Origin of the sequence: Porphyromonas sp. COT-052 OH4946, from assembly GCF_000765965.1 — a bacterium.
GTDB classification, from domain to species: domain Bacteria; phylum Bacteroidota; class Bacteroidia; order Bacteroidales; family Porphyromonadaceae; genus Porphyromonas; species Porphyromonas gulae.
In genome coordinates, this window is sequence record NZ_JQZY01000024.1 from 115344 (window position 1) to 169169 (window position 53826).

Genomic DNA, 53826 nt, shown 5'->3' on the forward strand with positions numbered 1-53826 from the left:
TTCGTCTATGCAAACGGGATAATAGAATCGCTCATTTTGTAAGATTGTCTTTAGTTTCTGCTTGTCATTAGGAAAGAGAATAAAAAGGTACTCTATCTGATTAGGAGCAATCTCTTCAAGCTCTTTCATCAGTCGCATCCATCCCTTCAGTTGTAGTTCACACCCGGTGCACCCGGTAGAATCGCCATAGACAAGAATTCTATATGGTTTCTGTCTGTAATCGAAAGGAACAGTATCAGTAGCAAAGCGAGTGAAAACCAACGAGTCGGGAATAATAATTTCCCTATCAAACCAATAGGCGACTAGGTCCTCAGCATTTTTACTTGCTTTTCCCTGACAGGAAAAAAGGCTAAAAAGAGTATGAAGGATAAGAATGCTCAATTTGATTTTAGTGCTCATAAATCCATCGTTTCTGCATGTCGATTCCAATTTGCCGGAAAGGTATAAAAAAGATATAAATAAGCAAAGCTCTGTTTAGATATCATACACGCTGATGGAGTTCGGTTGGGTCTCACTTTCGTTTAGGGTGTAGAGCTTCTTGCCATCTTGACTTACGGCAAAACTTTTTGCCGGAATGGGGAGTACGAAATGCTTAACGGGATTGCCCTCCCAGTCGAATACGAGGATATGAGTGGAATTATCCTCTTCATAAGACTGTACATCCATATAATAACCTACATATACATGCTCTGCACTATAAGCTATACTCCAAGTGTATCGAGTGTTTCGTTCTTTGAGTATTTCAGCAGCTTGATCCGGAGATACTTTTCGTTCAAAAAAGGTTTTTTTTCGACAGCCATTCTTGATGTCGATCAGATCGAACCGTGGAATTGCAGAGTAAGCCGCAAAAAACACGCCTTTTTTCTCATCAAATGCCTGTAAACTCTGAGCTACATATAGCTCTTGACTCTTGTTTTTCTCTAAGAGATTTATTTTGGGTGAGCAAAGATCCGTATCCATCAATTGCTTTTCAGGAGATACTCGGTAAAAAGCAAAGTTAAGTCCTTCAAATACATAGGCCAATTGGTCTCCGGACGCTGCTGTAAACAATCGATGTATTCGTTTTCCCGTTTTTACAAAAGACACCCAGCTGTCAACCACTGTCGAGTCCGTTTCGACGCTTTTATTGATGTCTATTGTTGATAACAAAGATTTGTCCGGATCAAATATCGACAGGGTTTTATTCTCATAGCTGTAAAAACTGAGCATTGGGTCAAGATATTCTTCCGGACCTTCTCCTATCGGGCAAAGAAGCGTTGCAACACGGAGATCGGATTTCCGAATTACAATATAAGCATGGTTATCGACTTCATCGTGCGAAACTAAAAAATCTCCACAATCAATTATCCAAAAAGGATCTTGAGCCGAAGCCATCCTCTCTGTCTTAGAAGGCAGCAGGATTTCGGCAGGGCCGAAATCTCCTGCAGTAACAATTACCTCTTGACTGCTATGAGCTGAATACTTACACGCAGAGAACGCACATGTGACCAAGATTGACACAATCAAAACAAATAATCTTTTCATTACTCTTTATAACTATTATGCTTTCACCCATCATAAAGAACAAATGGGCAAATTCTTATTTAATGTCATACGCACTGATGGAGTTCAGCTCGGTTTCGCTTTCATTTAGGGTGTAGAGCTTCTTGCCGTCTTGGCTTAGGGTAAAACTCCTTGCCGGAATTGGAAGTACGAGATGCTTAACGGGATTGCCCTCCCAGTCGAATACGAGGATATGTGTCTGTTCTAACTCTTCCTCCTCACTCTTCCTCTCTTCCAATGCATAGCCCAGGTAGATATGTTCTTTGGTGGATGCGATCCCCCAAGGATACCACTGATACATTTCGCTCATTTCTTCAGCGGTTTGATTGGCCGATTTCTTCTCATTGAAGTAGAGCGTATTCAGCAAGCCCTTCTCTACGCTGATAAGATCGAACCGACGCATATTGGCATAAGAGATAAAAGCAACCTCTTTTTCGGGGTTAAAGGCCGAAAGACTTTGCGTGATGTATGGGGTATTCGGCTTGAGTGATTCGGCAAGCTCTATCGGAGCCGAGCGCAGGTTCTCTTCTTTTATTGGCTTTCCCGGCTGTATCTCGTAATAAAAAAAAGAGCCATCGTTTATTGTACAAGCCAACTGTCTGCCCGAATTAGCGACAAATAGGCTCCACAAACGTCTGCCTGATTTCGCGTACGAACGCTCTCCTTTGACTACGGTGCTACCTGCATGTACACTTTCTTCGATATTGATTTCTCTCAAAAGAGATTTATCGGACTCCAGAACGAACAGATTACCGGTGGAATAGTCGTACCTGCAAATTTCTAATCCAAGATATTCTTCCGGCCCTTCTCCAAGAGGGCAGATGGAATCCTGCACCTGAAAATCCGATTTGCGTATCAGCTTAATGGCATGTGTTTCGCCGGATGTATAGGCTAACAGGTACTCATCACAATCTGTTAGCCCATAGAGACGTCGGTCATTGGCAACGTTGCCGCTTTGGATAGGGACAAGCTCCACGGGAGAGCCGAAATCTTGCACGGTGAGGACTTCTTTGTGTTTGTCACTCTGACGGCCACAAGCCGAAATGGATAAAAAGGCTGTTAAGACGAGGAGCAAAGTGAATACGGCTGATGGTGTTTTCTGTTTCATCGTTATGTGAGGTTTGAAAAATAGATTAGCCCTTGATCGTGCTTTGCTAAAGAAACGTGCGAGAGGTCATGTATCGTACACACTGTGATCAAAAAAAATCCGGGCGTTGCCGGATGAAAGACCTCGGGAGAAGTACGGAATCGGCGTAATCTTCTATAATCGATCGAAATAAGGGAAAAATGTTATGTTTGTACCGAGCGTCTATATGGCTATCAAACAATGAGTTGGGGAAATCCCGACAGTGTTCATCATAGTATGCAGGTAAGGTTTAACATTATTCATTCATCATTAACAACGAAAAGATTATGAAGAAGATCGTTTTGTTCTCTGCTGCAATGGCAATGCTTGTAGCATGCGGCAACCAAACTACGCAGACAAAATCCGACACTCCTACCGCCGCCGTAGAGGGACGGATCAGCGAGGTACTCACGCAAGACATTCAGCAAGGACTGACTCCCGAAGCTGTACTTGTAAGCTTGCAGGAGGGCAATGCCCGATATGTGGCCAACAAACAGCTCCCTCGTGACCTCAATGCTCAAGCCGTGGCCGGTCTCGAAGGGCAATTCCCCGAAGCCATCATCCTCTCCTGTATCGACAGCCGCGTACCGGTGGAATACATTTTCGACAAGGGGATCGGAGACCTGTTCGTCGGTCGTGTGGCCGGCAATGTCGTAGACGACCATATGCTTGGCAGTTTGGAATACGCGTGCGAAGTGTCGGGCTCTAAAGTGCTGCTCGTACTGGGCCATGAGGATTGTGGCGCCATCAAGTCTGCTATCAAAGGAGTCGAGATGGGCAACATTACTTCTCTGATGGAGGAGATCAAGCCTTCCGTCGAGGCTACTCAGTACATGGGCGAGCGCACCTATGCCAACAAGGAATTTGCCGATGCAGTGGTCAAGGAAAATGTGATTCAAACCATGGACGAAATCCGTCGGGATAGTCCGATCCTCAAGAAGCTGGAAGAGGAGGGTAAGATCAAGATCTGCGGAGCCATCTACGAAATGTCCACCGGCAAAGTACACTTCCTCTAAAACGTGGTACAAGTTCCCTCCGATAAGAGGAATAAGGGGAATATAATCGCATAAGGATGTAGAATCCCTCTCATCCCTGTGCAAACGGATAAGGCACCCGCCGAAGTTCGCAATCGAACTCAGGCGGGTGCCTCTTTTGTATCGACTATCAATATTTTATAGCACACGAGACTATCGTTCGTCAATTTTGTGGAGTATGGCTCCGCAAAACGTGGCGCGAGATTTTTTTCGTTTTGGCGCGAGATTTTTTTTGTTCTCGAACCAAAACGAAATTTTTTACGCGCGTGTTTTCAGGATTTCCGGAACCACTTTCTTCTGATTTGTGGTTCGACTTTTCCTGACGGATCGAACACTTCTTCTTCGTAGGGTCCGGGGCCATGCAGAGGCTTTCCAATAAAATGGTACATAACTAACGGAGCTTTAGCGACTATAAAAGTGCTTAGAAAGCTGTTTTTGATGCGTCAACCCTGCAACAGGCCTCTGTCATCTATTTGGAGCAAATTCATACCCTTTCGATCTCAGTCGGAAAAGCAAAACGGGAAAAACCGAAAAAAAGAATCACTTCGATCGATCGCTTTTTCATGCTCTGACAAGTAAAAACAACTTGCATGGAGAAAGTATCCTTTTGCGACATTTTGTTTGCCGCAGAGCAGGCAAACAGGAATAAGTCTCGGGGTGCCATCCTTTTGATGTTGAAATGCGATTTGCGAAGAAGCCTTCGCCGCATTCTTTTCTCTCGCGGACAGGCATGGAATCCAAATATTTTGGAGCGGAATGTCTTGTGAATGAAAAAAATATCGGAACTTTGCGGCCGTTGCGATTGGTCTTTATCACCTGAAAATTATTTGATAGGGCTCGTCGCATTCTGGTAAAATCCACCTTATCAAACTCAGTATGCTATGACGGAAAAAACTACCGTAAAAACGCTGAAAGATGTTGTAGTCCGATTCTGCGGCGACTCCGGAGATGGGATGCAGCTGACCGGAACGATATTCTCCGACCTTTCGGCGGTGTTTGGCAACACCATTTCCACTTTCCCAGACTATCCGGCAGAAATTCGTGCTCCACAAGGGACATTGGGCGGAGTATCCGGATTTCAAGTGCACATCGGAACCGATCTGGTACGTACTCCCGGCGATTTGGCTGACGTTCTCGTAGCCATGAACCCTGCCGCTCTCAAAGTTAACCGGACGCACGTAAGACGGGACTCCATTATTATTATCGACTCTGACTCTTTCATGGCATCTGATTTGGAGAAAGCAGAAATTGCCTCTGAAGACTTCATGACCGAGTTGGGGCTTACGACACAAGAGCTCTTCACCGTACCCATTTCATCCATGGTGAAGAAGTCTACCGCAGAATTCGGTCTCGATGCGAAAGCAGCCCTCCGCTGCAAGAATATGTTTGCACTCGGTCTCGTATGTTGGTTGTTCGACCGTCCTACACAGCATGCCAAAGACTATCTGAATAGAAAATTCGGCAAGAAAGAAGCTATCCTCAATGCCAATATCAAGGCTCTTGCAGATGGTTTCAACTATGGACATAATACCCATGCTACGGCTACGATCTATCGAATCGAAGGTCGCAAACAAACACCCGGGGTATATATGGATATCAGCGGAAACAAAGCCACAGCTTATGGTCTGGTTGCCGCTGCCGAACATGCCAATCTCAACCTCTTCCTCGGCAGTTACCCCATCACTCCGGCTACAGACATCCTGCACGAGCTGGCCAAATTGAAATCTTTGGGTGTAAAAACGGTTCAGGCCGAAGACGAAATCGCCGGTATCTGTACGGCTATCGGTGCATCCTTTGCCGGCAATCTGGCAGTAACCAACACTTCCGGCCCCGGTTTGGCTCTGAAGAGCGAAGCCCTCGGTCTGGCAGTAATGGCCGAGCTTCCTCTCGTATTGGTGGACGTTCAGCGTGGTGGCCCTTCGACCGGTTTGCCGACCAAGAGCGAACAGACCGACTTGTTGCAAGCCTTGTTCGGACGTAATGGAGAAAGCCCCATCCCTGTCATAGCTGCCACTACACCGTCAGACTGCTTCGACGCTGCTTTCTGGGCATGTAAGATAGCTTTGGAGCATATGACGCCGGTTATCCTGCTGACGGATGCTTTCATCGCTAACGGCTCCTCTGCATGGAGAATCCCCGATCCCCAATCATATCCCGATATCCATCCTCCCTATGTGGATCAGTATAAGGGCGAAGCCAAGTGGAGACCCTACTTCAGAAATGAAGAGACGCACGTCCGCTATTGGGCTATCCCCGGACAGGAAGGCTTCCAGCACCGCCTGGGCGGTCTGGAGAAAGACTATGTGACCGGTGCCATTAGCACCAATCCGGATAATCACGCCAAGATGGTCGCTACACGTGAAGCTAAGGTTCAAGCTATTGCCCAGGATATTCCTGACTTGGAAGTACACGGCGATAAGGACGATGCCGAGCTGTTGATCATCGGTTGGGGCGGTACCTATGGCCACCTCTATGAGACAATGGAGCGTATGCGCAAAGCCGGCAAGAAGGTGGCTTTGGCTCACTTCCGCTTTATCAATCCGCTTCCCAAGAATACGGCAGAAGTACTGCAACGCTATCCGAAGGCAGTGGTTGCCGAGCAGAATTTGGGACAGTTTGCTCTCTATCTGCGAGGCGAAGTCCCCGGATTCCACCCGCTGCAGTTCAACCGTGTGACTGGCCAGCCGCTTGTTATGAGTGAGATGGTAGAAGTATTCACGCAAATGATGGAGGAGAAATGATTATGTCAGAAACGACTAAGTGCCCCATGTACGAGGCAAAAGACTATAAGAGCGATCAGTATGTGCGTTGGTGCCCGGGTTGCGGTGACCACGCTGTGGTAGTAACCCTCCAGAAGGCAATGGCCGAAATAGGGATTCCTCCCCATCAGACGGCTGTAATATCCGGTATCGGATGTTCTTCGCGTTTGCCATACTATATGAACACCTATGGCTTCCACACCATTCACGGTCGTGGTGCAGCCATCGCTACCGGTGTGAAGACGGCCAATCCGGAGCTTTCCGTATGGCTCGCATCCGGAGACGGTGACAGCTTGGCTATCGGTGGTAACCACTTCATCCATGCCGTGCGCAGGAATATCGACATCAATGCGGTTCTTTTCAATAACCGTATCTATGGTCTGACCAAGGGACAATACTCTCCTACCTCAGCTCGCGGATTCGTATCCAAGAGTTCACCCTACGGTACGGTAGAAGATCCGTTCATCCCTGCAGAACTGATCCTCGGTGCTCGCGGCAATTTCTTCGCCCGTGCCATCGATGTGGACATGAAGACCCTGCAGGACTGCTTCGTAGCCTCAGCAAATCATAGAGGTTTTGCCGCCACGGAAGTATTGGTAAACTGCGTGATCTTCAATGACGGTACGCATAAGAACCGCTCACACAAAGACCTGCGCGCCGATCGCACCATCACGTTGCGTCACGGTGAGAAGATGATCTTCGGAGCGAACCGTGATAAGGGAATCGTATTGGAAGGACTCAAGCTTCGTGCCGTTACGATAGGCGAAGACGGTTACACCCTCGATGACGTACTCGTGCACGACAAGCATGAGCAAGACGTAACGCTGCACCATCTCCTCGCGATGATGGGTTACACGGATGAGAGCATGCCTATTGCTCTCGGAGTCATCCGCGACGTGGAAGCTCCCTGCTACGACAGGGCAGTGGAAGCTCAGATCGAAGAGATCCGGCAGAAGAACCCTATACGCAAGCTCCACGAACTCCTTCTTAAAGGAGACGTTTGGGAGATCAAATAAAGCGGTTTAGACGATTAGTACCCAAACGGGTAGGATTCGACAGAAGCCTTTCGGGGAGGATGTCGTTTCCTACCCGTTTCTTTTTCATGGAACGGGTGTAGACCGGTTATTCGACAGGAGTCGGAGATTGATCGAGTATAAAAGCAGGGAGCCATGCCGCGATCTTTCGGCATGGCTCCCTGTCAGTCAGATTATTTGTATCTGAAATACTTCCTATACGAGAGAGGAGGGTCAGTCTTTGGCTGCCATACAGTCCTCGGAGGTTTCGAGATTTCGAATGCGCCAATCCTGCGGATATAGATTGTTGGCACGTGTGCCGAGATTTTTCAGGAAGCCGAGCGGACGTCTGCGGAATGTGGCGAGGACGAAGCCGAGCGGCAGATCAGGCATAGTGGTCACAGACTGACGGGCCAAGTAGGTGAGAGCTTCATCCCGCGAAAACTCCATATCGAAGAATGAGTGGTCGTCCATTTCCGTGGACAAAGCCAAGGCCGGAGCCGGCACGAGATCTTTCCCCTTTTGCATTCCTACCGTAATTCCAGCCGTATGCAATCTGATGCCATTTGCCTTGAGGCATTCGACTATTTCGAGCACATTGGGGGTAAGAGCGTGCACATACTCGTCTCCCATCCACTGCCATTCGTATTTTTCGGGAGCATGTACGAAGCATTTGATGCCATGAGGGATATGCTTTTCCACATTTTTCTTTCCCTTGCTCTTGGGGTGCTTATGCCTTACGGGTTCTCCCTCCGGTTTGCGAACGAGGCAGAAGAAAAAGCCTTCACCCACAACTTTGTGAGGGAAGAAACGGTATGCCGGTGCCTCTCCTTTGAGTTGAGGAGCGATCTGCCATTCGGGGAGAACGTCCAAAGCCACAGGCTCCGCTCCGAAAGTATCGACGAGGAAAGCCAGATTGTCTTCGTTCTCAAGCGTATTGAAGGTACAGGTGCTGTATGCCAAGAGGCCTCCCGGCTGCAACATTTCCCATGCGGCAGAGAGGATACGCTGCTGCCTGCGAGCACAAAGCTCCACATTTTGCAGGCTCCATTCGGATCGAGCAGCCTCATCCTTACGGAACATGCCTTCTCCCGAGCAGGGAGCATCGACCAGAATGAAGTCGAAAGTCTCTCCCACGGATTTCAACTTGTCGGGATCCGCTTCGGTGACAATACCAGTCGGATAGCCCCACTTGATCATGTTTTCAGCCAGAATATTGGCGCGATGGTGAATCACTTCATTGCTGACCAATACGCTGCCCTCCGGCAATATATTGGTCAGGAGTGTACTCTTTCCACCCGGGGAAGCGCAGAGATCCAAAGCCCTGACAGGTGACTCGCCGAGCAGAGGTTCCAACTGCCACAAAAACATGGAAGAGGCTTCCTGTACATAGTAGCCTCCGGCATGGAAGACCGGATCATTGGTGAAAGAAGGTCTCTCAGCCAGATACGTGCCGAGGGGACACCAAGGCACAGGCTTATTGGTGGGCAGATCCATGACAGTGGTACCGATGCCCAGTTTATTAGGATTGCGACGTACGCTTACAGGTGCAGGACTGTCGAGTGCTGCAAAAAATGCTTCGGCTTCGCTCCCTAACAGTGGGCGCATAGCAGAGACAAAATCTTGAGGTAGTGGTGTCATCTATTATTTATAGAGTAAGAAGATGGTGGGAATTTTATGTAGTGCAGGCTTCCCTTTCTTCCATTCCGAGAGGGTACGAGTACGAATCAGTTCGTCGGGACAAGAGATATGGGAGGCAATGCATAGTTTGGTCGTCGGTCGGCAGTGGCGAATGAGTTCGTCCACCAGTTTGTCGTTTCGATAAGGCGTTTCGATGAAGATCTGCGTCTCGTGACACTTATAGATTCGCGTCTCCATCTCTTTGAAAGCAGCCAAACGTTCATTTTCCCCGATGGGCAGGTAGCCTTTGAAAGCGAAGCTCTGACCATTGAAGCCGGAAGCCATCAGTCCCATCAGGATCGAACTCGGCCCCACAAGTGGCTCCACCCTCAATCCCTTGCGCTGTGCGATGGCTACCACATCTGCGCCTGGATCTGCTATCGCGGGACAACCCGCTTCCGATATGACGCCCATGCTCTCGCCGGCAGCCATAGGGCGAAGATAAGAGCTGACCTCCTCCGGGGAAGTATGCTTGTTGAGTTCGTAGAAGGTGAGCGAATCTATGTCGATAGACCGGTCTGCCGTTTTCAGGAAACGGCGAGCCGAACGGATATTTTCGACGATGAAATGGCGTAGACTACGGACAATAGTCCTGTTGTATTCGGGCAGAACGCGAGTGTGATCCGTTTCGCCCAGCGGCACGGGGATAAGATATAGAACGGGGTTGTTTTCCATCATGATCGGGGACGGGGTACGGTTGATCTTTTCTATTCGTGATGATTCTTGAGCTGCTCGGCAAGCAGTACCGTCTGCCTCAGGTAAGGCATTTCGCTCCGGAGATAAGGACCGAAAGTCAGACCCGAAAGCTGCTCTTCGATCTGATCCACCGGCCACCATTTGCCTACTCGCGGATCCTTGTCGCACAAGATCATATTCGGTTCGGACATATGAGCCAAATAGAGATAGACGAGCCGGTCTTTTCCGTTTTCATTGTGGATATATCGCAGCAAAAAGTGCGGTCTCAGACGATTCACACCGCAGAATCGTTCGTCTATAAGACTTTGTGCCAATTCCTTATGATGCTTATCCGTGGTCAGCCACGAGAAGAAAGGAGTATCATAGCAGTCGCCCGTACAAAGATCGCATTTGCAGTAATGGCTCAAATAGATCATCCCGTCGGAAATGGCTATCAAACGTACTACGGGAAGTAAGCCGGCAGCAGGATCAGCCAGTGCCTCTGTCTCGGATCGGGCTATACGGCCGATGGATTCGCCCTGCGTATCAGTGATCGGTATCCACTCCTCGCGGCGCATCTCCCTGCGCACCCATTCGAGACGAATCACCTCATATACATAGAGCAGGAAGAGCGAAACACCGGGCAGATACAGCAAGACATGTGCAATCCTCTCCCCCCTGAAGTAGAGCAAAAGTCCCATCAGAAAAAGGAAAAAGAGCGATATGCGCAGGATGCTCCCCGTAATGCGTCCATACTCCAGCATGACCAGACGTTTGTGCGGACAGTCTGTATAGTTCGCCTCTTTAGGACCGCTTCCGCGAAGCAGTCTGACCGCGGCCGAAACCAGAAGTATGGCCGTCAGAATCGAGCCAATACCAATGAGCGGAGAAGCCTCCGGCAGCCATATGGTGGGCAACAAGAGAAGCAGTACAGCCAAAGAAGTCAATATGGCCGGCTGACGGTACTTGCTTTTTCGACGGAAAAAGAGCACCCCACCGATGATTACAAAGAGAGCAATGGCAGCCGTCCATGCCACCATCATCCCCGCACTCGGCAGTAACAGGAGCAACAAGACGACCGGCAGAAATCCGCCCATCGGATTAGACCCTAAGAAGGGTGCTATATCCGGATACTTCTTTGTAGTCAAAATTAGGATTCGATTTTTTCGTTTATGAGTATAACAGCCACAGCCCCGTTTAGTTGTGATCCAAGTAGCTACAGCCACAAAATCGACAGTCGGGCAGCGACACTCCATGCAACGGCTACAGGGAAACAGTACAAGAGAAATCACGATCCTTTGCCCTGACGTATAGTGAAAAAAGGGACACATGTTGTTTTGCTGTCTTATGACATAAACGCCCCGGATCGAATTCAATCTGCAAACAAAACAGCAGACGATCTTTTTTTCTCCATACGTCAATCAGAGTCGTTAGCGGAGAAAGATGAAGCAGATTTACGAACCACTTTTATGGAAAAAATCGAACCGCTTTTGTAAAAAAATGGCACCAAAAGTTTTTCGCTCCCGCGCGAGAATTTTTCAGTTTACGCGCGGAAACGAAAATGTTCCCGCGCCACGTTTTTCGGCACCATATCTTCTTGTTTTCTCAGCGTGTGACGTGTACCCGATTATCCTTTTGGTCACAATCATAACGGTCGGTATAGATCAGGTGTAAAATGTATATAGATAAAGGGATGCACCAAATTATTTGCGAATTTTGAATACCAATAAGCCATTTACCGATCTAAGCCTCGGTCACCTAAAAAAGATAAACAATGAGAGCAATCTATACGAGAACAATACTTGCGTCTGCCCTATGCTTGCTAATCACATGTAAATCAAAACGTAGCGCATGGACCTCTCAGTATCGCGGATGCGGATGGAAGTAATCAGCAGGTTTTGTCTGAAGATGTCATCATAACAGACTCATTCGCACCCAAGTGGATGGGTAATAAACTGTTGTATATAGACACGGACAACGATGCTGACGTCGAGAAAGATTCGGATTGCCCGACCTCGTTATACTCTACCGATCCGGACAATGGCAACACCCAAGAACGTATCTTCGCCGGGAATACAAGGGATTCTCAATCGCCACGAACTCGTGTGTAAAGAGAGACTGGAAGTACAGCTACAATTCCTGCAATAAACGGCGAGGCGGACTATATCGAATTAACCCTGCATATACGAGGCAAGGAAACTACGATGGCGCTCGACAATCAGGATGCCGGATTAGGTGTATTTATCTATGACAATACAGCCGGAGACACCAATATAAGAAATGCTCCTAAAAGGAAGGGAAAAACTAAGCAAAAAATCCTCTCATTCGAGGGGTCAAACAGAATAAAAAGAGGCACGACTCTCCCGAGTGGTGCCCCCTTCAAAAACATGAGATCAGATAATTACTTCGTCTCTATATGAATGATCCTCAGTAATTCGTTTTCATAGGCTCGAAGTAAGCCTGCGGATGAGCGCAAGCAGGACATAGCTTCGGAGCTTTCTTGGAAGTAACCACATAACCGCAATTGCGACATTGCCATGCGATCTCTTCCGTCCGCTCGAAGAACGATCCATTTTCCACATGAGCCAAAAGAGCCAGATAGCGGCGTTCATGCTCGGCTTCGACCTTAGCTACCTGACGAAATACGGCTGCAATTTCCTTAAATCCCTCTTCTTCGGCAGTTTCTGCAAAAGCCGGATAGAGGTCTGTCCACTCTTCATTTTCGCCGGCAGCCGCCGCGCGCAAGTTTTCGGCTGTGGAACCGATTATTCCTGCAGGAAAAGAAGCCGTTATCTCAAGCATGCCGCCTTCCAAGAAAGAGAAAAACCTTTTGGCATGCTCTTTTTCCTGCTCAGCGGTTTCCATGAAAACTCCGGCTATCTGTTCGTAACCCTCTTTCTTGGCAACACTTGCGAAGAAAGTATAGCGAGACCGAGCTTGCGATTCGCCGGCAAATGCCATGAGCAAATGCTTTTCTGTCTTTGTCCCTTTGATACTTTTGTTCATAGTTGTTTTCTTTTTATTGACATGATGAGCGTCCGGCTCACACCACAAAAATAGGTACTAACAGGCAATAAAACAAGAAAAAACAGGAATAAATATACCTACACATAGGTATTTAAATTCTTTTATCCTGAGTAGAGCCATGGAAACACGCAATAAAACAACAAAGGAGAAGTAAAAAGATCCGGCCGATCTTGGTATAGTCCGGTGCCTGATTTTTCACAGAGTAAGCGAAAAAAAAGACTTCGAACGAATCTTTTATACACGTACAAAAAAAGAGTGTGCCTAATCGCACTATCGCGATCAGGCACACTCTCTAAAATATCTCTTGGACTTGTATGTAATTACTGGATACCGAGTTTCGCTTTTACCTTTGCGGTCAAGTCAATAGCTGTGACGCCGGTGTAAAGCATCATGCCGGCCTCCATGATATAAGCACAATTTTCTTCGTCACCAACCTTCTTGATGGCATCGGCCACCTTTTGTTGGATAGGAGCAAAAAGCTGTTGCTGACGCTTTTGTAAATCCTCCTGCATCGTTTGGTACGACTGCTGATAACGAGTTTGAATATCCTGAAGTTCCTGCTGACGACGATTGCGGATATTCTCCACAAGACCATCTTTCTCCTTTACGAAGTCCTCCATCTTCTTGTTCAACTCATCCTCCATACTCTTAAGATCAAGGCGATACTTTTCAGCCAATTCATTCAGCTGTTTTGTAGCGGTTACTTGTTCGGGCATTTTGGAAATGATGTCCTCAGTGTTTACCACTGCCACCTTTTGCGCCAAGAGGCTCAAAGGAAGAGCCATCAGAAGCATGAGAAAAAATTTCTTCATTTCGTGTTGTTTATTTATTCGTTAGTAATATTCTTTACTTGCTAAAGCCCATCTTGCTCAAAACAAGATCACTAATATCGATAGATGGGCTGGCAAAGATGATGCCCGAAGTACCTCTGTCAAGTACCATCTGGTAGTTGTTACGCTTGGCAATCTCTTTGATAGCATTCCAAATCTCGTCCTGAATGGGCTTCATCAGATCAGAGCGTTTCTTATACAGTTCGCCCTCCGGCCCGAAATACTTCCGTTTGAGTTCGGATGCTTGCTGCTCTTTCTTTACGATGGCTTCTTCCTGACTTTTCTTTTGGGCTGCAGACAAGAATACGAGATCGCTCTGATACTTCTTATACATAGACTGGGCTTCATTCTCCAGAGCTTCGATTTCATTTTGCCATTTCTTGGAAACCTGATCGAGCTGCTCGTTCATCATCTCATAGTCAGGAATATTCTTGAGGATATATTCCATATCTACCAAAGCAAACTTTTGGGAGAAACCGGAGAAAGCTATCGCCAGTGCAAAGCCGATCAAAATCAAAAACCGTTTCATATCGCCATTCATGTTTATTTGTTAGTAACTATTTTATTAGACATGCCTCTCAAACGGAGTTTAACCGATCAGAACTCCTGACCGAGTACAAAATGGACATTGCTTCCTCCTCGCTGGAGAGAATTGTCAGGACGGTCGAATCCATACCCCCAATCTATACCAAGCATTCCGACCATGGGCAATGTAACGCGCAGACCAACACCAGCGGATCGTTTCAGGTTGAAGGGGTTATAATTGTCAATAGTGCGCCAGGCGTTCCCTGCTTCGGCAAACGCCAAGAACCAAGCATTGAATGAGTTTTCAAATAGAATCGGGAAGCGCAATTCCATTGTGAGACGCATATACGCGTATGCATAGTCATAGTTATTACCGGCAATAGATCCGTTTTTATAACCACGCAATCCAATCGTCTCGTTCATATAACCACCGTAGTAGCTGGACATACCATCGCCCCCCATGTAGAAAGTACCGAAAGGCGACTTCTTATTGGAATTGTACGAACCAAGTACAGCCCCTTCCACACGACTCATGAGCACGGGCGTATATTTATGCGTAGCAGGATTGAGCAATGGAGTAAAGACTCGTCCTCTAAACTTCCACTTGTGATACTCGATAAATCTGTAACGATCGCTTACGCTCAGGTTCTGGCTGGCATAGTCATGATTGTCCCACAAAGAATAAGGGAGGGTGGCAGCTACAGAAACCATGAAGTCGGATCCGCTACGGGTATAAATCGGGTTATCGATGGAAGTACGGGAGAGACGCAACTCCAAATTGAGATCATTGGCTGAGCCATGATGGAAATTCTGGAAGGTATTGTAGCTCCAATTGCGTAGTCTATAGTAGGTATAGTTCAGAGAAGTGTAAATCTGGAACCAATTGTCAGGCCATGTCAAACGCTTACCATAACCAATCGAAGTACCCAGCATCTGAAGCGAGCGATCCGGATCACTGGCCTGTGTATAGAGATCACCGGCGTAACCGGACATTCCATTGTAATAACTATTATAGTTGTTGTAGTAGCTATTATAATAGGCATTGTAATAATTGCCGGCATTGCTATTATAGAATTTGGAGTCAATAGCCGTGGTCTTCGAATAGAAAGCACTGAAGCTGAACATATCCGGCCGCTTACCACCGAACCAAGGATCCATAAATGTGACACTATACTGCTGGTAATACTTACCATTGGTTTGTGCACTCAGCGACAGCGTCTGTCCATCTCCCTGCGGAATAATACCTTTCTTATACATTGAGGGATGGAGCAGATTCGCGACAGAGAAGTTCGTGAACTTAATGGCTCCTCGGAACAGGAGTCCGGACTGGCTCCAACCTACAGAAAGTTCCAGCTGATCGCTGCTGCGCGGCACCAAATCATACTCTATATCCACCGTACCTGTCTCCGGATTGGGGATCGGACGAGGAATAGATTTTTCAGCATCGAAATGCCCGAGCTGATTGATCAGACGAATAGAGTTAATGATATCCTCCCGACTAAAGAGCTGGCCCGGCTTTGTGTAAAGTTCTCGGCGTACGACATCTTCGTAAACAACGGTATTCCCTTTGATGATCACCTTATTGATATTGGCCTGCTTACCCTCGGCTATACGGATATCGAGCGAAACGGAATCCCCAACCACGTTAGTCTCTACTGGATCGACCCAGGCAAAAATGTAACCATTGTTATAGTACAGGTTTCCGACAGCATCTTCATCTTCATTAAGACGCTTCGCCAATCGTCTTTGATTGTACACATCTCCGGATTTTATTCCGAGCACACGCTCCAAGTACTCCGATGGATATTGCGAATTGCCGACAAAATTGATATCCTTAATGTAATACTTCTGTCCCTCATCGATATTGAGATAAATATCCACTCTCTTGCCGTCGGGAGCCTTCACGACACTGTCGGTCAGTATTTCAGCATCACGATATCCATATTCCTGATACTTCTCTATCAGTCGGACCAAATCTTCACGATAGTTCTCTTCCACAAACTTATGAGTACTGAAGAGCTTCAAGAAAGATGAGCGAATGTGCTTCCTGAGACTGAATTTGGCATTGGTGTTCTTCATAGCCATTCGCAGCTTATGATCGCCAAGAGCCTTGTTGCCAGAAAAATAAATTTCATTCACCTTGGTTTTGCTTTTCTTCTCAATTGAGATAAGCACATTGACAAAGCCATCTTTGGAAAGATCCGGTTCCTGAGTTATCTGTACGCTGGCATCGCGATAACCTTTCTCACTAAAATACTTCTGTACGATTTGCTTGACCTTGTCTTCATTATTTCTGGTCATCTGAATCCCTTCGCGAAGACCGGTTTTCATTTCGAGATCTTCTCTCTCGGACTTCTTTACCCCGCTAAAAGTAACCTTACTGATACGAGGACGTTCTGTGACAATGATTTTCAGATAGACCTTATTGCCGACATATTTATCCGCGATGATTCGCACATTTGAGAAGTAGCCCTGACGCATAATTCTATTCACGGCAGCAGACATGGCATCTCCGGGAATCAGGACTTCATCACCTACAGCCAAGCCGGAAAGATTGCGCAAGACAAAGTCATCGAAAGACCTCATCCCCTCGATCTCAATAGATGCTATGGTCTTATGAATAGGCTTGGCATAGGATATTTCAGGGCTATATATAGTATCCTGAGGGGTCAGATCCGAGGACTGTCCTTTCAGGATCCCTATACTTGCGCAGAAGAGAGCTGCTACGGCAATAATCTTTTTGTACATAGTCTTTCTCAAATGATTCAATATTTATTTTCTCCGAGAGCGATTTGCTCGCTGGTCTTGCCGAATCGACGCTCTCTCGAAGAGTATTCTTCTATGGCAGCGGCCATGCAGTCGGCGTCAAAGTCGGGCCAAAGCGTATCGGTGAAAAACAATTCCGTATAGGCCATTTGCCACATAAGAAAATTGCTGATGCGCTTCTCCCCCCCAGTACGAATGAACAGATCCGGATCGGGAATACCTGCCGTGGAGAGATGATCGGACACTAAATCGACATCTATCTTCTCCGGCTCTATACTTCCATCCCGTACATCCAAGGCCAATCGACGAATAGCATCGGTTATTTCCCAACGAGAGCTGTAACTGAGAGCTAAGACCAAAGTCAAGCCGGTATTTCCGGCAGTCTCGCGAATACCTTTTTCCAACGATTCCCGGACATCTTCGGGGAGTCGGGAGAAATCACCTATAGCGAGAAGACGTATATTATTGGCCAGCAAATCCAGCATTTCATTCATAATGGCTGAAACAAAAAGACTCATTAAGGCTCTGACCTCTTCCTCCGGACGATTCCAATTTTCGGTACTGAAGGTATAGGCAGTCAAATAGTCCACACCCCAATTGACTGCTGCACGCAAAGCGACACGCAGGGCATTCACACCGGCCACATGTCCTTCGCATCGCTCTTTGCCACGCATCTTCGCCCAACGGCCGTTACCATCCATGACCAAAGCGATATGCCTCGGCACTATAACCGCTGACTGGAGCTTGTCTCCATCACCTACCATCTATCTCTTTTTTATCAAGATATTTCACCTAACGACCAATCCAAGAGAGGTCTATTTCCTTAGAATGTTTCGAGGCCCTATTGTTTATTACAAAAAGTCTTACGCAGGCCGAAGTCGTACGTAATCCTAAGCACTAAAGCCCCTGTAGCATCCTTGTTTTTGACCCAGGAGTCGTTGATCTTATATGGATCCTCGAGCCAAACACTTTTATCTGTCAGCGCATCCAGAGCATCGGTAAGCAAGCCCGTGAAAGAATACTCGATACCGACATTGATCCGCGGTTTAAGCTTATACTTCACCCCCATTCCGACAGTAATCCCGGGAGCAAAAGCCGAACCTTTGGCACCCGAAGCCAAACCCAAAGACAACCCGGCTGCTACATAAGGAGACAACCGCGCTGTACCAAGATACTTATAGCCATCACTATAAGGGAGAAAGTTAAATTCGCTTCTAACGTGGAGCTGAGTCAACCCAACATTAAAACCCGCTTGAGCAAAATCGGGGAAAACATTCCCGGACTTATCGGTATTGCCTCTCAATGTACGCCAATCCAACATGGCACTGAAAGCCCAACGAAAATTATAATTGTAGCGTCCGACCAACTCCAAACCAACTCCGGAAGAACCGAACAAGCCTCTGTTTGCATCACCGAAATACTGAGCAGCAGCAAGACCTCCTCCTATTTCATAGAGATAATCCTGAGCAGCTATCCGGCCGTTACACACAGCAAACAAAGCAATGGCGGCACAGATCCGTGCCGCATAGTTCTTACTAATTGTTTTCATTCAGTTTCAGGATACCCTTCCATATTGTGGAAAAGAATGTTCCTGAAGAGCTAACGCCTCCCAACTGATATATATTGTAAGCTCCATCATCAAACGCACAGACGAACGGCAACGGGTAGCCGGCTGTGTAGAAAGGATCGGCCGGCAACATAATATCCGCGACTCCACGTTTCCATGTGATGCCCTTATCTGTCGAATACGCCACAGCCACTCGCTTTATACCTTCGGCTTGTTCAGTAGCATAATAGTACAAGTTACCATCCGATGGAGTTTGCACCAAAGCCCCTTTTTCCATTGATGCGGGAATTGCTCCGGCAGCCAAGTCAAGCCCGAACCAATCGTTTCCATTGCTCGTGATCCAAACGGAATCGGCAGGAACACCCGTACGCGTTACACCACCGACTAAGCGGAGCATCGGATGATTGTTTGCTTTATATAGTTGAGTACTGAAATTGCGAACAGGGAAAGTTTCGGGAGCTTGCTCCTGCCAAGCATGGGCTCCATCGATATTAGTAGCAAAGAACAGAGAGCCATTTTTTTCAGCAAGTAATACCAGTGTGTGACTTCCCTGTGGCCAAAGCATGGCACCCAGTAGGGCTGTCACAGGAACTTCAGAAGGGAGTAAACTCCAGTTTGTGAAGTCATCGCTTTGATAAATACCCGAATCTGTTAGAATCCAAGCGTGTCCATCTTCAGTCACAGCTATCTGCCGACACGCACCCGACAAGCCGGATGAAGACAGTAAAGACCAATGAACAGGGTTCTTCCTGTCAGATGAATATAACAATGTCTTATTACCTGTGGCTGCAACCATATAAACCTTATCAGCATGCGTTACAACATCGACAAAAGAGGCATTGATGTCCGGTAAAGCTACCCCATCAAGTATGTGCCAAACGAACGAAGTCGGTTGATAATCATAACGATTGAGGGTAACGGTATACTTTTTCGTTTTCTCCCCGCTTTCATCGAAAACCATCAAATGCAAGGTATGACAATCGCGCAACCACAAAGAGTCCTTATTGTGCCAATCTTTATATTCCCCATCATTAACCGCTACTTGCAACTTTTTTGCAGAGAGATCCGTAACGAGATTCATTAGGACAGAATCTAAAACCGTGCCATAAGGCATATATTTCTTATTAACAATTGTCCCTTTTGCATGATCGATAGAGAAAAACACTTTTTCTAAATCCGGATTCTTCTTAGCGGAAAGGTAGAATCGGTGGATTTGCAGATCAACCACATTCACGTCTTCGATATCTAACTTGGACTCCTTACAAGAGACCAAAGCTATACCTGAGCAAAAGGAGATAAAAATCCAAAAGAGATATCGGATGAAATGTTTCTTGCACATACCTATAATAATTTTGTGTACAAAGATAAGATATCTGCCGACTTATGTAACAATCGCAGGCTATCGCATCCAGGGCAACCGCATCAAAATAAGGATATCTTTGGGATTATGCATGTAACAGATTTTTCAAGGAGGTAAAAGATCCTCGTGCTGTAGGTCGCTGTAAGTATAAGTTAAGCGACATTTTAGTTATCGCCTTGGCGAGTTATCTGTTTGGTGGATAGGATTATGAGTCAATGCACGAACTGGGTTTAGAGCGAGGAGAATCCCTTCGTCCATTGGTTGAACTTCCTAACGGCTGTTCTGGCGCAGATACGTTTGAGCGTGTACTCCAACACATTGAACCTCATTGCTCTTTAAGCTTGTCTCAGTGTTTATGGAAAAGACTTGATTAGCGATTTAGAGAGTAAACATATTGCCATAGATGGCAAGCGTTTGCATGGCTCCCAAAAGAAGACCGGGCGTACATATATACTCTCGGCATGGATTGATCAAGTGAGCTTAAGTCTTGTTAAGAGACAGTTGCAGACAAACAGAATGAATTAGTCATCCCTTAAAAAGCATTTGCAAGTGAGAAGTCATTCATCGATGGTCTCTCGCTTAGCTTTTCGCTTATTATTTTGAGCAGGTGCAAAAGAGCCNGCCTTGAAACGGAATTTGCTACGTTGCCACAAGCTCTGCTGTCCAAAATGTTGAAAAGTGGCATAGTAGATATCTCTGAATACCTTACTATTCCTGTGAGCGTTCTGGTAAGCGATGGTAGATTTAGAAGGTGCACGAGCTATTCCTAAGTGGTTGAGATTGCCGTTGGCAGAATTAGTCGTTCCTTAAAAAGCATTTGCAAGTGAGAAGTCATTCATCGATGGTCTCTCGCTTAGCTTTTCGCTTATTATTTTGAGCAGGTGCAAAAGAGCCTTCATGGCTCTTTTGAAGTTGTAAGCAGCAGCTGCCAATAGGATGTTCACAGCATCCCCTGCCACTCCCTTGTAAAAGTTGCGGTTTAAACGATGATCTGATTTCAAGTGTCCAATGGTAGGTTCTATGCCTGCTCGCTTGCAGAATAGTTTGTGTTTCTTGCGCTTCTGATACCTGCTATCTGAGGGCTTGGGAACATCCGGTATTAAAATCTGAGTGCCATTAACCTCTTTCTTACCCCGATAGCCCCTGTCGCCTGCCTGTATCTTGATCTTTCTCTGTGTGAGACGTTCTACTTGTGCCAACGAGGCTGCTATCGTGTGTCCATCATACTCATTACGAAATGATTGGGCACCAAGAATAAGCCCCGTAGCCGAGCNCTCTCCCGGATTACGCTTGAGCTCTCGGACTAATCGGCCGGCTATGGTTCGCAATTTCCTATCCGCTCTGAGTGCCTTTTGGCGATTCTTGGGATGATGGCGAAAACGTTGGTCGCGATAAATGCGCTTGAGAACAAAGGTATAGCTTTGACGAAGCGGTAGCTCCAGCTTATGGACGATGTCCAGAACCTTACGGACAATCTTTTTATGCAACTTGGCATCTGTAGGATAGGTGATATTCTTCTCTTGAACGGTCGAATCAATAAAAGCCGTGTCATGATGATGCTCGTCATCATCTTCGTTATTGACACGAATGCTTTCTTGGAANTAGGTGATATTCTTCTCTTGAACGGTCGAATCAATAAAAGCCGTGTCATGATGATGCTCGTCATCATCTTCGTTATTGACACGAATGCTTTCTTGGAAAATGAGTTCTATCCCCTTCTCACCAATGCGCTTGCGAAAGTGCACCAATTCAGAAGAGGCACAGGGGGCATTAGGGATGAACTCTTGCATGCCACAAAAGTATTGGTAATAAGCATTTTCACTCCATTGCTCNCGAAAGTGCACCAATTCAGAAGAGGCACAGGGGGCATTAGGGATGAACTCTTGCATGCCACAAAAGTATTGGTAATAAGCATTTTCACTCCATTGCTCCACAACGGATTCGTCTGAAAGATTACGAAGGTGTTTGAGAATCAACAAGCCACACATCAAGCGAATGGGTTTAGCAGGACGACCATTATTCTGACAATACAGAGGGGCGAAGGCTATGTCGAATTTTGCCCAATCTATTTTGTCGGCTAGTTTGTAGAGCGGGTGCGATGAGTTCAGCATGTCGGAGAGACTGCTGAAGAATGATGGGGTGCTATGGGGCTTTGTAATCATAAAATCTGCAAGTTTCGTACGATGAAGATACGAAAACTTGCAGATTTAGCAAAGATATTCGCAAACTAATTTGCTGAATATCAGAGATTAAAGATCTATTTAAGGGACGACTATATATTCAGAAAGAACGCACTCCCGCTCACTGTTCTATTATCATTAATTTTGATGGGTATCGTCTCTGGTGCATGGTGGCAACCGAAGTGCAGCTGCCACGAAATAAAAATATGGACTTTGAACCATCTATATCCTTGATTTATGAAATCAGCTCGCATGTATTTTCATCATTTTATTCCTCTTTTTTATTATGAATGAGTACCTTTGTGCAGTCTATTTACTATACGTAAATAAAAATTGTACAGTAACCCCAAAGTGTTGACAAAGGATATGAAACCATTGAACCCTAATAAGGCAAATCTTTTACTCCTTTTTACAAGAGACCCTTTTGTTAAACTTGTAAACAAGGAGTTGGAATATTATTCTTCTAAAGACGACTCGCTGATAGGTTTTGTTTCTTTAGATAATAAGGATAAAACATTCCATGCAATGCTTTTCGACCGAGATTCAAGAAACAAGTATTGTCCCGTTTCTATGAATTTGGATCTTGCTTCAATAGAGGAAGCAAGAAATGCTCTAAAAGATATGATGAGTACATATGTACGAAATGATGAAGCTCTGAAGAAAGAGCTTCCGGCAAATGACTTTTTCTCTCCGATTGTAAAATCTGAGCAACAACATCCATACTTTACCATGCTATTGGATAAGGATGGATTCTTTACGGCGGCAAAATCTGTCATTGAAGAGTTGTCTTTTCACTACGAGGATAGAGATGGCAATTTTGTAGATCAATTCCAATCAATAAATGGCTTTGATGCACGAATTTGGGAATTATATTTATGGTGCTATTTCAGGGAGGAGAACTTTCATTTCAACTATAATCATGCAGCTCCAGACTTTTTGATAGAAAAAATAGGATATGAGATTGCAATAGAGGCAGTTCATATCAGTCGTAAACAAGGATTAGATGAACCTACTAATATTCCGACAGTTGAAGAAATTTACAAAAAAATGGAGAATGAGATTCCTTTAATGTATGGCTCTCCACTATATTCAAAGTTAAACCACACATATAAAGACCAACCATATTGGGAGCTTACACATGTAAAGGGCAAGCCATTGGTCTATGCCATTGCCGATTTTCATGCAAATATGTCTATGACTTGGTCTTTTCCAGGCATTGTAAGTATCTTGTATGGTATTGATCAGAAAGCAATCCATAATGATGACGGTACAATATCATTAGAAAACGAAGCCGGTATCACATTTCAGAAAAAAGAAATTAGCATTAAACCACTTTTCCTTGATGACAAATTCAAACATGTGAGTGCTGTATTATTTTCTCCTTGTGGTACTTTGCCAAAATTCAACAGGATGGGAATACAGGCTGGCTATGGCAACAATAAAAACAAGTTATATCAAATTAAGATGTGCTATAATTCAAGCCCGAATGCAATTTTACCAGACGTGATTGGTAAGGTAGTGAATGAGGAGTGTAGGGAGACATGGGCAGATGGCATTCAAATATTTCATAACCCATTTGCCGAGATATCGTTAAATCCAAACTTTTTTCCACATGCTGGACATCATTTCTACAAAGATGGACTTCTTAGAAGTATAGTTCCCAACGGGCATACCATTTCAACTATGACGTACAATATCAAAAATCTTCCTATTGTTCCTCCTTCATTTAATATGCATTCTTCAGATGAATACGATAAGGTTATTAAGAAATGGAGGATGTAACAAACAAGTGTGTATTTAATGAAATCTCATGATATCACTTTCCTATAAATCCAAATCTTATTGCAAACAACAAAGAAATGATTACCATAGCAAAAATAAAACTACATAATTTCAAGAGATTCAAAGATCTGTTTTTTGATGTTAATCCCGATATTAATATTTTTATTGGTGATAATGAATCTGGAAAGAGTACAATTCTACAAGCGATAGATATTGTTACTCGAGGAAGTAGAACACGCATTGAGAATATTGGTCTCGACAAACTTTTTAATATTGAGGCTATCCGTGAATATATGAGCGGGGGTCGAGATTTAAACAAGATGCCAGAGATGTATGTGGAACTCTACTTTCCTAATCAACCAGATCCCTCATTAGAAGGGATGAACAATAGTACAGGAAACCTATATTCAGGTATAAGATTGCGTTGTGTCCCCAATGATGAATATAGTCAGCAGATTGCACAATTGCTGCAAAACCCTAATGCTTCTTTTCCTTTGGAATTTTATAAAATTGTATTTGAAACTTTTGCTGGTGAATCATTCAATGCTTATACTAAGAAGCTAAGTTGTATTTTTGTTGACAACTCTACAATAGGTAGTCCTCGTGCTATGCGTGACTATGTGAATGATATTTATCATGCACAGCTAACTGATGAGCAACGTATAAATGCAAGATATGCCTACAAGGATAGTAAAGTTCGATTTCAGAATCAAATATTGGCTCAATATAATGCTTTGATACCACCTTATAGTTTTGCGATAAGGGAATCTGCTGACGATAATATTGAAACTGATATTACACTTTTAGAAAATGATATTCCATTAGAAAATAAGGGAACTGGCACTCAGTGCTTTATAAAAACAGAACTTTCTATAAACAGGGCAGTTAATAGTATTGATGCAGTATTGATTGAAGAACCAGAAAATCATTTGAGCTATACAAAGATGCTGGAACTCATTGAGCTTATAAGAGGAACTCAAAATCGACAGCTCTTTATCTCTACTCATTGCGACCTTATTGCTACAAGATTAAACCTGAAAAAATGTCTGCTTTTTAATAGCTCATCTACCAATGTTGTTAGTTTGGGGGCTTTACCTGATGATACCGCTGATTTTTTCATAAAGGCTCCAGATAATAATATGTTACAATTTGTATTATCTCCGAAATCCATCTTGGTAGAAGGAGATGCGGAGTTTATTTTAATGGAGGCTTTGTATAAAAGAACGGTTGCTAAAGAACTTTCTTCAAGTGGAATAGGGGTTATTGCTCTTGGTGGAAAACGCTTCAAAAGATATTTGGATATAGCAAAATTATTGAATAATAAAGTAGCGGTAATAACCGACAATGATCATGATTATACTGTTAATGTAACAAATAATTACTCGAACTATACCCAAAATCAGTTCCCCAATATCAAGATTTATTCAGATACAGATAACACAAGGAACACTTTCGAAGTGTGTATTTATCAAGACAATCAAGCCATATGCGATAGTGAATTTCAAACTCCTGGACGTAAGTTAGCCACAAAGGATTATATGCTTAAGAATAAGGCAGAAGCAGCATATCTGTTGCTGAATAATAAAGCTGATACAATTGTTGTTCCTCAATATATACAAGATGCAATAAGATGGATAGACGCTTAATACTTGCAGTCGCAGGATCTGGAAAAACGACTCACTTGATAAATACATTAAACTTGGAACAGCGTTTCTTGATAGTTACCTACACGGATAATAATTTAGCAAATATCCGCCAACGTATAATCAATACTTTTGGTTATGTGCCTCAAAATATAACGCTAATGTCATATTTCCAATTTTTAATACGTGTATGTTATCGCCCTTTTCTCAAGGATAAAGTTCGAGCAAAAGGCATCACGTGGGATATGCCAAACCAGGAAACATTAAGATTAAAGCGAAACAGCCCTTTATTTTACCTCACGAAAGGGAAGTATTTGTATCATAATAGGATTGCCAAGTTGTGTTTGGAATCTTGTGCAAAATTGATTAGAGAACGTATAGAGAAATTTTATGACTACTTTATGGTCGATGAAATTCAAGACCTTGGTGGGCATGATTTCAATTTGATACAAGCCATTACTCCTACAACTATTGATTGTTTATTTGTGGGAGATTTCTACCAACATACTTTCGACACCAGCAACGATGGGAATGTTAATAAAGGGTTATATCAAGACTACGAAAAATACAAGAAAATATGGTCTGCCATTGGGATTACTATTGATGAGAGGACACTTTCCAACAGTTATAGATGTTCGCCCACAACTTGCCAACTTGTCACACAACAATTACGCATCCAAATTTCTTCTCATCGGAAAGATAATACAAAAATCATTTTAATAGATAATCAAGATGATGCAGATGCCTTGTTTGTCGACAGCGAAAAAATCAAATTGTTTTACAGAGAGGCTAATAAATATTCGTGCTATGCAGAGAATTGGGGAAAATCTAAAGGTCTTGACAAGTTCCAAGATGTCTGTATTGTATTAAACGAGGCTACGTTGAAAAGATACAATAACAATACATTGCATCAATTAAATCCGTCAACTCGGAATAAACTTTACGTTGCTTACACAAGAGCAAAAAGGAATATATACTGTATTCCACATGTGTTTTTAGATAAATACAAACAATAATATTATTATAGAAACAGTAAATATGGCGTAAAATAAACCACATTATGCCCATCTCATTTTTTCAAAATTCAACATTTAAGTTGTCATAAACTTAGACAGGCCTTTTCGGGCATTGTCCTAAACAATCAGTGTTTTTTGTTTTATCTCATTTCATCTTGATCCAACGATGCGCTTTCTCCCCTACCCCATAGCCTTTCTTTCCGTCAGCCTTTTGCTTTCATGTGCAGGCAGCAAAAGAGGAAAAGATATTGACTTCACAAAGTACGTGAACCCCCTTGTCGGAACCGACTGGGTAGGCAATACCTATCCGGGGGCTACGGTTCCTTTCGGTATGGTACAGCTAAGCCCGGACAATGGGAAAAGCGGCTGGGACTATATAGCCGGTTACTATTATCCCGACACGATGATAGCAGGCTTCAGCCATACGCATCTGAGCGGCACGGGAGCCGGCGACCTCTATGACATTCGCTTTATGCCGATCGGCAAAAGTTCTCCGGATGAAGCCGGCCCGAACGACCGTATACGGACATCATTCAGCCACAAAAACGAGACAGCCGAAGCCGGATATTATGCCGTGAGGTTGGACAATGGCATCAAGGTGGAGCTGACGGCCACCGAACACTGCGGCATTCAACGCTATACAATCCGGGACTCTGTGCTGGAAGTTTGCCTCGATCTTAATAGTACGATGAACTGGGACAGGACGACAGACAGCCGTCTGCAACTGATCGACAGCCACACGATAAGCGGTTATCGCTTCTCGGATGGTTGGGCACGGGATCAGCGCGTATTCTTCCGCAGCAGATTTTCCCTTCCGATAGAGCAGTTCACGATAGACAGTGTGCCCCAATATACCAATAACGATACGACGCAAATCATCGGTTACGGCCTTGTAGCCCACCTTTCGTTTCTAATGGCCGAATCCGACAGTACGCTGACGATCTCCACCGCCCTATCGGGTGTGGACGAAAAGGGAGCGGCTAACAATCTGGCGAAAGAAGCTCCCCACCATGATTTCGACCGCTACCGTGCAGAGGCATCGCAGCTGTGGCAACGCGCCTTGTCGCGTATAGTGGCAGAGAAAGGAGTATCGTCCCAAGCAGACACCATTTTCTATACCGCGCTCTATCACAGTCTGCTCTGCCCGACGGTTTTCAGCGATGCGGATGGCCTTTACAGAGGAGCGGACAAAAAGATCCATACGCTAAAGACGACACGCAAACACTACAGTACCTTCTCGCTCTGGGACACCTACCGAGCTGCTCACCCCCTGTACAACATCCTCTTCCCCGAACGTGCGGCCGATATGGCGGAAAGTCTCGTCGCCTTCGGTGAGCAAAACGAAGGGCTGCTGCCCGTTTGGACGATGTGGGCCGGAGAAACGGATATGATGATCGGCTACCATTCCATACCGGTCATCGTAGAAGCCTATCGAAAAGGCAATTACAAAGAGAATCCGCAGCGCATCATGCGCCTGTTGGTTTCGACCATGGAAAAAACCGGCAGAACCGATATGGACAACTATCGTCGCTTGGGCTATGTGCCGGCCGACTGTACGAACTGGAGCCTGAGCAAGACGATGGAATACGCCTACGACGATAGCTGCATCGCGCTCTTTGCAAGGGAAAACGCAGCGGCAGCCAAGCGGTCGATGGCATATGCACACCATGCCAAGTCGTACCAAGAGGTATATGATCCGGCAAGTGGTTTCTTCAGGCCCAGATTGGCATCGGGGGAATGGAAAGTTCCTTTCGATCCTTTCGAATATAGCGAGGACATCACAGAGAGCAATGCCTGGCAATATCTCTTCGGAGTCCAGCATGATACCGAAGGTCTCATGGGACTGATGGGCGGTGCAGATTCGATGGCTCGCCGTCTCGACCTCTTTTTCGGTACCTCTACTCCCCCTCATATAGCATTGCCGATCTTCAGTACGGGAATGATCGGACAATATGCTCACGGCAATGAGCCGAGCCATCACGTGGCTTACTTGTACAACAAGGTATCGCAGCCATGGAAAGGAGCGGGGATAATACGCCGCATCCTGACGGAACTATACAAAAACACTCCTGACGGTCTATGCGGAAACGAAGACTGTGGCCAACTTTCGGCCTGGTACGTATTCTCAGCTCTGGGGTTCTATCCGGTGGATCCGATAAGCGGCCATTACGAACTGGGATCGCCCCTGTTCGAACATGTGACCATCCCTCAGCCCAATGGTCGCATCTTTCGACTGACGGCTCACAATCTAAGCGAGAAGAACCGGTATATCGAGTCCGTAAAAGTGGATGGCAAACCCTATCACAAGTCATATATCACATGGAATCAGATCAGAACCGGTGCGCATGTGGAGCTGTTCATGACCTCTCGCGAGGGACATTGCTGGTATTGATTCGGTACTCGATGAGCTTTCAAAAACAAACAAAATAATGGCTCCATTGAACCGAATGTGATATTCTGGAGAGAAAACGCGTCCGAAAAAACAATTCTTATCCTATATTTGTAAGAAAGCTGTACCACTACGGCAAAATCGAGACCTGCACGGTTTTTCATTTTTGGATCGAAAAAAACTATGACAACAACCAAAGCAAAACGCGAGAACTTGCTTATGCGCATAGTCCGCTTTTATATAGATGGCTTCAGGAATATGAAATTAGGAAAGACGCTATGGGCTATTATCCTCATCAAGCTATTCATCATGTTCGCCATCCTGAAAGTATTCTTCTTCCCAAACTTTCTGAAACAACAGGCCGGCAGTGACAGTGCTGCCAAATCCGAATATGTGCAGCAAGAACTTATCAAACGTGGAATAAACCCCTAAAATATTAAGATATAAGCGTATGATTATGAATTTAGATGCCTTAGTAAGCTGGTCGCGTGCACAGTTTGCTCTTACAGCCATGTATCACTGGTTGTTTGTCCCGCTGACACTGGGATTGGGTGTCATCATGGCTATCGTGGAGACCATCTATTATCGCAATGGCAAACCGGAGTGGAAGCGTTATGCCCAGTTCTGGCAGAAGCTATTCGGTATCAACTTTGCGATCGGTGTGGCCACGGGAATCATTCTCGAATTCGAGTTTGGCACCAACTGGTCTAACTACAGCCTCTTCGTGGGCGATATCTTCGGAGCGCCATTGGCTATCGAGGGTATTTTGGCTTTCTTCATGGAGGCTACTTTTATTGCCGTTATGTTCTTTGGCTGGAACAAGGTCAGCAAAGGGTTTCACCTGAGTGCCACATGGCTGACCATCATCGGAGCCAGCCTGTCGGCCGTATGGATTCTTATCGCCAATGCTTGGATGCAAGAGCCGGTGGGAATGACCTTCAACCCCGATACGATGCGCAACGAAATGACGGATTTCTGGGCTTTGGTATTCTCTTCCACTGCGATCAATAAGTTCTGGCACACGATCTCTTCCTGCTGGACTCTCGGATCCGTATTTGCTTTGGGCGTATGCGGCATCTACCTGCTCAGAAAGGACGACAAACACAAGGACTTCGCCCTCAAAAACATCAAGATCATCGCTCCCTTCGGCTTGGCTGCTTCGCTTATCACAGCTTTCACCGGCGACACCTCTGCCTACAACGTGGCACAAAAGCAACCGATGAAGCTGGCAGCCATGGAAGGTCTGTACGATGCAGGACAGACGGACAAGGATGGACTCACTGCCGATGGCAAGGGCCTTCCACTCAGCCTCTTCGGCATCCTCAATCCGGCGAAAGAAACACCGCAGGACGATAAGGAAGCCTTCCTCTTCAACGTATCGGTGCCACGCGTACTCTCTGTCTTGGGAACTCGCAACCCCAGCGGTTATGTACCGGGTATCAACAACATCCTCGAAGGCGGATATGTAAAGGCCGATGGCACTACCGCTATTCCGGTGGATAGTATGATGCAGCGTGGACGCAGGGCGATCATGGCTCTGAACGACTACAGCAAGGCCAAACAAGCCGGCGATATGGAAGCTGCCCTACAGCACAAATCCGTTATAGACGAGAATTTCCCCTATTTCGGCTATGGCTATATCCAGCACAAGAACGATATAGTTCCTCCCGTGGGGCTGACTTACTACAGCTTCCGTATCATGGTAGGATTGGGTATGCTGTTTATACTGCTATTCCTATTGGCATGGCTGTTCAGCTTCAAACCGGAAAAATTCAGCAAAATGCGATGGTTCCACATGGTCGCTATCGTATGTATGCCTCTTGCATGGGTAGCCAGTCAGAGTGGTTGGATCGTAGCGGAAGTAGGACGCCAGCCTTGGACGATCCAAGATTTATTGCCGGTACAAGCTGCCGTATCCAAGCTGGAAGCCAGCTCCGTGATGATCACTTTCTTTGTCTTCCTCGTACTCTTTTCTGCTTTGCTCGTTGCCGAGCTGAATATCATGCGCAAAGCAATCAAGAAAGGTCCCGAGACAGAATAACGCTAACGAATCCCGATCTCTATTCATAGAATAAACGACACGAAATTATGGAATACGCATTGTTACAACACTACTGGTGGTTCCTCGTCTCATTGCTGGGAGCACTGCTGGTTTTCCTGCTATTCGTACAAGGAGGACAGTCGTTCCTCTTCAGTCTTGGCAAAGACGAACTGACTCAGAAAATGATGGTCAATTCGACCGGACGAAAATGGGAGTTCACCTTTACGACATTGGTTACTTTCGGAGGTGCCCTCTTTGCATCGTTCCCACTTTTCTACAGCACCAGCTTTGGCGGAGCATATTGGGTATGGATGCTGATCCTCTTCTGCTTCATTATCCAAGCTGTATCCTACGAGTACCAATCCAAACATGGTAATGTATGGGGGAAGAAAACCTACCAAATACTGCTTTTCATCAATGGTGTATTGGCTCCGGTTCTGCTCGGAACGGCTGTTTCCACATTCTTTACAGGCAGTAACTTCGTGGTAAACAAGATGGCGATGTTCGATCTCTCCGGAGGCAGTCAGATCGTTTCTGCCTGGCAACCGTTCAACGGGTTGCAACTGAGAGGTCTGGAAGCCGTTTTGAACCTGTGGAATGTAGTACTCGGATTGGCTGTATTCTTCCTTGCAAGAGTATCGGCTCTACTTTATTTCATCAACAATATCGATGACGACAGCCTCTATACAGCTGCCAGACGCCGACTTTGGGCTAATACGATTGCCTTTCTGGTCTTCTTCCTTGCGTACATAGCCTTCTTGATGAATACGGATGGCTTTGCCGTTGACCCTGTCTCCAAAGAGGTCTATATGGAGCCATACAAGTACCTGTACAACTTCTTGGATATGCCGGCTGTTTTGGCGGTCTTCCTGTTGGGAGTAATCCTTGTACTTGCCGGTATCGGTTTGACCCTACTACGCAAAGGCTTCAAACGAGGCATTTGGTTACATGGTACGGGAACCGTGCTGACAGTACTTGCCCTGCTGCTCATAGCCGGCTGGAACGACACGTCTTGGTACCCATCCACATACGATCTGCAAAGCTCTCTTACAATAGAGAATGCCAGCTCCAGCCACTTCACGCTGGAGGTGATGAGCTACGTCTCTCTCCTCATTCCTTTCGTTTTGGCTTACATTTTCTATGCATGGCGAGCATTGGACATTCGTAAGATCACGAAAAAAGAAATGGAGCATGATGATCATACCTATTGATCTCTGACAGATAATTCCACAAATCTGAGGCTGTGTCATACGAGGATTCTCCCATGACACAGCCTCGTTGTTTTTCTACATTTCGGCAGCAATCATGGCCGTTGGTTGGAAAAGACGGTTATATTTACCTGACCAAACACAGCAATATGCCTCATTCTTCATATCAAAACGCAAAGTATCGAATAGGCTTGGCTCTTAGCGGCGGAGCAGCCAAAGGATTTGCTCATTCAGGGGTACTCCATGCCCTTGAGGACAACGGGATACGCCCCGACATTATAGCCGGCACTAGCGCAGGAGCATTGGTAGCCGCTCTCTATGCCGATGGATATGCTCCCGAAGAAATCCCCCAACTGTTTCGCGGGAAAGATTTCGGGTTCCTGACCGAATGGCAAATACCGCAAAGAGGCGTATTCAGTATACGAAAGTTCAAGAGCTTCCTCCGTTCAGTATTGCGTCACAAGAATATCGAAGATCTACACTTTCCGATCAAGATAGTGGCAACGGATCTTGACCGTGGTCTAATTAAGGTTTTTACCCAAGGGCCTCTTGTCGAAACCGTCACAGCCTCTTGTAGCATTCCGATTCTATTCAACCCGGTGGAGATAGACGGGACTACCTACGTAGATGGCGGACTATTCAAAGATCTTCCGGCTTCCGTCATTCGGGAGGACTGCCGCTATCTCATAGGGGTACACCTCAATCCGAAGGAACCTTCCGAGTATAAAAAGAGTCTTTTCGGCATTGCAGAGCGTTGCTTCGGCTACATCTTCCGAGCGAACTCTTTGCCCGATCGCAAGCTGTGCGATTTGCTGATCGAATCAGGAGAAATAATCAAGTTCAAACCCTTCCAAGTGGAGCCGGCAGAAGAAATTGCAGCATTCGGATACAAAATGGCCGAACAAGTCCTCAAAACAACATCAATAAGACGAAATCCATGAAAAAGAAAGAGAAGATAATCATCTATTCCGTGCTGCCACGTCTCTTCGACAACCGATCTCAAGCACGAACACCGGGAGGTGATCTCAAAGAAAATGGCTGTGGCAAGATGGAAGGCTTCAGTCTGCAAGCACTGGAAATGATTCGGAATCTTGGCACGACCCATATATGGTACATAGGTCTGCTTGAGCAAGCGACCCAAACGAATTATAGTCATGCCGGCATCCTCACCTGCCACCCCGATATTGTCAAGGGGAAAGCAGGATCGCCTTATGCTATCAGAGACTATTACGACATATCGCCCGAATTGGCTACGGACATTCCTAACCGAATGGCAGAATTTGACGACCTGATCGAGCGTACACACCGTGCGGGTATGGGAGTGATCATAGATTTTGTACCCAACCATGTAGCACGCGAATATCAGTCGGATGCCAAACCATCGGGTACAAAAGATCTGGGCGAGGGAGACGATCCGCTTTTGGCATTCTCTCCCAACAATAATTTTTACTACCTGCCGGAACAACACCTCCACCTGCATTTAGGGGAGCAGAGTCGTACGATGTCTTATCAGGAAGAGCCTGCGAAGGCAACGGGCAACGACCGATTCTCCTCCCATGTAGGCAAGGAGGATTGGTACGAAACAGTGAAATTGAATTACGGCATCGACTATCTGAATGGAGAAAGCAAACACATCGACCCGATACCCGATACATGGATTCGGATGCGAGATATTCTGCTCTTTTGGACAAGCAAAGGAATAGATGGATTCCGTTGCGACATGGCCGAAATGGTGCCGGTAGAATTTTGGGAATGGGTAATATCGCAAATTCGCGAAAGATACTCGGTCTTATTCATCGCTGAAATCTACCGTCCGGAGCTTTACGAAGAATATCTTCATGCAGGATTCGATTATCTGTATGATAAGGTAGGCATGTATGACTGTCTCCGTGCCGTTATTTGCGGATATGGCTCCGCTTCGGATATATCAGGAGCAGTACGACAAACAGAGCGATTTGCCGACAATATGCTCTACTTCCTTGAGAATCACGATGAGCAGCGCATAGCTTCGGATTTCTTTGCAGGAGATGCACGGAAAGCTCTTCCGGCAGTAACGATAGCCGCCACAATAGGGCGCAATCCTTTCATGCTTTACTTTGCTCAGGAGCTTGGCGAACGCGGCATGGATACCGAAGGGTTCAGTGGCAAGGATGGTCGCACCACGATATTTGACTATTGGAGTCTGGACAAGATGCAGCGTCGCATCAATGGCGGACTATACGACACGAAGATGTTATCCGAAGAAGAACGCGTCTTACTAAAAAGTTATACCTGTCTATTACATGATGTTTGCGCCCTGCCATCAGTCGTTCAAGGAAACTTCTATGACCTCGGCTATGCCAATCAGGATCATCCCTACTTCCGACCGAATCAGGAGTTTACTTTCCTTCGCTACACAACCGAGGAAATACTTCTGGTTGTAGCCAACTTTGCTCCACACGAAGCAGAAATCAGGGTGAATATTCCCGAACACGCCTTTCAGACCATGCAAATAAGGGACAATACAGCGTTCCGACTAACCGATATGCTTACCGGAGAAGAAGGAATCGGCTGTCTCACCCAATACGCTCCCTACCCGCTACACCTTCCTGCATACGGCTATGCCCTGCATCGCTTCCGTCCGCTTGATTGATACAGCCCCTTTTCAGGTCATAGTAGCCCCCTGGTAAAAACAAAGAGACTGCGCCGAAACAGCTTTTCGGCACAGTCTCTTTCAGTTTTTATACAGTAGGATCAGAAGTTCACACGAATACCGGTAGACCAAGTGCGGCCGAAGCCGTACCATACGAGAGCCGAAGCCTCATCGTGTTTCTTACCGATGATATTGTCGTCGGCATCGCTCACATATCGCTTGTCAGCGACGTTGTCCATATTGAAGTAGAACGTAGTGCTGAGCGAACCGAGCTTGAAATTGTAAGATGCAGACAGATCGAACAGACCTACATCGGGCAACTTCCATGATTCTACGATTTCTTTGCCATCTGCTTCGTACTGCTGTGCATTACGTGTTGCAGGGTTGAATCCTGCATAGTTTTTGCCAAGGAAGTTGTACTTACCTACAACATGGAAACCCTTGAACAGCTCTATGTCCGCAGATACGGCAGCTGTCATCTGTGCCGCGTCTCCGACGTGCAGCCCTTTGATATAAGTTATATCCTGTCCTGTCTCATTACCGGCTTCGTCGTATGAAGTGTAGCTTACGTTGTTTTGCCAAGTCCAGTCGCCAAGAGAGAACATACCGCGAAGGTTGATTTGACGAATAGGACGATAGCTGATCTCAGCCTCTACCCCACAGTGAACGGCATCAACGCCATTGAGATAAACATATTCATTTCCGATTCTCTTCGAAGTCACGCGGTCCATCCACTTGGTATAGTATCCGTTGATATTGAATTCGAAGTTCTTATGATTCGTGAATCCATATCCGATTTCTCCTGTAAACACCTTTTCCATATTGGCTTTTTCGTTGGGAACGATAGCTCCTGCGGCATAAACATTACCGAAGAGTGGTGCACGCGTGAAGTAACCACCGTTTACGAATACGTTGTGTCCCTGTGCAAATTTGTAGCTCAGACCGGCCTTACCACTCCAGGGAAGGAAGCTCTTCCACGGCGATACACCGGCCAGGTAATTGGTGGACTTGCTACCGCCATAGTTATGATTGCGGTAGAGTTCGTAGTTGATAGATCCTGATACGAATGCATCGATCCATTCGGATGAATGCTCCATCTGAGCAAAGAGACCATGCCACATGATTTCCCCCGTATAGTCACGGTTTACGATGTCACCTACTTTCAGGTGCTGACCTTCCGTATGATAGGCAAGCTTTGCCTTGGGATCCTCTACATAGTAATTGCCACCGAGCAGATCGGTGATCTTGTCATAGTGATCGCCACGGTAGTAACGTCCGTCATATCCGGCTGTCAAAGTCAGCGAGCTATTGAGCTTCTTCTTGAACGAAGAAAGCAAGCCGAACCACTTGTGAGAGTTAGATCCGAGAGCGAAGATTGCTTCCGATCCGTTGCTTGCCGCAGCATTGGCAGCCAGTACCGCATCGTAATCGATGAGTCCGTCGGGAGTTACCTTGGTTTGTTCGTAGGGCTGACCCGTATTATAGTTGATCAATACCCACTTGCTGTTTTTTCCATAAGCACGACGACCTCCACCGGTAGCTAAAGACGCATATGCTGTGGTGTAAAAAGAGGTGTTGTCATCCATCTTCCAGAAGTGGTTCAGCGAGAACTGAGGCTTATGGTAGGTATTGTAAGCATAAGCTGTAGGAGTCAGTTCGCCACGCAGATAACCGAACGATTGATTGTGACGGATACCATATTTATCATAGTCAGCCACAGAGTATTTGCTGGAACGTTGGTTGTGCCATTGCGGTGCACCAAATCCGGTAAGAGAAAGGGTGTGACGTTCGTTGAATTTCTTTGAAACGTTGAAGAAGTAAGAGAATGCACGACCTTTCAGCCCATTCACATAACCCAGACCAGTCATATGGGAACCTGCGATAGAGATGGCCCAACCATCGTTCATACCCGTAGAGATAGAGAAAGATTCCTTGTGCAATCCATCGTTACCCATACCGACATAAGCCGAACCACCGGTATTGACATCTGTAGTCTTAGTGATAATGTTCATCGTACCCCCTACAGAACTGATACCGAGCTTGGAAGCTCCGAGTCCGCGTTGGATCTGAATGGTGCTGGCTTGGTTCATCAGACCGCTCCAATTACTCCAATACACCTTACCATCTTCCATACCATTAACGGGAACCCCATTAATGAGTACACCGAAGTTATAGGTATCGAATCCACGCACATTGGTACGGCCGTCACCGAAACCTCCACTTCCTTTGGTGGTATAAGTAGACGGAGTGGACTTAACCAATTCGGGGAACTCGATATTCAACGAAGCTGCCTGAATATCGGCCACGCGAATATTAGAGACTGGTACCGGCGTCATACGATCTTTAGGCACCACGGAGGCTATTACCTGAATTTCATCCAAACCGATGGCTTGCGGATCGAGGGAGATCGTGCCAAGGTCTTCTTGAGAGCCTCTGCCTACAGAGCGAGTTAGGGTAACATAGCCTACGCAACGGAAGGTCAGGACAGATTTGGCCGGCACTTCGAATCGGAAGCTACCATCCATATCGGTGGTTACACCGCGGAGGGATGCCCCTTGACCGGTGCTTACAGATACACCGATGAGAGGTTCGGATGTTTCTGAATCGATCACCTTACCGGTCACCACTGTTTGCGCCATTGCCAAAGAGAAACCTAAGGCCATCAGCAGTGTGGTCAGGAAAAGTTGTAGAATTCTTTTTCTCATAAGACATAATAATTTAGATTCGACTTAAAGGCATCTCTGCCCAATTCTTGTACAAAGATAATCCAGAAACATTAAGCTTGTGTTACAAGCCTTATACTTCGGTTCATTGCCATGTGATTATCTAAACCAAATCAATATTTGGGAAGATATTACCATGGGTGTCATCTTACAAATTAACAAGCGTTCGAGTTCTTTCTATATCATGTTTGCTATTTGTCCGTGTTCTCAAACTCTTTATTTTTGTAGGGAATCGTTCCACTCTTTGTTTTTAGTTGTTCTTCTAATTAACCTGATGGCATGGGGTAGGCCTCTTAAAGAAACTACACCTTTGTGGTTGATCAATAACGCTATCAGGCCTCTTGTCCACTATCTTCACAATTATTTAACTGATGTGCCATTCTATCTTCAAAGTTCTACGCCCTCACCAATGGGTCAAAAACCTCTTCATCTTCTTGCCGGTTTTTTTCGGCAAACATCTGTTCGAGGTGGAGTATTGGCTACCGAGCCTGCTTGCTTTTGTCAGTTTCAGCCTCGCTGCCAGCGGTGTTTACTGCTTTAACGACATCAATGATGTGGAAGCGGACAGGTTACATCCTGTCAAGCGTCATCGCCCTATTGCCAGTGGAGCTTTATCCATGTCATGGGGATATGCTCTGATGTCCATCTGCTTTATTTTGAGTATAGGAGTCTTATGGGTAGGGGCTATTATTACCATAGCAATGGATCCCATAGGGGTATCTCTGGTAGTCGTCTGTTACATCGGAATGAATATTTTATACAGCATCAAGCTCAAGCAGATAGCGATCGTAGATATTCTGATCATTTCTTTAGGATTTGTCTTACGGCTTCTAATGGGTAGCTTAGCCACAGGTATTATGCTATCGAAGTGGCTTGTGCTCATGACTATGCTTCTGGCCCTTTTCCTGGCTTTAGCAAAGCGATGGGATGATGTATGGATCTATGAGACAACCGGGATGAAAGCTCGAGGCAATATAGACAAGTACAATACCGCTTTCATGAACCAAGCATTGAGTATCGTAGCTGCAATAACAGTGGTGTGCTACATCATGTACACGATTTCTGACGAGGTAGTGGCACGTATCGGTAGCAGCCATTTATATCTTACCGCCATATTCGTTTTGGCGGGACTCCTTCGCCATTTACAACTGACATTAGTCGAAAACCGCAGTGGCAGTCCCACCAAAGTTTTGTTGCAGGATCGTTTTATGCAGATATGTGTGATCGGCTGGGCGATCACCTTTGGTATAATACTCTATTGCTGATGTTGGTCGAATCGATTTTTGCTACATTTGCAAGCCGGCAGAGGTTCCCCTCAGAAAGCGTTTATTATACAGAGACCTCGGCTGCTTGATAAAACTGTTTGATAAATAACGATAAAGACTCCAAACATGCATACTTCATTCTCATACATATCTTACTACAAGGGGCTCTCTCCCTTATTCCTCATACCTGTCGGAGTTAAAAGAAATGATGTCCGTACTCATGGCAGATAAGGAGCAATAGTTCTCCCGATAATCCTCCACACACAACCAGTCACGCACCAAGTTCTATGTAGAACTTGGTGCGTGACTCTTTTTGACACACTCCTAAAAAGACCTTTTTGGGCATGCGATTTATATATAAATGACTTTCGATCTATATATAAATGGAAAACGATTTATATACAAATCGAAAACGATCTATATATTTATCGTAAATAATTTGTATATAGATCGTTATCCACTCATTCGAAGACCTTGTTTTGATCTGAAAAAGTTCGTATTCTCACCTTTTTGACTTCAAGATTCGTCTCTTTTCAGATGCTTATTTAGAATCATTCTAAACACATCTTGGTTGTTGAAAACTTTTTTCACTCGTATTTTCAGGATTATGAATCAGTCCATTTCAGTAGCATACGGATCGAAAAAAGGATAAACAAACGCAAGCATTAGATCACGATGGAGAAAGCGGTGGCGAAAGAGCTTTTTCTTCCATTTCTTATCGGTTGCACAGTAGTTTTATTAAGTTTGTCACCATGAAGCAGATAGAAGATATATCCGAATTTCGCTCTTCGCCTGAGCTTGTGGACAAACTGTATAAGCATGGCATACTGAAGGTTTACAAAGCGGGCAGTGTTATCCTCAATGAGAATGCACATGTTCGCTCCATCCCTATCGTTATCAAAGGGGTCATGAGGGTGATCCGTACCGAAGAGGATGGCAGAGAAATCCTGCTCTACTATATCAAGGCGGGCGAAAGCTGTATCATGTCTTTTCTTGGGGGGCTTCACAATGAGACGAGCAAGGTAAAGGTGGAGATCGAAGACGATGCCGAGATTCTTTTCTTGCCCGTCGATAAGGTTTCCCTCTTTATGAAAGAGCATCCCGAATGGCTCAACTACATCTTCCGCTCCTACCACAAGCGATTCGAGGAGCTATTGGATACGGTGAATGCCATTGCTTTCAAGAAAATGGACGAACGTCTATTGGCCCTCATTCAAAAGAAGGCCGAACTCGTGGAGGGCAATACGATACAGATCACGCACGAACAACTGGCCAATGAATTGGGAACAGCCAGAGCCGTGGTATCAAGGCTGCTCAAACAACTGGAAGAATCCGGCATCGTTCGCTTAGGGCGTAACAAAATCACCCTTATGTGACCAAAGTAGCTGTACACCGCTCCGGATATGATGACCTTTGCCTCATCATAAAACCGGAGACAGTATGCTTATAGCAGGTTACTTGGCATCTATTTTAATCGGCCTGTCACTCGGCCTTATCGGTGGCGGAGGGAGTATCCTCACCGTTCCCGTGCTCGTATATCTCATGGGTATAGACCCTGTCTTGGGTACAGCCTATTCGCTTTTTATCGTGGGAGCTACCAGTGTATTCGGTAGCATCTCATACTTCCGCCGTTCGCTGGTGGACGTTCGCACTGCAGTGCTTTTCGGTCTGCCATCGATCCTCGCCGTATTCCTGACGAGAGCTTATCTGGTACCGGCGATTCCGGAGCATGTATTGAGTCTTGGCCGTTTTTTGATTGACCGGAACATGCTCCTGATGCTCTTGTTTGCCGTACTGATGCTTACGGCATCCGTCAGCATGATCAGACCGGCTAAAATGCAGGAGAAAACATCACAGAGATCCCCCAAGCCGAAACGACCCCGTTATGCCCTGATCCTCCTTGAGGGAATTGTGGTCGGTACGCTCACAGGGCTTGTCGGTGCCGGAGGTGGCTTCTTGATCATCCCTGCCTTAGTCATCCTCGGAGGCCTACCGATGAAACGAGCTATCGGCACCTCACTTGTAATCATATCAGCCAAATCGCTCTTGGGATTTCTGGGAGAGAATAATCCGGCCGGTCTCGACTGGGGGCTTCTTCTCTCGGTAACGGCTTTTGCCATCATCGGGATATTCATCGGCATGAAACTCTCCCAATATATTGACGGAGACAAACTCAAACCGGCATTCGGCTGGTTCGTCTTCGTCATGGGGCTATACATCATTCTCAAAGAGACCGTACTCGTATAGTTCGCGCCATTGTGTGACTAAAGTAGCTGTACGAGCCGGAAAGATGGTTGATCTTTGCAACGTCAGACAAGCATTAATAACACTCGACAAATATGAAAGTAGAACAGATTTACACGGGCTGCTTAGCCCAAGGCGCATACTACATCACTTCGATGGGAGAGGCTGCCATCATCGACCCACTGCGTGAGATCACGCCCTACCTCGAACGCCTCAAGCGCGACGGGGTAAAGCTCAAATACATATTGGAGACGCATTTCCATGCCGACTTTGTGAGCGGACACCTCGATCTGAGCCGTGCCACAGGTGCCCCCATTGTTTATGGACCTACGGCTAAGCCCGGATTCGATGCGATAGTGGCTGAGGATAATCAGATCTTCGAGTTGGGCAATGTAAGGATCCGAGTGCTTCATACACCCGGACATACGATGGAAAGCTCTTGCTTCCTGCTTATCGACGAAAACGGACGCGAGACGGCTCTCTTCAGTGGCGACACGCTCTTCCTCGGAGATGTCGGCCGTCCTGACCTGGCGCAGAAAGCTGCGAACTTGACACAGGAAGAGCTGGCCGGCCTGCTCTATGATAGTCTCTACACCAAGATCCTCCCTTTGTCGGACGACATCATCGTATATCCGGCTCACGGTGCAGGATCGGCCTGCGGCAAGAATATGATGCAGGAGACAGTGGACAGCCTTGGCAACCAAAAGCGAGTCAATTATGCTCTTAATCAGCCGAGCAGAGAGGCATTTATAGCATCTGTGATAGAGGGCTTGTTGCCACCGCCGGCTTATTTCGGTGGCAATGTGGCTATGAACAAGATGGGATATGACAGCATCGACAACGTGATGGAGCGCGGACTCTCAGCCCTCTCAGCCGCAGACTTCGAAGCGATAGCCGAAACGTCCGATGCTCTGGTACTGGATACGAGAGCTCCCGGCGTGTTCGCCCAAGGCTTCATTCCTCGTTCGATCAACATCGGTCTGGATGGGGACTTTGCCCCTTGGGTCGGTACGATGATCGTAGACGTGAAGCAACCTCTGTTGCTCGTGGCAGATCCCGGACGTGAGCAGGAAGTGATCACAAGACTCAGCCGTGTGGGATTCGATCAGGTGCTGGGCTATTTGGATGGCGGATTCGACACATGGAAAACCTCGGGCAAAGAGATCGACCATGTAGAACGCATCACGGCCGACGAATTTTCCGAACGATTCCGCTCCGAAGAGAGCCTCGTATTCGATGTACGCAAGGAGAGCGAATATGCAGCAGAGCACGTGGAAGGAGCTTATAGCCGTCCGCTCGCCTATATCAATGACTGGATACAGGATATTCCCCGAGACCGACATTTCTATCTGCACTGTATAGGCGGATACCGCAGTATGATCGCTTCCAGCATCCTACTCTCGCGAGGTTATCGTAATTTCACGGACATCGAAGGCGGATTCGCAAGCATTGCGCAGACCGGTGTTCCCAAAACAGACTATGTATGTCAAAGCAAAATATCAAAAAAGTAATATCGTCTTCCTTAACCATCATTATTGCAATTGTCATGTTAGGATTACTGAAAAATCTATTCTCGCAGCCTGACGATAAGGCTCTGACCGAGGCTATTCGCAACGGTGCCTTTCTGGTCGATGTACGTACGCCGGGTGAATTTGCTTCGGGCAGTGTATCCGGAGCCGTGAATATTCCGCTGGACCGGATAGCATCTCGCCTGGATGAACTCAAGAATAAGAAGACCATCATCGTCTTCTGTCGCAGCGGCAACAGAAGCAGCCAAGCCAAGAGCATCCTTGAACGCAATGGCTTCACCAATGTACTCAACGGAGGCACCTGGGGGCATGTAGCCTCCCTGAAAGGCGATCAGCGATAACGAAGTCTGAGAAAGACTTCGACCGTTACAACTCTTTACTCTATTAAGAAGGATTGGTTTTTGAATTTTTGTCTTTCCGAAGACAAGAATATCATCACAAAACCAATCCTTCTTTTTCACATCACATAAATGTATCCTATTCTCTCTTTTGCTCTACTGTTTATAGGACGCAAAAGGTCTCAAAATCCGATATTACCGCTTTCTATACCCTATAAATCACATCCAAAGCAGGGCAATCGCAGTACAATCCTTCAAATGCGATAGCCCTCTGTCGAAGAGGGCGGTCTCTTCGGGGAATTTTCTGTAGTCTGTGTTGCTCTCTTACTATTGGAAATTACAATCACGGGTTTCTTTCTATTATAAGAAATGAGTCCTGATCTTCCCAAATAAGGGGGAAAATGAATTTTGAAGACGCAAAACAGGAAAAACTTCTAAGATTATTTTCATTTCACCTTAATTGGCCATAATATACTGGTAATTAGCATGTTGTAATGAGCACCGTAGGCCTACGCTGGTCTCCTGCATCGTGCAGGAAGGGATCGTACGCCTACGATCGTAAGTGTTTCGTACCGGCTTTTCAACTCTTCTTCGTATTCCTCGGCATAATCTTCAATCTCGTACCAAGAGGTATCACCTGAGAGCGTAGAGAGGAAAACGATCAGGAGTAAAAAGTCGAGAGGATAAACTTCTTTGCTCTCTATCCTCCGTGGATCCGAGGCCATAAAGAGGCCTTCCAAATAGAGACTGAATACATGACTGACGGCTCATTCAACGACTATAAAATTTATAGAACGCTGTTTTGAATGCCTCTGCCCTGACATCCAAAGTGATGTCCTTTTCGAGATCAGCCTTTTCCTAATATCTTTTCGATTTTTTTCTCCGGGATGTAAAAGACATGGATTACATCAATGGGCACGGACATGTCGATGAGATCGAATAGGTTCGATTATCTCGTTTTTCCGATATGTATTTGAATTTGCTTTGCTATTAGACAGTCTGAGATTCTTTTTTAGGCTTTTTCAGCGAAAAAACTACCGAGATAAATGCTACTTTTGTGGCATTATACAAATGAAAAATTACCCAATAATGGATACAACCAACAGACGTGTACGCGTACGTTTCGCTCCGAGTCCTACCGGGCCGTTGCATATAGGAGGGGTACGTACGGCCCTATACAACTATCTCTTCGCTCGCCAGCATGGAGGTGATATGATCCTGCGCATCGAGGATACGGACAGCAATAGATTCGTGCCCGGTGCCGAGGCATATATAATAGAGGCATTGGAATGGCTCGGCATCAAATTCGACGAAGGCGTGGGCTATGGAGGCCAATATGGCCCATATAGGCAGAGCGAAAGGCGCGATATTTATCGTGTATATGTTCGCCAACTATTGGATTCGGGACGGGCATATATCGCCTTCGATACGCCGGAGGAGCTGGAAGCTCGGCGAGCCGAGATACCCAACTTCCAATACGATGCCGCTACTCGTGGACAGATGCGCAACTCTCTGACACTGCCTGCCGAAGAAGTGGAGCGTCTCGTATCGGAGGGGACGCAGTACGTGGTTCGTTTCCTCGTGGAGCCGAATGTGGACGTAGAAGTGAACGACCTGATTCGCGGACGAGTGGTGATCAACTCTTCCATCCTCGACGACAAGGTGCTGTATAAAAGTGCCGACGACCTGCCCACCTACCATCTGGCCAATATCGTGGACGACCATCTGATGGAAGTGAGTCATGTGATACGCGGTGAGGAGTGGTTGCCCAGTGCACCGCTTCATGTCCTGCTCTATCGTGCTTTCGGTTGGGAAGACACGATGCCGAGATTTGCCCATTTGGCACTGCTGCTGAAGCCCGAAGGAAACGGTAAGCTGAGCAAACGCGATGGCGATCGTTTGGGATTTCCCGTATTTCCGCTGGAGTGGAAAGATCCCCAAACGGGAGATATATCCAAAGGCTATCGTGAAAGCGGCTACCTGCCTGAAGCGGTGGTAAACTTCCTCGCGCTTCTGGGTTGGAATCCGGGCAATGATCAGGATGTCATGAGTATGGACGAATTGATCCGACTGTTCGACATCGAAAAGTGCAGCAAAGCCGGAGCCAAGTTCGACTACGAGAAAGGGCGTTGGTTCAATCACCAATATATCCAGCGAAAGGACGATACGGACTTGGCCGAACTCTTCCGCCCCATCCTTCGCGAACATGGAGTAGAGGCTACCGATGAGAAAACGGCTCATGTAATCTCCCTCGTCAAGGAGCGTGTAAACTTTATCGGAGAGCTATGGGAGCAAGCCGGATTCTTCTTCACCGCACCGCTATCCTATGATGAAAAAACAGTGAAGAAACGCTGGAAAGAAGATACGGCCAAGCAGTTGGGCGAACTTGCCGAATTGCTGGACTCTCACCCATCGTTTGAAGCCGAAGCAACCGAACCGACTGTAAAGAACTGGATCGAGACCAATGGCTATCACCTCGGCAATATCATGAACGCCACTCGGTTGGCACTCGTGGGCGAGAGCAAGGGCCCTCATATCTTCGACATTATGGAAGTGCTCGGGCGTGAAGAGACCGTTGGACGCATACGCCGTGCCATTGAAGTCTTAGGCTGAGAGCAATAATTCTTTTTTCGAGATATATGCGATTCCTTTTCAGCCTGATCGGATTGGTCTATTCCTCGCTGATCAAACTTGCCGTTCCGTTCAATCCCAAAGCTCGTATGATGGTTCGTGGGCGGTGGAAGGTGTGGCGTCGGCTACGTGAGGGCATAGTGCCGGGCGGACGTTATATATGGTTCCATGCTGCTTCTTTGGGGGAGTTCGAGCAGGGGAGACCGATGATAGAACGCATCCGAAGCGAATATCCGGACTATAGGATCGTGCTTACCTTCTTCAGCCCTTCGGGATACGAGGTGCGTAAGAATTACGAAGGTGCCGATGTGATCGTGTATCTGCCGGCGGATCGTTTGGCTCGCGTGCGTAAGTTTCTGGATTTGGTCAAGCCTGAGATGGCTATTTTCATCAAATACGACTTCTGGCCCTGCTTCCTGACAGAATTGGAGCGCAGGCAGATACCTACTTATCTGGTTTCATCCATCTTCCGACCGTCACAGCTGTTTTTCCGCTGGTATGGAGGAGCATACAAGCGTTTGTTACACTGCTTTACGCACATTTTTGTTCAGGACGAGGCTTCGCGCCTGCTACTTGAAAAGCATGGGATAGACCATGTATCCGTAGCGGGAGATACGCGCTTCGACAGGGTGATCTCCGTATATGAAGCTCGCAAATCGCTTCCGCTGATAGAGCGTTTTGCTGCTTCCGTACCGGAAGACGGTTTGGTCATTGTGGGCGGTAGCAGTTGGCCTCCCGACGAAGAGATACTCGTACGCTACTTCAATCGCAATCCCAAGATCAAGCTCATACTGGCACCGCACGAAATCGACAAGGAACATTTGCTACAGATCATATCGCACATACGGCGACCTTTCATACGACTTTCGGAAGCTACGGAAAGCGATATTGCCCGGCAGGATTGTCTGATCGTAGACAGCTTCGGTCTCCTATCCTCCATTTATCGCTACGGTCAGGTAGCTTTTATCGGAGGAGGATTCGGCAAGGGCATTCACAATACACCCGAGGCCGCAGTCTATGGCATACCGGTTATTTTCGGGCCACGATATGAGAAGTTCAAGGAAGCCCGTGAATTGATAGATGTCGGCGGAGGGTTCTCGGTATCATCGGCAGAGGAGTTTGGCTCCCTGATCGAGCGACTGCAAACGGACAAGATCTATAGGGATGCCGCATCCCACGCAGCAGCAGACTATATCAGATCTAATGCGGGTGCAACGGAATACATTATCCGCCAAATCATGAAATAGGCTCAAACGGGGGATATGTGACCGAAATCATTCGTTACCCTCGCCCCCTGCCTCCATCCGAATAGAACACACAGAAAGAGATATGAATATTTTCAAGCGGACAATACAGACAAACAGCTGGTGGGCTTTTGCCTATCGTATGGCATTGGCTTATTTCTTTTTTGGTATTGCCCGTGGATTGTTCTACCTCTTCAACTACCGCTTTTTTGCCGACATGACTGCCGAGCAGGTATGGCGTGCATGGATGGGGGGGCTTAGGTTCGACACGGCTTCCGTTTTGTATTTGAATGCCCTTTTCATTCTGTTGAGCTTTCTGCCGTTCAGATTTCGTACCAAACGCTCCTATCGAATCCTGACCGACTGGGCCTTTTTCGTGCCAAATGCTTTGGGAGTAGCGGCAGGTCTGGCCGACTGTATTTACTATCCATATACCTTAAAGCGAACCTCTTCGACGGTTTTCTCCGAATTCAGCCATGAAGGTGGAGGGCTGATATGGCATCTTCTTCTGAATTACTGGTATATGAGCCTACTGGCCATAGTCCTCGTTACTGCTATGGTATGGTTGTATCATCGGGTCAAGCCGGTACGCACCTATGCCGAAGAGAAAGGCGCCTTGCATTATTATACGGCCCACGCAGAAGCCCTCGTTGCTGCTATCGCATTTATCGTATGGGGTATACGTGGAGGCAGCTTTGCCAAGTCGTGGCGTCCTATGACAATGAGCTATGCCAATCTGTCGGTGGACAAGGTGGAACACAGGGCTTTGGTACTGAATACGCCCTACAGCATCATTCGTACCATTGGCAAACAGGGGCTGGAGGAAAAGCGTTTTTATGCCTCCGAAAAGGAATTGGAGCAAGTATTCAACCCTATTCATCATTTGGCGACGGATACGACAGCTCGTTTCGGTCAGTTGCGTGGACGCAACGTGATGGTAATAATCATCGAAAGCTTTGCCCGCCAATACGTGGGACGGCTGAATCAAGACATTCCCGATTACAAAGGATATACACCCTGCTTCGACTCGATTTCACAAAAGGGATACCTGTTCGAACAAGCTTTTGCCAACGGGCGTAAGAGTATCGATGCCATGCCATCCATATTGAGTTCGTTGCCTTCTCTTCGCTCACACTTCATTACGTCTCACTATTCGGGCAATGAGATTGAAGGATTGGGGACGGCTCTTGGGCATATCGGTTATCAATCCATTTTCTTGCATGGTGCACCAAACGGATCGATGGGCTTCGATGCTTTTGTCAAACAAGCCGGTTACAAACGTTATTTCGGCAAGACGGAGTATGCCCGTGATGAAGATTTCGATGGTGTATGGGGTATCTGGGACGAGCCGTTCTTACTGCATGCCGTGGACGAGCTCAGCCGTATGAAACAGCCTTTTGTAGGTACGCTGTTCACGCTTTCCAGCCATGAGCCTTTCCGTATTCCAAGTCATTACAAAGGTCACTTCCCCAACGAGGGCGAACCGCTGGTGCAGTGCATCGGATATACAGATCATGCCTTGGGAGAATTTTTCCGTAAAGCAAGCCTACAGCCTTGGTTTGAAAATACGCTCTTCGTTATCACAGCCGACCATGCTTCCGGAGATCTTCGTCCTGATTACAGAAGTGCTGTCGGACGTTATGCCGTACCCATCTTATTCTATGCTCCGGGATCTGATTTGATAGGATTTGACAGGACTACTACCGTACAGCAAGCCGATATTCTTCCGACGGTGCTAAGCCTTTTGGGTTATTCTACTCCTGTTCTGGCTTTCGGGAATAACATGTTTAGCCGACAAGCCCCGCATTTTGCTATTACCGATTATGACGGTACGCTTCAACTATTAGGGGATGGCTTCGTCCTTCAGCACGATGGCAATCGTCCTCTTGCCTTGTACGACTATCTTAATGATAAAGAACTTCACACAAATCTGATCAAAACGCAAACTGCACGGGCTGACAGTATGACACGCCGAATAGAAGCAGTGATCCAGTCTTTCAATCACCGAATGAATACAAACAGGCTTGTTGCCGATAAATAACGAATAAAATTCATAGAGTAAGAACAGAGCGATGTAATTATATCAAGCTATTGCTGCAATCCTATTTGCCATTTGATCGTAATAAAGTTATTTTTGTCCCGCAAATCGATTTGCTATGAAAGGAATAATCCTTGCCGGAGGATCCGGCACTCGTCTATATCCGATAACTCGGGGTGTAAGCAAACAGCTTCTGCCCGTTTATGACAAGCCGATGATTTACTACCCGCTTTCTACGCTTATGCTTGCGGGTATTCGGGATGTCCTGATCATTTCCACACCACAGGACCTGCCCATGTTCCAACGGCTTTTGGGTGATGGCAGTGATCTCGGTGTTCGCTTGGAGTATGCAGTGCAACCCTCCCCCGATGGATTGGCACAGGCTTTCATCATCGGACGCAAGTTTGTAGGAGACGATTGTGCCTGTCTCGTCTTAGGAGATAATATATTCTACGGGCATGGCTTCAGCCAGATGCTTCGGTCGGCAGTTGCCGATGCAGAAAAGGGCATGGCCACCATTTTCGGCTATTATGTGAATGATCCTGAGCGATATGGTGTAGCAGAAGTGGACGCTACCGGCAAGGTCATCAGTCTGGAGGAAAAACCGAAAAAGCCGAAAAGCAACTACGCAGTGGTGGGACTTTACTTCTATCCCAATGATGTACTGGATGTAGCAGCAGATGTCAAACCATCGGCACGGGGCGAACTGGAAATAACCTCAGTCAATCAGGAGTTCATGCTTCGCAATCAGCTCCGCCTCCAACAGCTGGGGCGTGGTTTTGCCTGGCTGGATACAGGCACGCACGAATCACTGACAGATGCTTCCGCATTTGTCTCTGTCATAGAGAAACGCCAAGGCTTGAAGATCGCCTGTTTGGAGGAGATTGCTTACAATAATGGCTGGCTCACCAAAGAAGATCTGGCTCGTGTGGCTGAACCGATGAAACAGAATCAATACGGAAAGTATCTGCTTGGACTGATCAAATAGAGAGCTCCCCATCCATGAACTTCACCCCCACCGAAATACCCGAAGTTGTTATCCTTGAGCCCCGATTGTTCCGTGACGATCGAGGCTATTTCTTCGAATCATTCAGTCGGCAAGAGATAGAAACGGGTATTCGTCCCATTAATTTTGTACAAGACAACGAATCGGCATCCCGCTATGGAGTACTGAGAGGGCTTCACTTCCAGAAACCTCCTCATGCTCAGAGCAAGCTGGTGCGAGTAGTACGTGGGTGTGTGATTGACTATGCCGTGGATATTCGCTTCGGATCGCCTACTTTCGGCAAATATGTAGCCGTGGAGCTTTCCGATACAAACTTCAGGCAGCTCTTTATCCCACGCGGATTTGCTCACGGCTTTGTCGTGCTAAGCGACGAGGTCGTATTCCAGTACAAATGCGACAACTACTATGCTCCGCAAAGCGAAGGAGCCATTGCTTGGAACGATCCGAACTTAGGCATTGACTGGAGAATCCCCGCAGAGGACATTGTCCTCTCTGCCAAAGATCAGGCTAATCCCTCGTGGGCAGAACTGACATCGAGCGAGGATTTCCAGAATCTCTTCCCCTACAATCAAGACTTATACGAATGAACCGAATACTGGTAACCGGAGCCGATGGTCAGTTGGGTAGTGAACTTCGGTTGTTGGCTTCGGCTGACAGCCGTTTTGTTTTCACCGACCTGGCGGAGCTGGATATTAGAGATAGAGATACCGTCCTGAGCTTTGTAGAGGAATATAGCATCGGGATCATTATCAACTGTGCCGCATATACAGCTGTGGACAAAGCCGAAGACAATGAAGTCTCTGCCGAGAAAGTCAATCACCAAGCCGTGGCTCATCTGGCAGCTGCTGCTGCGAAGTATGATGCCCTGCTGATACATATTTCTACGGATTATGTATTTGATGGTATGGCGAATATCCCCTATAGGGAAGACATTCCGACGGCTCCTCTCGGTGCGTATGGTCGTACCAAGCTAAAAGGAGAACAGGCTGTGTTGGCAGCCGACTGCCGATACATGATACTGCGCACATCGTGGCTGTACTCATCGTACGGCAATAATTTCGTGAAAACGATGCTTCGGCTGACAGCAGAACGCGATACATTAAATGTAGTCTTCGATCAGGTTGGTACTCCTACCTATGCTGCGGACTTGGCTGCTTTCATACACCATCTGGCTATAGGACAACTGCCCGTTAAGACGGGGCTATATCACTTTAGCAACGAAGGCGTATGTTCGTGGTTCGACCTTGCAGTGGCCATCGCCCGAATTAGTGGTCATACAGCATGCCGGATCAGCCCCTGCCATAGCGATGAATATCCGACGAGAGTAAGAAGGCCGCATTATTCCGTCTTGGATAAGACACTTATTAAAAACACTTTCGACATCAGCATTCCTCACTGGCAGGATTCTTTGGCTGCGTGTCTGAATCTGCTAAAACATTGAAGAACGATGAACTTCCGACGTCATATTCTCATCACCGGCGGTGCCGGTTTTATCGGATCGCATGTGGTACGACTCATGGTCAATGCTTATCCTGATTATGAGATCATCAATCTCGATACGCTGACATATGCCGGCAATCTGGCCAATCTCAAGGATGTAGAGTCCGAGCCTAACTATCGCTTCGTCAAAGCGGATGTTTGTGATGCCAATACGCTGAAGAAAATCTTTGCTTATTATGCCATTGACGGAGTCATTCATCTGGCGGCCGAAAGTCATGTGGATCGGTCTATAAAGGATCCTTTAGCTTTTGCCCGTACCAACGTAATGGGGACACTGACGCTCCTGCAAGCAGCTAAAGAGGCTTGGCATGGGGAATACGAAAGCAAGCGTTTCTATCACATATCGACCGATGAGGTATACGGGGCATTGGCTTTCGACGGTACGCTATTTACGGAAGAAACCAAATACGACCCACACTCTCCCTATTCGGCCAGCAAGGCTTCCGGCGACCATTTTGTCCGGGCTTATCACGACACTTTCGGTCTGCCGATAGTGATCTCCAACTGCTCGAACAACTATGGGCCCTATCAATTTCCGGAGAAACTCATTCCCCTCTTCATTAACAATATCCGGCACAACAAGCCTCTACCCGTCTATGGCAAAGGGGAGAACGTCCGCGACTGGCTCTATGTCGAAGACCATGCTCGTGCCATCGATCTGATATTCCATCGGGGCAAGAATGGCGACACCTACAATATCGGTGGCTTCAACGAATGGAAGAACATCGATCTCATCAAGGTCATGATCCGCGTGGTGGATCGTCTTTTGGGCAGAGAGGAAGGCTCTTCGGAGAAGCTGATCACCTATGTAACGGACAGGGCCGGACACGATCTGCGCTATGCCATCGACTCGACTAAGCTGAAAAACGAACTGGGCTGGGAACCCTCTCTCCAATTCGAAGAAGGCATCGAGAAAACCGTCCGCTGGTATCTTCACAATCAAGACTGGCTGGATCGGGTTACCAGTGGCGACTACCTCCGATACTACGACGAGATGTACTCCGAACGATAGTGCTTTTTGGCTAAATTTGTCATCGTTTCCGAACCAATCAACTAAACAAATCACAATAAACAAGGAATCAAAAAATGAAGACAACTCCCTTTACCGATGTGCACATTGCGTTAGGAGCAAAGATGCACGAGTTTGCGGGCTACAATATGCCTATCGAATACAGTGGCATCATAGATGAACACATGAATGTGGTCAATAATGTAGGTGTATTCGACGTATCGCACATGGGCGAATTTTGGGTGAAAGGCCCGAATGCCCTCCGCTTCTTACAGAAAGTATCCAGCAACGATGCTTCCAAACTGGCCATCGGCCAAGTACAGTATTGCTGCTTCCCCAATAACGATGGTGGTATAGTGGACGACTTCCTGCTCTATCGCTACGAAGAGGAAAAGTATATGATGGTACCCAACGCTGCCAACATTGCCAAAGACTGGGCTTGGTGCCAGCAGCAGAATACGATGGGAGCCATACTGGAAAATGCATCGGACAACATCGCCCAGCTTGCCGTACAAGGCCCGAAAGCAACGGAAGTGATGCAACGCCTCACGGACATCGACCTGAACGAGATCACCTACTATACGTTCAAAGTAGGTACTTTCGCCGGATGTCCCGACGTAATTATTTCGGCTACGGGTTATACCGGAGCAGGCGGCTTCGAACTCTATTTCTATCCCCAATATGCACAGAAGATATGGGATGCCCTCTTCGAAGCCGGCAAGCCCGAAGGTATCAAACCGGCCGGACTCGGTGCTCGCGACACGCTTCGTCTGGAGATGGGTTTCTGTCTCTACGGCAATGATATATGCGACACCACCTCTCCCATAGAGGCCGGGCTGGGCTGGATTACCAAGTTCACCGACGACAAAATGGATATGCCGAGCCGTAAGATCATGGAAGAGCAGAAAGCCGGAGGACTCAAGCGCAAGCTCGTTGCCTTCGAGCTGAAAGACAAGGGTATTCCTCGCCAGCACTATGAAATTGCCAATGCCGAAGGGCAAATCATCGGAGAGGTTACTTCCGGAACCATGTCTCCTTACCTCAAGAAAGGTATCGGCATGGGCTATGTGGCTACGGAGTTCAGCAAAGTCGGCACAGAGCTTGGCATTGTAGTACGTGGTCGTCAGCTCAAGGCCGAGATCGTGAAACCCCCGTTCCGCAAATAATCGGGGCATTGTCACGTCCTGTAAAAGCATTACAGGTTCTCTTAGGGTAACAATAGTTTTTTTCTAATCCATCAGCAAGGTCGGCTTTGCTGATGGATTTGTTTTTATAAGGCCTTTGAAAAATAATGAGATGGATGAGAGGTATTCTTCGCATAAAAGGAGGGAAGAATTTGGATGGAAGCAGGAGTAAAAGGGCTTGTAAATCACCCTTGTGGAGCTACATGCATGAGCTCCGCAAGGGTAATTAGTCGTCCCTTAAAATTCTTTTTAATCTCTGATATTCAGCAAATTAGTTTGCGAATATCTTTGCTAAATCTGCAAGTTTTCTTATCTTCATA

At 46.5% G+C, this 53826-nt stretch carries 42 protein-coding genes and 4 pseudogenes (1 of these 46 cut by a window edge); 28 read left to right on the forward strand and 18 right to left on the reverse strand.

The genetic code is table 11. From position 1 onward, the window contains the following. The 3 genes from HQ50_RS08645 to HQ50_RS08655 all read right to left on the reverse strand — a co-directional run. A protein-coding gene (locus HQ50_RS08645) for a DUF1573 domain-containing protein (protein ID WP_039429771.1) crosses the window boundary here: on the reverse strand, window positions 1-399 show its start. The gene continues 519 nt to the left of window position 1, outside the view; the window shows 399 of its 918 coding nt (coding positions 1-399); it begins with the start codon at window positions 397-399; its stop codon lies beyond the left edge, outside the window. A 75-nt stretch (window positions 400-474) separates the two neighbouring features. Then, window positions 475-1524, reverse strand: coding sequence for a BF3164 family lipoprotein (locus HQ50_RS08650; RefSeq protein WP_039429775.1), 1050 nt, complete (start codon window positions 1522-1524; stop codon window positions 475-477). Between the two features lie 55 nt (window positions 1525-1579). Continuing rightward, entirely contained in the window at window positions 1580-2650 is a 1071-nt protein-coding gene (locus tag HQ50_RS08655) for a BF3164 family lipoprotein (protein WP_039429778.1), read from the reverse strand. 305 nt (window positions 2651-2955) lie between these two features. Here HQ50_RS08655 and HQ50_RS08660 point away from each other — a divergent pair, with 305 nt between their 5' ends. Beyond that, entirely contained in the window at window positions 2956-3684 is a 729-nt protein-coding gene (locus HQ50_RS08660) for a carbonic anhydrase family protein (protein ID WP_039429782.1), read from the forward strand. 181 nt (window positions 3685-3865) lie between these two features. Here HQ50_RS08660 and HQ50_RS12690 read toward each other — a convergent pair whose 3' ends face one another. Further along, the gene (locus HQ50_RS12690; RefSeq protein ID WP_099779092.1) at window positions 3866-3949 is read right to left on the reverse strand and encodes a DUF1661 domain-containing protein; all 84 of its coding nucleotides are present in this window, start codon (window positions 3947-3949) and stop codon (window positions 3866-3868) included. On the opposite strand from HQ50_RS12690, the gene HQ50_RS12235 reads away from it, so the two are divergent. The 3 genes from HQ50_RS12235 (at window position 3918) to HQ50_RS08675 (ending at window position 7477) form a co-directional block, all read left to right on the forward strand. Then, window positions 3918-4025, forward strand: coding sequence for a DUF1661 domain-containing protein (locus tag HQ50_RS12235; RefSeq protein WP_230493472.1), 108 nt, complete (start codon window positions 3918-3920; stop codon window positions 4023-4025). The two genes, HQ50_RS12690 and HQ50_RS12235, sit on opposite strands and share 32 nt — an antisense overlap. Window positions 4026-4583: 558 nt before the next feature. After that, a complete protein-coding gene (locus tag HQ50_RS08670; protein ID WP_039429784.1) occupies window positions 4584-6443 on the forward strand; it encodes a 2-oxoacid:acceptor oxidoreductase subunit alpha in 1860 nt (619 codons plus the stop codon). A 26-nt stretch (window positions 6444-6469) separates the two neighbouring features. Continuing rightward, a complete protein-coding gene (locus HQ50_RS08675) occupies window positions 6470-7477 on the forward strand; it encodes a 2-oxoacid:ferredoxin oxidoreductase subunit beta (RefSeq protein WP_080732502.1) in 1008 nt (335 codons plus the stop codon). 231 nt (window positions 7478-7708) lie between these two features. On the opposite strand, the gene HQ50_RS08680 is transcribed toward HQ50_RS08675, so the two are convergent. Genes HQ50_RS08680 through HQ50_RS08690 form a run of 3 tightly spaced genes read right to left on the reverse strand, consistent with a single transcriptional unit; the run spans window position 7709 to window position 10977 of the window. After that, the gene (locus tag HQ50_RS08680) at window positions 7709-9115 is read right to left on the reverse strand and encodes an SAM-dependent methyltransferase (protein ID WP_039429790.1); all 1407 of its coding nucleotides are present in this window, start codon (window positions 9113-9115) and stop codon (window positions 7709-7711) included. Window positions 9116-9118: 3 nt separating this feature from the next. Beyond that, window positions 9119-9832: an SAM-dependent methyltransferase gene (locus tag HQ50_RS08685; protein WP_080734741.1), complete on the reverse strand. Its 714-nt coding sequence runs from the start codon at window positions 9830-9832 to the stop codon at window positions 9119-9121. Between the two features lie 29 nt (window positions 9833-9861). Further along, window positions 9862-10977 carry a hypothetical protein gene (locus HQ50_RS08690; protein ID WP_026292354.1) on the reverse strand — a complete coding sequence of 372 codons (1116 nt, stop codon included), beginning with the start codon at window positions 10975-10977 and terminating at the stop codon, window positions 9862-9864. A 383-nt stretch (window positions 10978-11360) separates the two neighbouring features. On the opposite strand from HQ50_RS08690, the pseudogene HQ50_RS12695 reads away from it, so the two are divergent. Then, window positions 11361-11480, forward strand: a pseudogene (locus HQ50_RS12695) (DUF1661 domain-containing protein); the annotation flags it as partial. Between the two features lie 776 nt (window positions 11481-12256). On the opposite strand, the gene rbr reads toward HQ50_RS12695, so the two are convergent. The 7 genes from rbr to HQ50_RS08735 form a co-directional block, all read right to left on the reverse strand. Then, on the reverse strand, window positions 12257-12835 hold the full coding sequence (rbr, locus tag HQ50_RS08705) for a rubrerythrin (protein WP_039429863.1): 579 nt from the start codon (window positions 12833-12835) through the stop codon (window positions 12257-12259). Window positions 12836-13176: 341 nt separating this feature from the next. After that, on the reverse strand, window positions 13177-13668 hold the full coding sequence (locus HQ50_RS08710; protein WP_018965930.1) for an OmpH family outer membrane protein: 492 nt from the start codon (window positions 13666-13668) through the stop codon (window positions 13177-13179). A 34-nt stretch (window positions 13669-13702) separates the two neighbouring features. Beyond that, window positions 13703-14215 carry an OmpH family outer membrane protein gene (locus HQ50_RS08715; RefSeq protein WP_026292352.1) on the reverse strand — a complete coding sequence of 171 codons (513 nt, stop codon included), beginning with the start codon at window positions 14213-14215 and terminating at the stop codon, window positions 13703-13705. A gap of 68 nt (window positions 14216-14283) precedes the next feature. Next, on the reverse strand, window positions 14284-16959 hold the full coding sequence (locus HQ50_RS08720) for an outer membrane protein assembly factor (RefSeq protein ID WP_039429796.1): 2676 nt from the start codon (window positions 16957-16959) through the stop codon (window positions 14284-14286). 17 nt (window positions 16960-16976) lie between these two features. After that, window positions 16977-17741, reverse strand: a complete 765-nt coding sequence (locus tag HQ50_RS08725; RefSeq protein ID WP_026292351.1) for an isoprenyl transferase — start codon at window positions 17739-17741, stop codon at window positions 16977-16979. Between the two features lie 77 nt (window positions 17742-17818). Then, window positions 17819-18526 (reverse strand): outer membrane beta-barrel protein, encoded by a 708-nt coding sequence (locus HQ50_RS08730; RefSeq protein WP_039429799.1) that lies wholly within the window; start codon window positions 18524-18526, stop codon window positions 17819-17821. Further along, entirely contained in the window at window positions 18513-19883 is a 1371-nt protein-coding gene (locus HQ50_RS08735) for a DUF6242 domain-containing protein (protein ID WP_039429801.1), read from the reverse strand. The genes HQ50_RS08730 and HQ50_RS08735 overlap by 14 nt, the downstream gene beginning before the upstream one ends. Window positions 19884-20005: 122 nt before the next feature. On the opposite strand from HQ50_RS08735, the pseudogene HQ50_RS10910 reads away from it, so the two are divergent. Next, a pseudogene (locus HQ50_RS10910) lies at window positions 20006-20428 on the forward strand (ISAs1 family transposase); the annotation flags it as partial. A 99-nt stretch (window positions 20429-20527) separates the two neighbouring features. Here the strand turns inward: HQ50_RS10910 and HQ50_RS12240 are convergent. Together HQ50_RS12240 and HQ50_RS08740 are read right to left on the reverse strand one after the other, a co-directional pair. Continuing rightward, window positions 20528-20698 (reverse strand): annotated as a pseudogene (locus HQ50_RS12240) (IS4 family transposase); the annotation flags it as partial. A gap of 12 nt (window positions 20699-20710) precedes the next feature. Continuing rightward, the gene (locus tag HQ50_RS08740; protein WP_039429804.1) at window positions 20711-22066 is read right to left on the reverse strand and encodes an IS5/IS1182 family transposase; all 1356 of its coding nucleotides are present in this window, start codon (window positions 22064-22066) and stop codon (window positions 20711-20713) included. Window positions 22067-22450: 384 nt separating this feature from the next. Between HQ50_RS08740 and HQ50_RS08745 the strand changes: the two genes are divergently transcribed. From HQ50_RS08745 to HQ50_RS08785, 9 genes are all read left to right on the forward strand, one after another. Further along, complete coding sequence (locus HQ50_RS08745; protein WP_152566924.1) at window positions 22451-23866, forward strand: glycosaminoglycan attachment site; 1416 nt, start codon at window positions 22451-22453, stop codon at window positions 23864-23866. Window positions 23867-23943: 77 nt separating this feature from the next. After that, window positions 23944-25512, forward strand: coding sequence for an ATP-dependent endonuclease (locus HQ50_RS08750; protein ID WP_039429806.1), 1569 nt, complete (start codon window positions 23944-23946; stop codon window positions 25510-25512). Next, the gene (locus HQ50_RS08755) at window positions 25497-26525 is read left to right on the forward strand and encodes an AAA family ATPase (RefSeq protein WP_039429809.1); all 1029 of its coding nucleotides are present in this window, start codon (window positions 25497-25499) and stop codon (window positions 26523-26525) included. The genes HQ50_RS08750 and HQ50_RS08755 overlap by 16 nt, the downstream gene beginning before the upstream one ends. A gap of 166 nt (window positions 26526-26691) precedes the next feature. Next, window positions 26692-28917, forward strand: a complete 2226-nt coding sequence (locus HQ50_RS08760) for a GH92 family glycosyl hydrolase (protein WP_039429812.1) — start codon at window positions 26692-26694, stop codon at window positions 28915-28917. A 180-nt stretch (window positions 28918-29097) separates the two neighbouring features. Further along, the gene (locus tag HQ50_RS08765; protein WP_018965328.1) at window positions 29098-29346 is read left to right on the forward strand and encodes a DUF4492 domain-containing protein; all 249 of its coding nucleotides are present in this window, start codon (window positions 29098-29100) and stop codon (window positions 29344-29346) included. Window positions 29347-29365: 19 nt separating this feature from the next. Beyond that, a complete protein-coding gene (locus HQ50_RS08770; protein ID WP_081960079.1) occupies window positions 29366-30955 on the forward strand; it encodes a cytochrome ubiquinol oxidase subunit I in 1590 nt (529 codons plus the stop codon). A 47-nt stretch (window positions 30956-31002) separates the two neighbouring features. Then, the gene (locus HQ50_RS08775; protein ID WP_039429817.1) at window positions 31003-32166 is read left to right on the forward strand and encodes a cytochrome d ubiquinol oxidase subunit II; all 1164 of its coding nucleotides are present in this window, start codon (window positions 31003-31005) and stop codon (window positions 32164-32166) included. A gap of 146 nt (window positions 32167-32312) precedes the next feature. Then, window positions 32313-33104: a patatin-like phospholipase family protein gene (locus HQ50_RS08780; RefSeq protein WP_039419719.1), complete on the forward strand. Its 792-nt coding sequence runs from the start codon at window positions 32313-32315 to the stop codon at window positions 33102-33104. After that, on the forward strand, window positions 33101-34795 hold the full coding sequence (locus HQ50_RS08785) for an alpha-amylase family glycosyl hydrolase (RefSeq protein WP_039429820.1): 1695 nt from the start codon (window positions 33101-33103) through the stop codon (window positions 34793-34795). The genes HQ50_RS08780 and HQ50_RS08785 overlap by 4 nt, the downstream gene beginning before the upstream one ends. Before the next feature lie 101 nt (window positions 34796-34896). Here HQ50_RS08785 and HQ50_RS08790 read toward each other — a convergent pair whose 3' ends face one another. Continuing rightward, a complete protein-coding gene (locus tag HQ50_RS08790) occupies window positions 34897-37500 on the reverse strand; it encodes a TonB-dependent receptor (RefSeq protein ID WP_039429822.1) in 2604 nt (867 codons plus the stop codon). Window positions 37501-37889: 389 nt separating this feature from the next. Between HQ50_RS08790 and HQ50_RS08795 the strand changes: the two genes are divergently transcribed. The 5 genes from HQ50_RS08795 (at window position 37890) to HQ50_RS08815 (ending at window position 42897) form a co-directional block, all read left to right on the forward strand. Next, window positions 37890-38783, forward strand: coding sequence for a decaprenyl-phosphate phosphoribosyltransferase (locus tag HQ50_RS08795; protein WP_039429825.1), 894 nt, complete (start codon window positions 37890-37892; stop codon window positions 38781-38783). Window positions 38784-39535: 752 nt separating this feature from the next. After that, on the forward strand, window positions 39536-40159 hold the full coding sequence (locus HQ50_RS08800; protein WP_021665945.1) for a Crp/Fnr family transcriptional regulator: 624 nt from the start codon (window positions 39536-39538) through the stop codon (window positions 40157-40159). 64 nt (window positions 40160-40223) lie between these two features. Beyond that, on the forward strand, window positions 40224-41030 hold the full coding sequence (locus tag HQ50_RS08805) for a sulfite exporter TauE/SafE family protein (protein ID WP_039429827.1): 807 nt from the start codon (window positions 40224-40226) through the stop codon (window positions 41028-41030). Window positions 41031-41122: 92 nt separating this feature from the next. Continuing rightward, the gene (locus HQ50_RS08810) at window positions 41123-42538 is read left to right on the forward strand and encodes a rhodanese-like domain-containing protein (protein ID WP_039429828.1); all 1416 of its coding nucleotides are present in this window, start codon (window positions 41123-41125) and stop codon (window positions 42536-42538) included. Further along, window positions 42511-42897 (forward strand): rhodanese-like domain-containing protein, encoded by a 387-nt coding sequence (locus HQ50_RS08815; protein WP_039419698.1) that lies wholly within the window; start codon window positions 42511-42513, stop codon window positions 42895-42897. Before HQ50_RS08810 ends, HQ50_RS08815 begins: the two co-directional genes overlap by 28 nt. A 554-nt stretch (window positions 42898-43451) precedes the next feature. Here HQ50_RS08815 and HQ50_RS08820 read toward each other — a convergent pair. Beyond that, window positions 43452-43619: pseudogene (locus HQ50_RS08820) on the reverse strand (transposase family protein); the annotation flags it as partial. Between the two features lie 364 nt (window positions 43620-43983). Here HQ50_RS08820 and gltX point away from each other — a divergent pair. From gltX to gcvT, 8 genes are all read left to right on the forward strand, one after another. After that, window positions 43984-45507, forward strand: coding sequence for a glutamate--tRNA ligase (gene gltX / locus HQ50_RS08825; RefSeq protein WP_018965314.1), 1524 nt, complete (start codon window positions 43984-43986; stop codon window positions 45505-45507). Between the two features lie 26 nt (window positions 45508-45533). After that, window positions 45534-46772 carry a 3-deoxy-D-manno-octulosonic acid transferase gene (locus HQ50_RS08830; protein WP_039422354.1) on the forward strand — a complete coding sequence of 413 codons (1239 nt, stop codon included), beginning with the start codon at window positions 45534-45536 and terminating at the stop codon, window positions 46770-46772. 82 nt (window positions 46773-46854) lie between these two features. Beyond that, window positions 46855-48810: an LTA synthase family protein gene (locus HQ50_RS08835; protein ID WP_039429833.1), complete on the forward strand. Its 1956-nt coding sequence runs from the start codon at window positions 46855-46857 to the stop codon at window positions 48808-48810. Between the two features lie 115 nt (window positions 48811-48925). Beyond that, a complete protein-coding gene (rfbA, locus tag HQ50_RS08840; RefSeq protein WP_018965311.1) occupies window positions 48926-49795 on the forward strand; it encodes a glucose-1-phosphate thymidylyltransferase RfbA in 870 nt (289 codons plus the stop codon). Between the two features lie 14 nt (window positions 49796-49809). Further along, the gene (rfbC, locus tag HQ50_RS08845) at window positions 49810-50400 is read left to right on the forward strand and encodes a dTDP-4-dehydrorhamnose 3,5-epimerase (protein ID WP_039429836.1); all 591 of its coding nucleotides are present in this window, start codon (window positions 49810-49812) and stop codon (window positions 50398-50400) included. After that, a complete protein-coding gene (rfbD, locus tag HQ50_RS08850; RefSeq protein ID WP_039429838.1) occupies window positions 50397-51254 on the forward strand; it encodes a dTDP-4-dehydrorhamnose reductase in 858 nt (285 codons plus the stop codon). The genes rfbC and rfbD overlap by 4 nt, the downstream gene beginning before the upstream one ends. A 6-nt stretch (window positions 51255-51260) precedes the next feature. Further along, window positions 51261-52325: a dTDP-glucose 4,6-dehydratase gene (gene rfbB, locus HQ50_RS08855; protein WP_039419691.1), complete on the forward strand. Its 1065-nt coding sequence runs from the start codon at window positions 51261-51263 to the stop codon at window positions 52323-52325. 74 nt (window positions 52326-52399) lie between these two features. Beyond that, window positions 52400-53488, forward strand: coding sequence for a glycine cleavage system aminomethyltransferase GcvT (gcvT, locus tag HQ50_RS08860; RefSeq protein ID WP_039419690.1), 1089 nt, complete (start codon window positions 52400-52402; stop codon window positions 53486-53488). Window positions 53489-53826: the final 338 nt, after the last annotated feature.

What these genes read in the sequence shown, in the direction of transcription:
- HQ50_RS08650 (WP_039429775.1), bottom strand. Translation starts at nt 1,524, where the DNA reads ATGAAAAGATTATTTGTTTTGATTGTGTCAATCTTGGTCACATGTGCG.
- HQ50_RS08655 (WP_039429778.1), bottom strand. Translation starts at nt 2,650, where the DNA reads ATGAAACAGAAAACACCATCAGCCGTATTCACTTTGCTCCTCGTCTTA.
- HQ50_RS08660 (WP_039429782.1), top strand. Translation starts at nt 2,956, where the DNA reads ATGAAGAAGATCGTTTTGTTCTCTGCTGCAATGGCAATGCTTGTAGCA.
- HQ50_RS08670 (WP_039429784.1), top strand. Translation starts at nt 4,584, where the DNA reads ATGACGGAAAAAACTACCGTAAAAACGCTGAAAGATGTTGTAGTCCGA.
- HQ50_RS08675 (WP_080732502.1), top strand. Translation starts at nt 6,470, where the DNA reads ATGTACGAGGCAAAAGACTATAAGAGCGATCAGTATGTGCGTTGGTGC.
- HQ50_RS08680 (WP_039429790.1), bottom strand. Translation starts at nt 9,115, where the DNA reads ATGACACCACTACCTCAAGATTTTGTCTCTGCTATGCGCCCACTGTTA.
- HQ50_RS08685 (WP_080734741.1), bottom strand. Translation starts at nt 9,832, where the DNA reads ATGATGGAAAACAACCCCGTTCTATATCTTATCCCCGTGCCGCTGGGC.
- rbr (WP_039429863.1), bottom strand. Translation starts at nt 12,835, where the DNA reads ATGAACAAAAGTATCAAAGGGACAAAGACAGAAAAGCATTTGCTCATG.
- HQ50_RS08710 (WP_018965930.1), bottom strand. Translation starts at nt 13,668, where the DNA reads ATGAAGAAATTTTTTCTCATGCTTCTGATGGCTCTTCCTTTGAGCCTC.
- HQ50_RS08715 (WP_026292352.1), bottom strand. Translation starts at nt 14,215, where the DNA reads ATGAAACGGTTTTTGATTTTGATCGGCTTTGCACTGGCGATAGCTTTC.
- HQ50_RS08720 (WP_039429796.1), bottom strand. Translation starts at nt 16,959, where the DNA reads ATGTACAAAAAGATTATTGCCGTAGCAGCTCTCTTCTGCGCAAGTATA.
- HQ50_RS08725 (WP_026292351.1), bottom strand. Translation starts at nt 17,741, where the DNA reads ATGGTAGGTGATGGAGACAAGCTCCAGTCAGCGGTTATAGTGCCGAGG.
- HQ50_RS08730 (WP_039429799.1), bottom strand. Translation starts at nt 18,526, where the DNA reads ATGAAAACAATTAGTAAGAACTATGCGGCACGGATCTGTGCCGCCATT.
- HQ50_RS08735 (WP_039429801.1), bottom strand. Translation starts at nt 19,883, where the DNA reads ATGTGCAAGAAACATTTCATCCGATATCTCTTTTGGATTTTTATCTCC.
- HQ50_RS08745 (WP_152566924.1), top strand. Translation starts at nt 22,451, where the DNA reads ATGAAACCATTGAACCCTAATAAGGCAAATCTTTTACTCCTTTTTACA.
- HQ50_RS08750 (WP_039429806.1), top strand. Translation starts at nt 23,944, where the DNA reads ATGATTACCATAGCAAAAATAAAACTACATAATTTCAAGAGATTCAAA.
- HQ50_RS08755 (WP_039429809.1), top strand. Translation starts at nt 25,497, where the DNA reads ATGGATAGACGCTTAATACTTGCAGTCGCAGGATCTGGAAAAACGACT.
- HQ50_RS08760 (WP_039429812.1), top strand. Translation starts at nt 26,692, where the DNA reads ATGCGCTTTCTCCCCTACCCCATAGCCTTTCTTTCCGTCAGCCTTTTG.
- HQ50_RS08765 (WP_018965328.1), top strand. Translation starts at nt 29,098, where the DNA reads ATGACAACAACCAAAGCAAAACGCGAGAACTTGCTTATGCGCATAGTC.
- HQ50_RS08770 (WP_081960079.1), top strand. Translation starts at nt 29,366, where the DNA reads ATGATTATGAATTTAGATGCCTTAGTAAGCTGGTCGCGTGCACAGTTT.
- HQ50_RS08775 (WP_039429817.1), top strand. Translation starts at nt 31,003, where the DNA reads ATGGAATACGCATTGTTACAACACTACTGGTGGTTCCTCGTCTCATTG.
- HQ50_RS08780 (WP_039419719.1), top strand. Translation starts at nt 32,313, where the DNA reads ATGCCTCATTCTTCATATCAAAACGCAAAGTATCGAATAGGCTTGGCT.
- HQ50_RS08785 (WP_039429820.1), top strand. Translation starts at nt 33,101, where the DNA reads ATGAAAAAGAAAGAGAAGATAATCATCTATTCCGTGCTGCCACGTCTC.
- HQ50_RS08790 (WP_039429822.1), bottom strand. Translation starts at nt 37,500, where the DNA reads ATGAGAAAAAGAATTCTACAACTTTTCCTGACCACACTGCTGATGGCC.
- HQ50_RS08795 (WP_039429825.1), top strand. Translation starts at nt 37,890, where the DNA reads ATGTGCCATTCTATCTTCAAAGTTCTACGCCCTCACCAATGGGTCAAA.
- HQ50_RS08800 (WP_021665945.1), top strand. Translation starts at nt 39,536, where the DNA reads ATGAAGCAGATAGAAGATATATCCGAATTTCGCTCTTCGCCTGAGCTT.
- HQ50_RS08805 (WP_039429827.1), top strand. Translation starts at nt 40,224, where the DNA reads ATGCTTATAGCAGGTTACTTGGCATCTATTTTAATCGGCCTGTCACTC.
- HQ50_RS08810 (WP_039429828.1), top strand. Translation starts at nt 41,123, where the DNA reads ATGAAAGTAGAACAGATTTACACGGGCTGCTTAGCCCAAGGCGCATAC.
- HQ50_RS08815 (WP_039419698.1), top strand. Translation starts at nt 42,511, where the DNA reads ATGTCAAAGCAAAATATCAAAAAAGTAATATCGTCTTCCTTAACCATC.
- gltX (WP_018965314.1), top strand. Translation starts at nt 43,984, where the DNA reads ATGGATACAACCAACAGACGTGTACGCGTACGTTTCGCTCCGAGTCCT.
- HQ50_RS08830 (WP_039422354.1), top strand. Translation starts at nt 45,534, where the DNA reads ATGCGATTCCTTTTCAGCCTGATCGGATTGGTCTATTCCTCGCTGATC.
- HQ50_RS08835 (WP_039429833.1), top strand. Translation starts at nt 46,855, where the DNA reads ATGAATATTTTCAAGCGGACAATACAGACAAACAGCTGGTGGGCTTTT.
- rfbA (WP_018965311.1), top strand. Translation starts at nt 48,926, where the DNA reads ATGAAAGGAATAATCCTTGCCGGAGGATCCGGCACTCGTCTATATCCG.
- rfbC (WP_039429836.1), top strand. Translation starts at nt 49,810, where the DNA reads ATGAACTTCACCCCCACCGAAATACCCGAAGTTGTTATCCTTGAGCCC.
- rfbD (WP_039429838.1), top strand. Translation starts at nt 50,397, where the DNA reads ATGAACCGAATACTGGTAACCGGAGCCGATGGTCAGTTGGGTAGTGAA.
- rfbB (WP_039419691.1), top strand. Translation starts at nt 51,261, where the DNA reads ATGAACTTCCGACGTCATATTCTCATCACCGGCGGTGCCGGTTTTATC.
- gcvT (WP_039419690.1), top strand. Translation starts at nt 52,400, where the DNA reads ATGAAGACAACTCCCTTTACCGATGTGCACATTGCGTTAGGAGCAAAG.